The 40,851-nt window shown below is 74.8% G+C and carries 17 protein-coding genes; 5 read left to right on the forward strand and 12 right to left on the reverse strand.

Annotation, left to right across the window (positions count from 1 at the left end; genetic code table 11):
- Positions 1 to 56 precede the first annotated feature (56 nt).
- The 5 genes from ABZX85_RS14095 to ABZX85_RS14115 all read left to right on the forward strand — a co-directional run bounded on the left by ABZX85_RS14095 (position 57) and on the right by ABZX85_RS14115 (position 12,959).
- A complete protein-coding gene (locus tag ABZX85_RS14095; protein WP_355866640.1) occupies positions 57 to 914 on the forward strand; it encodes a DUF4132 domain-containing protein in 858 nt (285 codons plus the stop codon).
- Positions 911 to 5,917: a hypothetical protein gene (locus tag ABZX85_RS14100; RefSeq protein ID WP_355866643.1), complete on the forward strand. Its 5,007-nt coding sequence runs from the start codon at positions 911 to 913 to the stop codon at positions 5,915 to 5,917. Before ABZX85_RS14095 ends, ABZX85_RS14100 begins: the two co-directional genes overlap by 4 nt.
- Before the next feature lie 88 nt (positions 5,918 to 6,005).
- The gene (locus ABZX85_RS14105) at positions 6,006 to 7,172 is read left to right on the forward strand and encodes an AAA family ATPase (RefSeq protein ID WP_355866646.1); all 1,167 of its coding nucleotides are present in this window, start codon (positions 6,006 to 6,008) and stop codon (positions 7,170 to 7,172) included.
- A complete protein-coding gene (locus ABZX85_RS14110) occupies positions 7,169 to 11,155 on the forward strand; it encodes a DUF5682 family protein (protein WP_355866649.1) in 3,987 nt (1,328 codons plus the stop codon). Before ABZX85_RS14105 ends, ABZX85_RS14110 begins: the two co-directional genes overlap by 4 nt.
- Before the next feature lie 28 nt (positions 11,156 to 11,183).
- Positions 11,184 to 12,959, forward strand: coding sequence for a hypothetical protein (locus tag ABZX85_RS14115; protein WP_355866652.1), 1,776 nt, complete (start codon positions 11,184 to 11,186; stop codon positions 12,957 to 12,959).
- 6 nt (positions 12,960 to 12,965) lie between these two features.
- Here the strand turns inward: ABZX85_RS14115 and ABZX85_RS14120 are convergent, their stop codons facing one another.
- The 12 genes from ABZX85_RS14120 to ABZX85_RS14175 all read right to left on the reverse strand — a co-directional run.
- Positions 12,966 to 15,098 (reverse strand): hypothetical protein, encoded by a 2,133-nt coding sequence (locus ABZX85_RS14120; protein WP_355866655.1) that lies wholly within the window; start codon positions 15,096 to 15,098, stop codon positions 12,966 to 12,968.
- Positions 15,099 to 15,316: 218 nt separating this feature from the next.
- Entirely contained in the window at positions 15,317 to 15,916 is a 600-nt protein-coding gene (locus ABZX85_RS14125) for a hypothetical protein (protein ID WP_355866660.1), read from the reverse strand.
- Between the two features lie 335 nt (positions 15,917 to 16,251).
- Entirely contained in the window at positions 16,252 to 18,738 is a 2,487-nt protein-coding gene (locus ABZX85_RS14130; RefSeq protein ID WP_355866663.1) for a penicillin acylase family protein, read from the reverse strand.
- Complete coding sequence (locus tag ABZX85_RS14135) at positions 18,725 to 19,987, reverse strand: MFS transporter (RefSeq protein ID WP_355866665.1); 1,263 nt, start codon at positions 19,985 to 19,987, stop codon at positions 18,725 to 18,727. The genes ABZX85_RS14130 and ABZX85_RS14135 overlap by 14 nt, the downstream gene beginning before the upstream one ends.
- Entirely contained in the window at positions 19,984 to 23,985 is a 4,002-nt protein-coding gene (locus ABZX85_RS14140) for an amino acid adenylation domain-containing protein (protein ID WP_355866668.1), read from the reverse strand. Before ABZX85_RS14140 ends, ABZX85_RS14135 begins: the two co-directional genes overlap by 4 nt.
- A 37-nt stretch (positions 23,986 to 24,022) precedes the next feature.
- Positions 24,023 to 30,700, reverse strand: coding sequence for an amino acid adenylation domain-containing protein (locus ABZX85_RS14145; RefSeq protein WP_355866671.1), 6,678 nt, complete (start codon positions 30,698 to 30,700; stop codon positions 24,023 to 24,025).
- On the reverse strand, positions 30,697 to 34,119 hold the full coding sequence (locus tag ABZX85_RS14150) for an AMP-binding protein (protein WP_355866673.1): 3,423 nt from the start codon (positions 34,117 to 34,119) through the stop codon (positions 30,697 to 30,699). The genes ABZX85_RS14145 and ABZX85_RS14150 overlap by 4 nt, the downstream gene beginning before the upstream one ends.
- Positions 34,116 to 36,398, reverse strand: coding sequence for a pyridoxal-phosphate dependent enzyme (locus tag ABZX85_RS14155; protein ID WP_355866676.1), 2,283 nt, complete (start codon positions 36,396 to 36,398; stop codon positions 34,116 to 34,118). Before ABZX85_RS14155 ends, ABZX85_RS14150 begins: the two co-directional genes overlap by 4 nt.
- 2 nt (positions 36,399 to 36,400) lie before the next feature.
- Positions 36,401 to 37,480: a kinase gene (locus ABZX85_RS14160; RefSeq protein ID WP_355866679.1), complete on the reverse strand. Its 1,080-nt coding sequence runs from the start codon at positions 37,478 to 37,480 to the stop codon at positions 36,401 to 36,403.
- A 23-nt stretch (positions 37,481 to 37,503) separates the two neighbouring features.
- Positions 37,504 to 39,066 (reverse strand): lyase family protein, encoded by a 1,563-nt coding sequence (locus ABZX85_RS14165; RefSeq protein WP_355866681.1) that lies wholly within the window; start codon positions 39,064 to 39,066, stop codon positions 37,504 to 37,506.
- A complete protein-coding gene (locus tag ABZX85_RS14170) occupies positions 39,021 to 39,950 on the reverse strand; it encodes a 2-oxoglutarate and iron-dependent oxygenase domain-containing protein (RefSeq protein ID WP_355866684.1) in 930 nt (309 codons plus the stop codon). Before ABZX85_RS14170 ends, ABZX85_RS14165 begins: the two co-directional genes overlap by 46 nt.
- 85 nt (positions 39,951 to 40,035) lie before the next feature.
- Positions 40,036 to 40,851: biotin/lipoyl-containing protein (locus tag ABZX85_RS14175; protein ID WP_355866687.1), on the reverse strand; the 816-nt coding region annotated here is incomplete at its 5' end.

Here is a 40,851-nt window from a genome sequence, read left to right on the forward strand (position 1 = left end):
TGGCTCCCTCTACAGTTCGAGGCAGTGGATCACTGCGTGGTGCTGGGGAGGCACATATGGGGTGGGTGTCGGCTGCGGGCGGCTACGAAGTCGCTCTCGACGGCGGCAGGGTGGTGTGCCGGAACGCTGCCGGGAAGGCGCTGAAATCGGTTCCGTCCAAGCTCAGGGACGATCCGGCGGTGGCCGGCCTGGAGCAGCTCGCGGAGTGGCTGGAGCGGCACGAACGGCAGTGCCTGGCGGACGTGGAGCGGTGGATGACCCGCTCCCTGGAGGTGCCGGTGGAGGTCCTCCTGAGGGTGTGGCCGGACCCGGCGTGGCGGTCGGCGCTGCGTGATCTGGTGGTCCTGTGGGACAGCGGCGAGGTGGCCGGATTCCTTCGGGACGCGGACCAGGCGCGCGGGCTCGGGGTCGTCGATCTGGACGGTGACACGGTCCGGATCGCCCCCGATCTGGTGCGGCTGCCGCATCCGGTGCTCCTCGAAGACCTGGAGGAGCTGCGGGAGTTCGCGGTGGAGCTGGGCGTGGAGCAGCGTGCCCCGCAGCTCTTCCGCGAGGTGTGGCGCCGCCCGGCGGCGCTGGACGCGGAGGCGACGGAGGTCGAGGAGTACGCGGGCGGTGCCTTCAAGGAGCTGCGGTTCCTGCACGGCAGGGTGGCCCAGCTCGGCTACCGCGTGCGCGGCGGGCACGCGGTGTGCGCGATCGTCGAGGGCGGCCGGAGCGTCGAGGCCCGCGTGTGGGTGGGCGACTACGACGGCTGGTCCGCGACGGAGACCGGGCCGCTGGTCTTCACCGACCCGGCGGGCCGGGTCCTGAAGCTCGGTCAGGTCGGGCCGGTGGCCTGGTCGGAGGGGATGCGGATGGCGGCGGCGCTCTACGCGGGGCGCGACATCGAGGACGAGGAGCGGGCGGCATGAGCGGGGCTACGGGGCGACACGAAGTGCCCGAAGAGAACACGGTGGACGCGGCGGGCGCCCTGCTGGACGCGGGAGCGGTCCTCCCGGTCGGCAGCACGGCCCGCGAGGACGCCGACACGCTCACCGCGCGGACGTACACGCACCCCGCGCTGGACGACCGCCCGGTGGTCCGGCTGGTGCCGGGGACGCTCGGGGAGGCCGAGGACCTCGCCCTGGACTTCCTGGGCCTGGTGCGCGCGCCGGAGGCGCCCAAGGTGGGGCAGGTGCGCCGGGAGACGCTCGGGTTCCCGGCCTGGGCGCTGGTCAACGACCCGGCGAACGGGCATCACGCGCTGGCGCTGGTCCGGGACGTCGAGCGGCTCGCCCGGCAGGCCAAGTCCCGTCCGGGGACGGCCAAGGAGGGGTTCGAGGAGCTGGGCGCCCGGCTGGGCCGCGCGGTGCCGCACTTCCTGCCGACGTTCTACGAACAGGCCGCGCGGGTCTTCCTCCAGTACGAGAACACCACGTACGCCGCCGCGTTCTTCGGCAAGGCCCGTGAGGCGGAGCGGGTGCACGCGCTGACGGTCGACGAGGACCGGCAGCGGGCCGTGTTCCTGGAGTTCGCCTTCGCCGGCGCGCTCACGGTCAAGGCCCTCAAGGAGCATGTGAAGGCGCTGTCCGAGCGGCTCGCGCCGGCCGAGGCATGGGCGCAGTTCCGGCAGTTGACGGTGGAGCGCTGCGCGGCCGGCATGCCGCCGTACGCCTCGCTGCCGCAGGACGCGCGCGGGCTGGTCAAGGCGGCCGGGCTGGACCGGGTGGCGCAGGAGTGCGCGCTGGTCGCCGACCTGATCGCGTCCCCGGCGGCGGTGCGGGCCCCGGCGTCGTTCTGGAACGCCTACCGGGCCACGCTGGTGGTGCTCTGCGGGGAGCGGCCGGAGGTGCGGGCGCGGCTGCTGGAGATCATGCCGGCGGGGCTGGGCGGGTCGGTCGAGGACGACGAGTTCTGGCTGGCGCTGCTCGCGGAGTGCGGGGCGGACGAACTGCTGACCGGCGAGGGCGGTGCGGACGCCGGTGACTGGCTCGCCCGGTGGGAGCTGCACCGCAAGCACGGCCGGACGGCGCCCCGGCGCTCCCCCGCGACACTCGCGCTGGTCGCCCGGCTGGCGCCCCGGCTGCGGGAGGCGGGGCGTCCGGTGGACGTCTTCAGCGGACGCTGGTACCCGGGCGCGGACCCGGATCTGCTGGACCTGTGCGCGGCCGAGGGGGTGCCTCTGGCGGTGCCCGAGCCCGGCGAGAGCGTGTATCTGGGGCTCGACGACTGGTTCGCGGACGACCGGGAGGGCCGCCGTGACCTGGCGGCGTTCGCGGCCGACCCGCGGCTGAGGCGGCTGCTGTACGAGTCGGTGGAGGCCCTGGGGCGCGGCCGGTCGAGGGACAACGCGCAGGCGCTGGCCGGGCATCCGGTGCTGCGCGAGGTGCTCCGGGAGTGGCTGGACGACGCGGCCGGGGAGCTGACGGGCGCGGCGGGGCTGAACACCGCGCGGGCCGCGGTGCACCGGCTGCGGACGTACCGCTCGGTGGCGGGCCAGGTCGCGCCGGACGCGGTCGCGCGGGCCGCCGCCCACGAGGTGGCGCCGCTCCTGGGGCGCACGCTGCGCGCCGGGCTCCTCGACGAGCTGGGCTGGCCCGCGCTCGACGAGGCGCTGGGCCTGCTGGACACCGGCCGCCCGCCGAGCGACGACGACACGCTGCGCGTGCACGAGGCGTGGCCGGCGCTGATCCTGTCCCGGCGGCACAAGGCGGTCGTCGTCGGCCCCGAGGGCGTCCTCCTGGACCACGACCTGCGCATCCCGGTAACGCTCAACCGGTGGGAGCAGCCGACGTTCCGGTACGCGGACGGCGAGCTGCTGGTGGCGTGGCGCACGGACGGCAAGCAGTCCGGCTACTGGTCGGCCCGCCCCGCCGAGATCCTGACGATCGGCGGCGAGCAGCTCTCCGGCTGGTACGGCAACGACGCCGACACCCCGTCGCTCCCGCTGCCGGACGGCGGCCGGGCGACCGGCGGGCGCGCGCTCCACGCGGGCGACACCGTCGTACCGCCCGGCAGGCCCGTCATCGGGGACGGCACCACGCTGTGGCGGCTCGGGCGGGACGGGCGGCGGCAGGTGTGGCTGGAGTACGACCCGGCGACCGGCGCGCACGGCCGCGCCTCGCTGCCGGCGTTCCTGCGGACCGGCGTCCTGGAGGGGGCGACGCTGCGTCAGGAGGACTGCGCGGTGCTGCCGTTGCGGCCGGGCCTGGAGGAGAGCCCGTTCGGCACCGACGGGACGGTCCTCGGGCGCTGGGTCCGCGAGGACGCCGACGGCCGGCTCACCGCCGGTACGCCCGACGGCCGGACCGTCACCGTGGGCGGCGGGCGGCGCCGGGGCGTGCCGCTGGGCGTACTGCGGCTGCCGGGCGGGGCCGCTCCGGTGGCCGTCGCCTCGGACCGGCAGGTCGTGCTGTACGCCGGGGACGACCTCTCGCCCGCCGGGGAGCTGGGCCGGGTGACGCAGCTGGACCCGGGCCGGGAGTTCGCCGCCGGGACCGCGCTCGTCCCGCCGGTCGCCTTCTGGCACGCGCTGCGGCCGAGGGACACGGCCGGTTCGGCGGTGCTGCGGGGGCTGGACGACACGCGCGCCGCCCGGCTGCTGACGGCCGGGGGCCTCGCTCTCACGGAGCGGGAGGCCCGGCTCGCCGCCGCCGAGGGCGACGCGAAGGCCGCGGTGCCGGGCGCCGACACCGTCGTCCGGGAAGCCGTCGGGCGTGAGCTGCCCGAGGTGACGGAGGCACGTCTGCTGACCGGGGTGGCCGCTGTCGTCCACGCGGTTCTCGAACTGCGTGCGTCGATCGGCAAGGCCGTCACGCCGCCCGCGCCGGCCGAGCGCGGCAGCCGGACGCTGGGCATGTTCGCGGACTTCGCGCCCGAGCACGGCGACGACCGGTCGCTGCGGGACGCGGTCGCCGGGATCGTGCACCTGCGGCAGTACGGCTGGTACGGCGACGAGCGGCGCTGGGCGACGCTGCGGCAGCTGAAGGCCGTCCACCACGTCCTGGCCGGACACCCCGCCGACGGTCCGCCGCTGGCGCGCCGCTCCCGGGAGACCTCGGACGTGGACGGCTGGACCAGCGACGAGTACACCGTCCCCGGCATGGAGACCGGGTGGACCGCCCTGCTGGAGGTGCTGCGCCCGCTCGCCTACCGGGCGGCGTCGCCGCTGCTCGCCGAGGAGCACCGCGCGTCGCTGCTCCTGCTGTTCGGCACCCTCCTGGAGGGGCCCCTCGCGCGCCGGGAGACGCCCTGGCGCGAGGTGCAGCTCAGCGAGCCGTACGAGAAGAAGCACGGCACGGCCGCGCGGGTCGGGCAGGTGCTGCGCCGGGAGGGGCGGACCGTCGTCCTGCTGTGCTGCCAGTCCGTCGACAGCCCCGGCGACCGGCAGCGGGTGCGCTGGCTCGCCCTCGACCACGACCCGAGCGGGCGGTTCGACGCCGTCGCGCACTTCGCGCGGGAGACCGAGGGGACGCGTCCGTCGGCGGTGTCGGCCGAGGCGCTCGCCGACGTCGTCCGGCTGATCCGGGAGAAGGGGCCCGCGCCCTGGCAGCCGGAGGCGGGCGCCGGGCTCGTCGACGCCACCGGGGGCGGGCTCGGGCCCGCGCAGGCGGCCCTCCTGCTCGCCGCCCGGCCCGACGACCCGGACGCGGAGCAGCTCGCGGGGATGGGGCTCAAGAAGCGGCAGAGCGAGCTGGCCGAAGAGCTGCTCGACACGCTCGGGGCGGGCAACTGGCGGTCGATGATCGGCGACTTGCTGCCCGAGGACCCCGCCGACCTGTGGACCTCCGGTCCGCGCGTCGACGCCGTCGGGGCGACCTGGCGGCGGTTCCTGCGCGGCGTCGTCCGCCTCCCGGAGAACCTCGCGGCCGAACTGTCCCAGGCGGGCGTGTCCGTCGACACCGCCGAGGAGGTCCTCAACCCCGGGCGCACGCCCTGGATCTCCCGGACCACCGTCCAGCGTTTCGACGAGAACAACAACCTCGTCGCCGACGACGAGACGGCGATGCCCACCGGACACCACCTCCGCCGCGCCGTCCCCGCCCTCGCACACCTGGCCTACGCGCTCCCCCACGGGCATCCGCTGCGGGCCGCCCTCCCGGGCGCGCTGGCCGCGCTGCGCCGCCGGCTCGCCGACCCGGGGCTGCTGATGGACCTGGACGTCGGCTGGTCCGAGAAGGGCGGACCGGCCGCCGCGCAGGTGCGCAAGGCGTACGGGATGCCGGCCACCGGGGGTGCCGGGGCCGACGGGACGACCCGCGCGGGCGAGGTGTTCGCGCTGCGTCCCTGGTACGGCGACCAGGAGACGGTCCTCGTGGCGCCGGGGGCGCTCGCGGGGGCCGACGATCCGGCGTTCGGGCTGATCGAGGGCATCGTGGGCGAGGGACGCGGGTCCGCGCTGCGGGCCGTACGGACGCTGCTCGGGGCGGAGTTGGAGCGGGCCGTGGCGGCGGGCCCGCCGGACGCCTCGGGTGCGGTCGGGTTCGCGCAGGACCCCGCCGTCAGCGTGCCCGGACTGGCCGGGGAGGTCGCCGCGGAGTACGGGGTGAGCGAGGACGCGGCCGTGCTGTACCTCCAGCTCCTCGCGCTGCCCGATCCGACGGACCGCAACTGCGCGCGGTGGACCGGGTGGCGGCCCGCACGGCTCAAGAAGGCGCGTACGGAGCTGGCGGCGAGCGACCTCGTCGTCACGGCGAAGCGGGCGCGGGCCGGGCGGACGCTGTTCCTGCCGTGCGGCTGGTCCGACCTGCGGGCTCCCGCGCTGCCGGTGGAGACCTGGAAGGAGGCGCTCCACCCGCTGGGCGGCCAGGCCCGGACGGCGCCGACGGTGCCGGTGGCGGAGCTGTTCACGCGCGCGTGGCAGCGGGTGCGCGACGGCGACGGGCCCGCGTTCGAGACGCTGCGGACCACGCGGGGCCGGAGGCGGCGCAAGTGACCGCACACCGGTCCCCTTCCGGCCGACACCCTTTCGACCAACGCCCTTTCGACCGACTTCCTGTCGACGCTACGGAAAGAACCCGACGATGACCGACACGCTCACCTCCGCCCCTCGTCAGGTGGTGCCGCCCGAGGAGCGGTACGCCGAGGAGCTGGCGTTCCTCGCCACGTACGACGGCGGGGCGCGGCCTCCCGGCTGGCTGCTGACGCCCCGCGCGGTCGTCACGTTCGTGATGGGCAGCGGCGGACAGGCGCTGAAGGTGCCCGAGGGGGCCGACGTGCCCCCGGGGGTGCCCCGGCGGCTCGTCGTGGAGGGGAAGTTCGTCGGGGAGCGGGCGCTCGTCGAGCGGTGTGTCGTGACGCTCGCCGGGGAGCGCGGGCTGCTGCTCGTCGGGGAGCCCGGTACCGCGAAGTCGCTGCTGTCCGAGCTGCTGGCCGCCGCCGTGTGCGGGACCAGCGGGCTGGTGGTGCAGGGGACCGCCGGGACGACGGAGGACCAGCTGAAGTACGGCTGGAACTACGCCCTGTTGCTGGCGCAGGGGCCGAGCGCGGGCGCGCTCGTGCCGTCGCCGGTGCTGACCGCGATGCGGCGGGGCGGGATCGCCCGGGTCGAGGAGGTCACCCGCTGTCTGCCCGAGGTCCAGGACTCCCTGGTCTCGCTGCTCTCAGAGCGCCGGATCGCCGTTCCCGAACTCGCGGGCACGGACGCCGCGTTGGCGCACGCCGCGCCCGGGTTCAGCCTGATCGCCACCGCGAACCTCCGGGACAAGGGGGTCTCCGAGATGTCCGCCGCCCTCAAGCGGCGCTTCAACTTCGAGACGGTCGGCCCGATTCCCGACCTCGACGCGGAGGTCGCGCTCGTGCGCCGGCAGGCCCGCGCGTCGGTGGAGCGGGCGGGGGCGCCGTTCCGGGTGGACGACGCGGTCGTGGAGGCGCTGGTGACGGCGTTCCGGGATCTGCGGGAGGGACGGTCCGCCGAGGGGTGGGAGGTCGAGCGGCCGTCCACGGTGATGAGTACGGCCGAAGCGGTCGCCGTGGCGGGGGCGTTGGGGCTCGCCGCCGCGTACTTCCCCGGTGACCGGGACGTGCTGGGGCTGCTGCCGGGGCATCTGCTGGGCGTCGTCCGCAAGGACGACCCGTCCGACGCGGCACGGCTGCGGGGGTACTGGGACGGGCCGGTGCGGCGGCGGGCGGAGCAGGGCGCGGCCACCTGGCGGACGTTGTGGGAGCTGCGGGGGGTGCTGGAGGGGTGAGTGCTGTCGACGTGCGGCCCGAGGACGCGCTCGCCGCGCTGACCGATCCCGACGGTCCCTATCTCATCGGGGTCCGGCATCACGCGCCGTCGCTGGCCGCCGCCGTGCCGGCGCTGCTGGCGGCGGCCCGGCCGGATGTGCTGCTGGTGGAGCTGCCGGGCGAGTTGCAGGAGTGGGTGCCGTGGCTGGCCCACGAGGACACCGTCGCGCCGGTCGCGCTGGCGGCCGTGCCGGAGGGCGGGGCGTCGGGGCCCGCGTTCTATCCGTTCGCCGACTTCTCGCCGGAGCTGGCTGCCGTGCGGTGGGCGGCCCGGCACGGGGTGCCGGTCGTGGCGTGCGATCTGCCGTTGCGGGAGCGGGGGTTCGACGGGGCCGAGGGGTCGGGGGGCTCCGGTCTCGTGGGGGCGCTGCGGTCCCGGCTGACCGGACGAAACGGGGACGACCTGTGGGACCGGCTCGTCGAGGCCACCGCCCCCGGCTCTCCCCCGGAGGCGGTGCGGCGGGCCGCGCTGCTGACGGGGTGGGCACTGCGGGCGGACACGGAGGGTGCGGACGGGGGTGTCTCCGAAGGGGATCTCGCGCGCGAGCGGTGGATGCGGAAGTGTCTCGCCGAGGCGACCTCGCGGGGGGAGCGGGCGGCTGTGGTGGTGGGGGCGTTCCACGCGCCCGCGCTGGTGGGGGGCGGTGCGGTCGAGACGGGGAGCGGTGCGGTCGAGGCGCGGGACGGTTCGGTCGAGGCGCGGGACGGTTCGGTCGAGGCGCGGGACGGTTCGGTCGAGGCGGGAAGTGGTGCGGTCGAGGCGGGGAGCGGGCTGCCGGGGTCTGCCCCGGTGGCCTCCCCCGGCGGGTGGATCACCTCCCTCATCCCCTACACCTACGCCCTGCTCGACGAGCGGTCCGGGTATCCCGCCGGGATCAGGGACCCCGAGTGGCAGCACCGGGTGCTGGCGGCCGGTGGGGAGCCGGCGGTGCTGGAGGAGGCGTTGGTGCGGGCCTCGGTGGAGGTGTGTGCGGCACTGCGGGAGTCCGGGCATCCGTCGGGGCCCGCCGACGCGCGGGAGATCGTGCGGGTCGCCGTGGATCTGGGGCGGCTGCGGGGGCTGCCGGCCGCCGGGCGGGGGGAGTTGGTGGAGGCCGTGCAGTCCGTGCTGGCCCAGGGGGAGCCGTACGGGAGGGGGCGGGCCGTCGCGCGGGCCATGGAGCGGGTGCTCGTCGGGGAGCGCGTGGGGCGGGCCGCTCCGGGGGCGCCGCGCAGCGGGCTGGGGCCGTCCGTCGAGACCGAGGTGGCGGCGCTGGGCCTGCCGGGACCCGAGCGGACGGTCGCGGCGGCGCGGGATCTGCGGCTCGATCCGCTGCGGTCCCGGCTCGACCGGCGCCGGGAGGTGCTGCTCGTCCGGCTGGAAGTGTGCCGGGTGCCGTACGGCGAGCGCAAGGAGGTCGTCGGCACGGGCGGGGGTGCGGCGTTGACGTCCCGGTGGGAGGTGCGGTGGACGCCGGCGACCGCCGCGATGCTGACGGCGGCCGGGATGCGTGGGGTGACCGCCGCGCAGGCCGCCGAGGGGGTGCTGCGGGAGCGGTGGCGGGCCGAGACCGAGGCGGGCGGGGCGACGGCCGCGCAGGTGCTGCGAGGATTGGAGGAGGCTGCGGAGTGCGGGCTCGTGGAGTTGGCGGAGGAGCGGCTCGACGAGGTCGGGGAGGTGCTGCCGGGGGCCGGTACGTTGAGTGAACTCCTCGCGGGGCTCGGGTTGTTGGACCGGTTGCGGGCGGGGCATGTGCCGGGGCTGGAGGGGGACGCGGGGGACGGACCGGGGGCGCGGGAGGGACTCGCGCGGGAAGCGGCGGAGGGCCGTACGCGGGACGCGCGGGCGCGTCGTGTCGCCAAGTCTGTCGCCGTGGCGGAGGCGTTGACGGCTGCCGCCGTGCGGCAGGTGGACGGGTTGGTCGGGTCGGAGGAGGTGGAGGACGCGCGGGGGCTGCTGGAACTGGCGCATCGGGCCGACGAGTTGGGTGGGATTCGGCTGGGTGAGGCGCTGGCGCGGCTCGCCGGGGAGGGGTCGCCGTTGATGCGGGGGGCCGCCGGGGGTGTGCGGGTGCTGTTGGGGCACGAGGAGGCGGCGGGGTTCGGGGAGCGGGTCGGGTCGTGGGTGGACTCCGCCGTCGACGGGCCGGGGCGGGCCGCGTTGACCGGGCGGCTGACGGGGCTGTTCACCGTCGCCGGGCCGTTGCTGGAGGCCGCGGGCGCCTCGCTCGAACCGTTGCTGGAGCGGGTGTCGACGCTGCCGGACCGGGATTTCCTCGATCGGCTGCCCGCGTTGCGGGGTGGGTTCGAGACGTTGAGCCCTGCGGCGCGGGAGCGGTTGCTCTCGGTGGTGGAGGAGCGGGTGGGGGGCTCGCGGGTCGGGGAGGCGGGGGCGTCGGCGGCGTGGGTGGCGGCGGATCTCGCGGCTCGGGAGGGGTTGCGGGGGTGGGGGCTGCTGCCGGGGGTGGTGGAGACGGCGCCGGTCGCGGCACAGGCGTCGGCCCTCGCGGAGATCCCGGCCACGGAGCAGGTGCCGGCCCTCGCCGAGTTCCCGGCCACGGAGCAGGGGGCGGCCTCCGCAGTGGTCACGACACCGGCCCCCGTGGATTCCTCGGCCCCGCAGCCGGACACGGCTCCGACAGCCGCACCGACCCCGGCCCCGGTCACGGTCACGGTCGGGTCAACGGAGCCGGTGCGGCACACGGACGCGGGTGCGGATGCACATGCGGACGCCGATGCCGACACCGGTGCGGACGCCAATGCCGGCACCGATACCGATGCGGATGCGGACTCCGGTGCCAATGCCGGTGCCGACGCCGATACTGATGCCGACCACGGCGTACATCCCCCCTCCCCCCGCCCCCACCTCGACCTCTCCCCCGCCACCCGCTGGCGCCTCCTCCTAGGCCGCACCGGCGATCAACTCCCCGCTCACGCGGCCCGGTTGGCGACGGCGCTCGACGAGTTGTACGGGAGCGGCCGTGGGGAAGGGAGCCGGGGCCGGATCGGTGGAGGCGGGCGGGAGGTCGCGTACCCCGGGGCCCGGGAGTGGGCCGAGGAGCTGGCCGTGCTGTTCGGGGCCGGGGTCCGGGAGGAGGTGCTGGCCGCCGCCGTCGCGGCCGGTCGGAGTGACGTCGTCGAGGAGCTGGACGCCGGTCAGGTACGCCCGTCCGTCGAGCTGTTGCGGACGGTGCTGCGGCACGCGGGCGGCCTCCCGGAGGCACGGATCGCGGCGCTGCGGCCCCTGGTGCGCCGGCTCGTGGAGGAGCTGGCGCGAGAGCTGGCGACCCGGCTGCGCCCGGCGTTGCACGGCACGGTCGTCGCCCGCCCCAGCCGGCGGCCGGGCGGCGGACTGGACCTCGCCCGGACCCTGCGGGCGAACCTCGCGAGCGCCCGCGTCGGGGCGGACGGCGTCGTCCAGGTGATCCCGGAGCGCCCGGTGTTCAGGACGCGGGCGCGGCGGTCGGCGGACTGGCGGCTGATCCTGGTCACCGACGTCTCGGGGTCCATGGAGGCGTCCACGATCTGGGCGGCGCTCACCGCGTCCGTCCTGGCCGGGGTGCCGACGCTGGAGACGCACTTCCTCGCGTTCTCCACGGAGGTCATCGACCTCACCGGCCATGTCGGCGACCCCCTCTCGCTGCTCCTCGAAGTGAGCGTCGGCGGCGGTACGCACATCGCCGCCGGTCTGCGGCACGCGCGGGAGCTGGTGACCGTGCCGTCACGGACACTCGTGGTCGTCGTCAGCGACTTCGAGGAGGGGTATCCGCTGGGCGGACTCCTCGCGGAGGTACGGGCGTTGGTCGGGGCGGGCTGTCATGTGCTGGGGTGCGCGAGCCTCGACGACGCCGGGCGGCCCCGCTACTCGACAGGTGTGGCGGGGCAGTTGGTGGCGGCCGGGATGCCGGTCGCCGCGTTGAGTCCGATGGAGCTGGCCCGTTGGGTGGGCGAGAAGATTGCGTAGCGGGGAGATCGCGTTGGACCAGGGCCGGATGGCGTCTCAACTGCCGCCCGTCGTACCGTCGGTGACCGCCGAGCTGGTGGAACGGCTGTCGCCCCGGCTGCGGAAGCGGCTGGACGCGGGGGTCGCGAAGCTGGCGGGGCGGCCGGTGAGTGCGGACGGGGACGGGGGGAGCGTACGGGTCGCCGTCGACGACGAGACGGATCTTCGACTCACCCTCTCCGGTGGGGTGGTGGGGAGTGCGGACGCGATCCACTGCGGGTGTCTGCTCGCGCCGGACTGTCTGCACCGGGCCGCCGTGGCGTCGTTGGCGCCGGTCGCGCAGGAGCAGGCCGTCACCGAGCAACGGCCGGGCGCCGTCGCGGAGCCGGAGAGCCCGGCGGCCGTGGAGCCGCCGGAGTCCCCCGACGACGCCTCCGTCCACGCCGCCCGTGCCCTCTTCGACGCTGCCGCCGCCGTCCTCGACGCCGGGACGGACGGCGCCGGGGCCGTGCTCCAGGCGGAGTTGCTGCGGGCGGCGCACGGCGCGCGGCTGGCGGGGCTGCACCGGGCCGCCGCCGCGGCGGTGTCCGTCGTGAACGGGGTGCGGGCCGCGCGCGCCGGGGACGCCGGGTACCGACTCGGGGATCTCCAGGGGGCGTTGCGCGAGGTGCTGGGGGTGGCGTACCGGCTTCCGGCGGCCACGGGCGGGGAGTTGACCGAACTGCGGGGGCGGGCCCGGCAGTCGTACACGCCCGAGGGGTCCTTGCGGCTGTACGGGGTGTTCTGCGAGCCGGTGTCGACGGCCACCGGGTACGCCGGGGTCGTCACCTGGGTCGCCGACGCGGACGGGCGGCTGTACACCGTGTCCGACGTGGCGCCGGGCGGGGTGTCGCGGGCGGCGGGGGCGGTCGAGCGGACCGTCCGGCTCGGTGACACCGCCCTGACGCACCGGGAGTTGGCGTCCGCCGGGCTCGCGGTGTCGGGGGCGACCGTCTCGCCGTCCGGGCGGTTGGGGGCGGGTGCGGGGGTGCGGGCCGTACGAGTGTCCGGGGCCGGGTGGGACGCGGCTCCGCTGGACGCGTTGTGGCGGGTGCCGGTCGGGGAGCAGGTCGCCCGGGCGCTCGACGGTTCGGCGCACGACCTGCTGTTCCTCGACGCGGTGATCGTGGGGGCGGTGCGGGAGGCGGGCGGGGACTGGCTGCTGGCCGACTGCGGCGGGGTGACGGTGCGGCTCGGGGTCGCCCATGACGATCCCGGGCTGCCCTGCCGGGACAACCTGCGGGTGCTCGCGGGGGCGGTGGGGGCCGCGGTGCGGGTCGTGGGGCGGCTGGTGGCGGGGGTGGATGCCCGGGTGGAGCTGCTGGCGGTGTCGGTCGAGGGGGGAGTGCGGGTGGGTGTGGGGGTGGAGCGGCTCCAGCGGGTGGACGTGCTGGGGCGGGACGGTGCGGCCGAGGAGGTGGACCGGGACGCGCGGGCCCCCCAGAGCGTGCCGGAGGTCGGCGAGGCTCCGTCGTACCTGCTGCGGCGTCGGCTCGCCCAGGCCGTCACCGGTGGCCGGCGGGTCCTCTCCGTCCCCGGCGGGGTCGCCCGGGACGTCCGGGCCCTGCGGGACGCCGGGCTCGGTACGGCGGCGGACCTGCTGCACGCGCTGGACGCCGGCGCCGGGGAGCGGGAGCGGGACGCGTTCGGGCGGCTGCTCCCTGCCGACCCGGGCGGCTTCGCGCGGGTGTGGCTGGCTGGCGCGCTGTACGGGGTCGGGGTGGACCGGGCGTTGTGCGCGGCGGCCTGGGGGGTGGCGGCACGGGAGGGGGCGAGCGTGCTGTGAGGGAGGTCAGGCGTCCCGCCCGGGAAGCGGCGGGGCGGCGTTCGGCACGAACGCCCCCCACCCCCCGTCCGCCGCCCGCCCGCACTCCACGTCCGCGATGAGCCGCAGCAGCGCCGCCGTGCCCTGCGGTGCGTCGATCCGGGTGTCGATCGTGGCGAGCGCCCGCCGCGCCCGGTGCCGGCTGCGGGACGGATGGGTGGGGTGGTCGGTGACGGCGAGGGCGTAGCGGGCGAGGAGGGTCGCCCAGGAGTCGGCCGCCACGCCGGGGATGCAGAGCGCGCGGTGCGCGGTGCGCCGGGCCGTACGCGGCGACCGGTACGACTGGACGATCGCCAGCGCCGCAAGGCTGACCGTCGGCGAGGGGCCGCCGGGTGCGCCGGGCGGGATCAGGTCGGCGGCCTGCGCGAAGCAGGACTCGGCCACGCCGAGGGAGCCGTCCCGCCAGGCCAGCACCCCTTCGACATGGGCGATACGGCCGACCGTGGCGTCGTCGCCCGCGAGGACCGCGCCGGTCCAGGCCCGCCCGAGGAGTTCCCGGGCCGGCTCGGGATCACCGGTGCCGAGCCAGGCCGTCAGCCAGCGGGCGCGCGGCAGTACGGGACTGTCGGCCTCGACCAGCGGCAGCAGCCGGCGGAGCTGGGCGTACCCCTGCGCCGCGTGCCCGTGGACGGCCCACCAGAACCAGAGGCTGACGACCGTCTCCAGCGCCCCCTCGGCCTGCCCGGGACGCGAGCGGGCCCGGCGGACGAGCGCCGCCAGGTCGTCGTACTCCTCCCGGACGAGCCGGACCGCCTGCCGCTGCTGGCCGTTGGCCCACAGGTTCTCCGCGACGGCCGCGACCCTGCGGTAGTGCAGGGCGTGCCGGTCGAGCGCGACCGTCGACTCGCCCGCCTCCCGCAGGCGTTCGGCGCCGAAGTCGCGGGCGGCGCGGGTCATCCGGTAGCGGGAGGGCCGTACGCCGCCGGGCTCGCCCAGTGTCTCCAGTACGCCCGATGCCGCCAACTGGGCGAGCAGTCCCGGGACTTGGTGGGGTTCGACGCCGGAGCCGGCGCAGAGGAAGACGGCCGTCGGCTCGGTGAAGGAGCCCGCGAAGACGCTGGCGCGCGCCCACACGACCCTCGACTCCCGTTCGCACAGCCGGTATCCGGCGCCGACCGCGTCCCGCAGGGAGCGATGTCTGCGGGGGCCGGGGTGGGGGCCGGTGAGCCAGCACTGGTCGCGTTCGAGGCGGGCGGCGAGGTCGGTGACGGAGTGCCGGGTGAGCTGGCCGGCGGCGAGTTCGATGGCGAGGGGGACGCCTTCGAGGAGCCGGCAGATCCGTTCGGCCGCCGCCAAGCCGTCGTCGCCGTACCGCAGTTCGCGGCCCGTGGCGCTGCTGCCCCGTTCGAGGAACAGCTCCACCGCCGGGCCGGTCAGCCCCAACGCGCCCAGCCTCAGCACGTGTTCCTCGCCGAGACCGAGGGCGCGGCGCGCGGTGACGAGGACCTTCAGCGCCGGGAGCGCCATGAGGAGTCCCTGGACGAGGCCGACGCACTCGGCGTGGACGGGGTCGACGCCGTCGAGGACGAGGAGGGGGTGCGGGAGGGCGCGGAGGGCGGCGACGGGGTCGGGGGTGCCGGGCGCGGGGGCGTCAGGGGTGGGGACACCAGGGACGGGGGCGTGAGGTGCGGGGTCAGGGGTGTGCCGGAGGTCCGGGTTCCGGGAGTGCTCCGGCGTACGCGGGGAGCGGGGGGCCACGAGGCCGCCCGTCGGGCTGTCGGGTTGTACGACCGCCTCCGCCTGCCGCACACCACCGACACCACCGCCGACATCACCGCCGGCACCATCACCGACACCCCCCGCACCGCTCACCCTCCACGCCACCCGAGCCACCCGTTCCGCCAGCCCGCCGTCGCCGCCTTCCCCGCCCTCCCCCACCCACACCACGGCCCCCGCCTCCACCACCGCCGCGACCAGCCTGCTCTTGCCCATCCCCGCCGCGCCCGTCACCGTCACCAGCCGGTGTCCCGCGAGCGCCGCGCGCAGGTGTGTCAGTTCCGTCTCCCGGCCGAGCAGACCTCCGTCGACCGGTCGACCGCGCCGGGGCGCGGGCAGGGTCCCGGGGGTCTCGGCACATGTCCACACGTCGTAACTCTCCATACCGTGACCTGCGTGTTCGCGAGCGTGACAGCAGAGAACCGGGGTCGGGAGCCGATCGGCGGCCCGGTTGCAGAACCGTCACTGCACTGCTGTCACGGAACCCCAACGCGCCACCCTCGCGCCGGGTGGCGCCGCTGCGGAGGGGATCACACGGGCCGATGAACGGGCGAACGCGCGAGCGAATGGACGGCGCCCGGCGTGGGCGCCCCCGGTCCCGCTCAGCAGCCGTTGACCTCGCTCCGCCGTACCGTGATGCTGTCGCCGTGCCGCGTGTCGGCGTCAGGGGGCAGGGCCGTGTTGCGCAGCCCGAGCATCGAGGTGCCGTCGCCGTGCGGGGCGAGGTGGCGGCCCTGGTAGTCCGTGGCGTCGAGGAGGTAGTCGGACACCCGGACCGGTACGGGTACCGCGAAGATCTCGAAGACCGCCCCGGTCTGTTCCTCCGCGCCCACCTGCGTCTTGAGGTTCCACGTGCCGGTCGTGGCGGACACCTTCGCCTCACCGAAGAGGGTGTAGGCGTCCTCGGTGGCGACGCGTCCGACGAGCCACAGCCGGTAGCCGTCGGCGAGCCGGGAGCGTCCCCGGAACTCGGGGCAGAGGCCGATCTCGACCTGCGCGTCGCCACGGGCGGCGGGCTGTTCGAACGTGACGAAGAGGTCCTCGCGCCTGGCGGACGAGACCCCGGACGAGACCTCGGACGAGGCTCTCGTCGCGGAGCCGGAGGGGGTGGCGTCCGGCTGCCCGCCGCCGAGCATGCCCGTCAACACCGGTACCAGTACGGCGAGTCCGCCGAATCCCCCGAGCGCGGCGACCGCACCCACGGCCTTCCCCCATCGGCCGCCACCTCCGGGCTGCCGTTCGGGGTCCGTGCCAGCCGCTACGACGTCTCCTCCGTCGGGAGAGACCTCTCCGGGGGAAGAGACCCCGTCCGCCCCCTCCGACGCCCTGCCGGACTGCTCGGCCACTGACCCCACCCCCACGCTGGTCCCGGACGGCAACTCACGCTGTGCAGAGGCAAGATGACGTCCCTCGCTGTTGCCCGCCCAGTCTCCGTCTCCGGTCTCCACCGCCCCGCCCGTGCCCCCGTGTTTCATCCGAACGGGTCATTTCCGCACCGGCCTCTCCTCAGCCCGACCGCCACTCGCCACCCGCTCGGTCACCGTCGCCGCAGCCGCAGCACGTCCGGTGCCGTCGGGACCAGGGGGACCCGGTGGGCGCGGCCCTCCGTGTGGGACGGGGTCTGGTCGTCGTAGTGGGGGGAGCCGGGGTTGCCGGAGGCGCCGTGGCGGAGGGTGTCCCAGAGGTGGGGGCCGGTCGGGGTGACTTCGGCGACGAAGCGCCAGGGGGCGCCGTCGATGACGGTGCCGGAGGGGGCGGCGGAGGTGAGGGCGACGGTGTGGGAGCTGCCGGCGGCGGGGGTGGAGGGGGTGCCGAAGAGGGCGGGGACGGCGCGGGCGAGGGGGTGCTGGTCGGTGATGCGGTGGACCCGGTCCCAGCGCCAGAGCGCCGGGTCCTCGCCGTGTTCCTGTTCCCGGGCGATCCGGTGGGCCGCTTCCGTGAGGGCTCGGGCGACGATGTCCGGGAGCCGGTCCGGTTCGCCGAGTGCCGTTCTCGCGGCGGGGGTGAGGATCAGGTGGTCGACCTGGAGGGCGGTGTCGGGCATGGCGGCGGCGAGGTCCGCGCCCAGCCTGGTGCCGATCCAGTGGTCGGCGAGGGCTTGGGTGAGCCGGAAGAACACCAGGGGGGCGGCGAGGTGGCCGTACGCGTGGCCGTCCCATGCGGCGAGGAGCCGGTGGCAGGCGGCGGTGAGCCGGTCGTCCGTCGGGGGTGCCTGGTCGAGGGCGTCGAGGAGGGTGGGGAGGATACGGCGGGCCCGGCCGTCGAGGACGTCGGACTGCCAGCGGACACAGTCGGCGGCGGTGACCCCGGCCGACCCCTCGACCCCGGCGGGCCCCTCGACCCCGGCGCGTCCCTCGACCCCGGCCAGCCCCTCAACCCCGGTCGGCCCCTCAGCCCCGTCCCCCTCCCCGATCAACTCCCCGTCCGGCTCCCCACTCGCCTCCCCGATCAACTCCTCGATCCGCTCAGCCCGATAAGGCGCCAGCCAGTCCACCCCCACATCGGGCCCCACCCCCTCAGGCAGCAGCCGATGGTTGGCCGAGACCACGTACCCGTCGTCCGGATCGACCGTCTCGGGAAGCTCGTCGAAGGACAGGAACCCCTCCCAGGACCGGCTCACCTGCTCGAACGTCCCCGGCACGGTCCCACTGCTGCCAGGCACCCGGCGGGGGACGTTCCCCGCGGTCTTGAGGGCGATCGTGCCGTGCCGGTCCGCGACGACGACGTTGAGGACGGGCACGCCGAACGCCCGCAGGGACTCCCGGAACCCGGCGTGGCCGGGGGCCCGCCACATGTCCTGGCACGCGGCGAGCTCCGCCGACGGCTCGAAGCCGCTCCAGAACAGGCCGTACCGGCGCTCGTCCGTGCCCGGCGGACCGACTTCGACCCACCGGTCACCACCGCCCGCCCGGACCCGGACGGACGCCGTGCCCCGTACGACGATCTCGCTCTCCTCGGACCAGGCCACGGACGCGTCGGGCGGCAGGACGCACAAGTCCTGTGTGTCCACGGTGGCGTTGGTGATGCCCCAGGCGAGATGGCGGCCCGCGCCGGCGATGAGGCCGGGGATTCCGGGGACGGTGACCCCGTAACCGTTCTCCCCCGGCAGGCCGAGGCCCGTCTGATACCAGAGGCTGGGCCGGGTGAGGACGATGTGCGGGTCGTTGGCGAGCAGCGGATGCCCGGACGCCGTACGCGCCCCCGACACGGCCCAGGCGTTGGAGCCGAGCGGCCGGTCCCCGTCGAGCAGCACGTCCAGCCAGGCACGGGAGCCGGGCGGAAGCGGCACACCGGACGAAGCCTGTCCGTCCGGTGACGCCTGTCCGCCGGGCGTCACCTGTCCACCGAAGCGCGCCTCCCCGCCCCGCGACACGGACCCCTCGCCCGCCGACAGCCCGTCCCGGACCGTGACCGCCCCGCCCTCCGGGTACTTCGGGGCCGTGAAGGCCCCCGCATGCTCAGGGTGTTCACGTGCGAGCCTGGCCCGGAACACCTCGTGCCCGAGGTTGCGCCCGAGGTCGAACCCGAGGTGTTTGACGACGGCGAGGGAGTCGACGGGCGTCCACGGCTCGGGGCGGTACCGCAGCAGCAGGAACTCCACGGGCAGTGCACCACGCCGCCGCATGCGCCGCACGGCCGCGTTCACGCCGGCGGCGAACGCGGTGAGGTTGGCGTGGTGGCGGGTGGAGAGCAGCGCCTCGGAGCGGCGGGCGGCTCGTACGAGGGCGAGCTCGCGGGCGCGGACGTCCTGGGCGAGCACGGGCGGGCCGAGGATCTCCGCGAGCCGTCCGGCGGCCCTGCGCCGCAGGACGTCCATCTGCCAGAGCCGGTCGCCGGCCTGGGCGTACCCGGCGGCGAAGTACAGGTCGTGTTCGTCGGCGGCCGAGACGAAGGGGACCCCGCGCCGGTCGCGCCGGATCTCGGCGCCCTCCCGCAGCCCGGCCGCCCGCAGGGTGCCCCGGCGGCGCTGGGCGCGCAGGCCGGGCAGCGCGAGGAGGCGGACGCCGCGTTCACGCCACGTCATCGGCGTGCTCCTCGCTCTTCGGGGCGGGCGGCTGGGCGAGGCCGGGTATCCGGCGGCCGACGATGAGGTAGATGAGGACGCTGAGCACGGCGAACGAGCCGACGCCGAGGAACATGACGGTGCCGTCGTAGGCGGCGAGGAGGAGTCCGCCGGTATAGGGGCCGACGAAGACGCCGAGCTGGGCGAAGGTCTGCGCGCCGAAGTAGGCGCCGCGCCGCTCCTCGGGGGCGATCCGGTCGATGAGCGCGAACTCGGCGGGGTAGATGAGGATCTCGCCGAGCGAGAAGACGACCATCGAGGTGACGAAGTGCCAGGTCGTCTCCGAGAAGGCGAAGCCGGCCATGCCGGCGACGGTCAGCAGGCCGCCCGCGGTGAGGGAGGTGAGGGGGCTGCGTCCCTCCATGAGCCGGGTGGCGCCGAGCTGGAGGGCGACCACGGTCACGGCGTTCGCGGTGAGCACGTACCCGAGGATCGTGGTGCCGTCGGTGAAGCCGGTCGAGAGGTGCTGGGCGAGCAGCGAGGAGATCCTGCCGTGCACGGCCTCCAGGAGGAGTCCGGCGACGATGAGGCAGAGCAGCCGTTTGTCGGTGGCGGCCACCTTCGCGCTGTCCGCGAGCCCTTTCAGGACGCTCCCGAAGAGCTGGTCCTCCTCGCGCCGGGCGGTCGCGGCGGCGGGGGCCCCGCCGAGCAGGAGGAGCGTGCCGAGCCCGGCGAGGTAGACGCCGTATCCGGCCGCGCCGACGAGGAACGCCGAGCGGTCGCCCGCGAGCCCGACGGCCGCGCCGACGACCGGCCCGACCGCGAAGCCCATGTTGACGGCCATGTACTGGTAGGAGAACCACTTCACGCGCCGCTCCGGCGGCAGCAGGTCGCCGAGCAGCGCCTTGCCGACGGGTCCGAAGGCGCTGCTGCTGAGGGCCATCGTCGCGTTGAAGGTGAACACGGCGAGCACGCCGTGGCTGTGGTAGAGGCCGATGAAGGAGCCGATCACGCCCAGCAGGGAGACCAGCAGCAGCCGGGTCCGGCCGAGGAGGTCGGAGAGCGAGCCGCCGACGAACCCGGCGAAGACGGAGAAGAACACCGACGAACCGATGATGAAGCCGATCATGCCCGGCTGGAGCCCGAGTTCCCGGTGCAGGAACACCGCCAGGAACGGGACGGTGACCGAGTTGGCGAGGCTCATGACGCCGGAGCCGGCCACCAGCGCCTTGGCGAGCGGGGGCGGGGCCGGTGTCGGGGTGGGGGTCATCTGGCGGGCGCGCCCTTCGCTGGTGCGGATGCGGTGTCGTGGCGGGTGAGGAAGTCACGGACGAGTACGGCGAGCCGGGCCGCGTGCGGACCGCGCAGCATGCCCTCGTGGTCGGCGTCGAGGCGGACGGTGCGCAGGGTGCCGGGCAGGTGGCGGGTCCAGTCGCCCTCGGCGCGCGGGCCGCCGGGGCGGTCAGCGCGGACGAGGAGCGCGGGGTGGTGCGCGGGGCGCGGGGCGGGCCAGGGGACGCGGCTCATCCGCAGGTAGGTGTCGAGGGCCGGTTCGAGTCCGCCGTCGAGGAGTTCCAGAGCCTCGGGTCCGACGGCGTCGGCGGCCTGTTTCAGGACGTCGGCTCTGGACGTCGTCCGCAGGAGGTGGCCGAGGTCGGTGTCGCGGTGGCGCAGGAGCGCGGGGAAGAGGCCGCCGAGCGTGGCGAGGAAGCCGAGGAACCGTTCGTCGGGGGTGCCGGTGAGTTCGTGTCCCAGGGTGACCGGGTCGAGCGCGTCGAGCAGGACCAGCGCGGCGACCGGGGTGCCGTGGGCGCGCAGGGCCTCGGCGGTGTGGAAGGCGAGGGCGCCGCCGTAGGAGTGGCCGATCAGGTGGACGGGGCGGCCGGGCGCGGTGGCGGCGACGATCCGGGCGCAGTCCGCGGCGAGGGCGTCGGCGGACGGGGTGCCGTCGTGGGCGCGGATCAGGCGGGCGGTGGCGAGGGCGTGGAAGGAGCGGTCCGTGAAGTGGGCGGCGAGCGGGGCGAAGGACTCGGGGAGGCCGAGGATTCCCGGGAGCGCGAACACCGGGGGCGGGCCGTCCGGCCGGTGGCGCAGGCGTAGCAGGGCGGGTCCGGTGTGCGGCGGGAGGGGGAGGGCGCGGGCGGCCGGGTCGGCGGTCAGGCGGGTGAGGAGGTGTCCGAACTCCTGCGCTAGGGAGGCGACGGTGGCGCGGTGGAAGAGCGCGGTGTCGTAGCGCCAGCGCAGCAGGAGTCCGTCGGCGGTCTCGGCGGCGTCGAGCATCAGCTCGGCCTGGGCCGCCGGGGCCGGGGTGTCGAGCGGGGTCACGTCGAGGCCGTCCAGGTCGAGGGGGACGGCCTCGTTGTTCTGGAGGACCAGCATGAGCTGGAACAGGGGGGCGTGGTGCGGGTCGTGCGGCGGGGCGAGGCGTTTGGTGAGGACGGACAGCGGGACGTGCTGGCGCTCCAGGTCGGCGGTGGTCCGCTCGTGGACGCGGGCGAGGAGGTCGCGGAAGGTGGGGGCGCCGTCGAGGCGGACCCGCAGCACGAGCGTGTTGACGAACATGCCGATGACGCCTTCGAGTCCGGCGGCCGGCCGGTTCGCAACGGGGCTGCCGAGCACGATGTCGTCGCTGCCGGAGCGGCGCGACAGCAGGAGCGCGAAGACCGTCTGGAGGAGGCTGAAGAGGGTGACGTTCTCCTCCCGGCACGCCTGCCGGAGTACGGCGGTCCGCGGCCCGTCGACCCGGGTGGTGAGGACGTCGCCCTCGTACGTACGGCGCGGCGCGCGGGGTGCGTCGAGAGGGAGCCGGTGGACGGTGGGGAGTCCGCCGAGCCGGTCCTGCCAGTAGGCGAGGTCGGCCTCGGCGTCCGGTCCGTCGAGCCAGCGCCGCATGCTGTGGGCGTGGTCGGCGTAGGTGTGGGGCAGCGGGGCGAGGGGGCTCGGGGCGTGCGGGTCGCGGCGGAACCGGGCGTACAGGGCGGTGAGTTCGCGGCCGAGGATCGCGTTGGACCAGCCGTCGGTGGCGGCGTGGTGGACGGTCAGGAGCAGGGCGTGCCGGTCGGGTGCCGTGCGGATGAGGCGGACCCTCAGGAGGGGGTCGCGGCTCAGGTCGTAGGGCCGTACGGCTTCCTCGCGCGACAGCCGGGCGAGGTCGGCCCCGGGCCGTTCCTCGGCGGTCAGGCGGACCGGCTGGGCGGGGCGGATCTCCTGGACGACCTCGCCGCCCTCCAGGCGCAGGACGGTCCGCAGCGCGGCGTGCCGGGCCACGGTCTCGGTGAAGGCGCGCTCCAGGGCGCGGACGTCGAGGGCGCCGGTCAGCAGGAGGGTGGTGTGCAGGTGGTAGGCGGGGTCGTCGGGGGCGAGCTGGGCGAGGAAGTACAGGCGCCGCTGGGCGTCGGTGGCGGGGTGGTGGGGGGCGTCGGGGGCTTTGACGACGGTGACGGCCGGCGTCCGGGAGGCGGGGGCGGCGCGGACGAGGGCGGCCAGGGCGTGGACGGTGGGCTCGCGCAGGAAGGCGCGCAGGGGGATCGCGACGTCGAAGCCGGCGCGGACGGCGGCGAGCAGCCGGGTGGCGAGCAGGGAGTGGCCGCCCAGCGCGAAGAAGTCCGCGCCGGGGTCGACGCCGTCGGCGTGCAGCAGTCCGGCGACGAGCGCCGCGATCCGCTCCTCCACCGGGTCGGCCGGCCGGTGCGGTACGGCGGCCCGGGTGAGCGCGGGGGCGGGGAGGGCCTTACGGTCGGCCTTGCCGTTGCGGGTGAGCGGCATCCGCTCCAGGGGCACGATCACGTCGGGGACCATGTACGCGGGCAGGGTCCGGGCCAGGTCCCGCTGCAACTCCCCCGCCTCCACGGGCTGTCGGCCCGCCGGGACGACGTACGCCACCAGGCTGGCGCCCCGGCCGGGCAGCTCGCGGGCGGTGACGGCGGCCTCGGCGACGGCGGGCAGGGCGCTCAACGCCTGTTCGATCTCGCCGAGTTCGATGCGGAAGCCGCGGATCTTGACCTGGTCGTCCTTGCGCCCGTGGTACTCGTACTCGCCGTCCGGCGTCAGCCTGGCCAGGTCTCCGGACCGGTATCCCCTTCCGTGGCCCGGCAGTTGCACGAACCGCTCCCGGTTCAGCTCGGGCCGCTTCAGATAGCCGAGCGCCACACCGGCCCCCGTCACCACGATCTCCCCGATCTCCCCGGCCGCCACCTCCGCGAGATCCTCCCCGACCAGCACGAACCCGTAACCCGGCAGCGGCTTCCCGATCAGCGAGGCGCTCTCCCCCACCTCTCCCGCCCGCACCCGGCGGAAGGTCGCGTGCACGGTCGTCTCGGTGATCCCGTACATGTTGACCAGACCGGGCGCCTCGTCCCCGTACTTCCGCACCCACCCCTCCAGTGCGGAGAACCGCAGCGCCTCCCCGCCGAACACCACCCACCGCAGCGCGATCCGGTCGGTGCAGCGGGCGTCCTCGGCGGCGAACTGCCGGAACCCGGTCGGCGTCTGGCTCAGCACCGTGACCCGCTCGTCCCGCACCAGCCGGCGCAGCGCCTCGGGGTCGGTCACCGTCTCCTTCGGTACGACGACGACACTGCCGCCGCTCAGGAGCGGGGCCCACATCTCCCACACGGAGTAGTCGAAGGCGAAGGAGTGGGCGAGCGTCCACACGTCCTCGGGACGGAACCCGTACAGCCCCTCGCAGGCGGCGAGGAGCGTGAGGAGGTTGCCGTGGGAGACCTGAACTCCCTTGGGACGACCGGTCGTTCCGGAGGTGAAGATGATGTAGGCGCAGGTGTCACGAGTGCTGACGGCCACCGATTTCGCCACCGGCAGCGGATCGTCCACGTAGACGACCGGAACTCCTTCCGGGACCCGGTCCGCCAGCGCCCGGGACGTGATCACGACCGCCGGTTCCGCGTCCTCCACGATCAACTCCAGCCGCGCGGCCGGAGTTTCGGGATCGAGAGGCACGTACGCGCAACCCGCCCGCACCACGGCGAGCGCCGAGGCGACCAACCACGCCGAGCGCTCCAGCAGAATCCCCACCGGACGGCCACCCGCGTCCACGGCAGCCGCCAGACGAGCGGCGGCCTCGTCCAACTGCCGGTAGGTCCAGGTCACTTCACCGTCCCGTACCGCCACCCGGTCCGGGAACGCCGCGAGCGACGCCGCGAACGCGCTCGTCAGGTTCTCCGCCCGGGGCAGGGCGGACGGCCGGGGGGCGCGCGACCGGGGGCGTGGGGCAATGCGGCGGCGGAGCTGTTCCGCGCGGTCGTTCGTCATCGGGTCGTCCCTTCGCTCGTGTCACGCGCCCGGTCGGTCAGAAGGTGAGCAGCAGGGCCGTGAGGAGGCCCTCGGACTCCAGGCGTTCGAAGAACGCGGGCCAGTGCGGGGAGTCGGCGACCGCGGCCACCCGGTCCGGGTGGGCGAAGTCCAGCGTCTCGCCGGTGAGTTGGGTCCAGACGCGGGCGAGTTCCGCGTGTTCCCGCTCGGTGGCCAGGGTGATGTCGGCGAGGGGGCGGTCCGGGTCGTCGAGGAAGACGTCGAGGACGCGGGCGACGGCGTCGGTGAGGCGGTGTGCGGTGGCCTCGGTGAAGAGGGTGGCGTCGTACTGGACGTCGAGGCGCAGCCGGTCTCCTTCGAGGAAGCGGAAGAGCAGGTCGAAGAGGCTGGTCCGCGGCGGTACTTGTTCCAGGGAGGCCGTCACTCCGGGGAGCCGGTCGAGTTCGACGGGGAAGTTGTCCACGGTCACGATCACCTGGACGAGCGGCGGGAGTCCGGGCCGGCGGGGGACGCCGGTCGTGCGGACGATCTCCTGGAGCGGGGAGAGCTGGTGCTCCAGGGCCGCGAGGGCGCTCGTGGTGACGGTGTCGAGGAGGTGGGTGGAGCCCCGGTCGAGGTCGAGGCGGTAGCGGCAGGGCAGGGTGTTGGCGAAGAAGCCGAGGAGGTGCTCGGTGCCGGGGACGGAGCGGCCGGCGACCGCGCTGCCGAGGACCACGTCGGTCTGCCGGCTGAGGCGGGCCAGGACGACGGCGGTGGCGGCCTGGACGAGCATGAAGAGGGTGCTGCGGCGGGCGCGGGCGAGGCCGGTGAGGCGGCGGGTGGTGGTCTCGTCCCAGGTCCGGGTCGTCCCTCCGGGGGTGCGGGCCCGGTCCTCGGTGCGTTCGTGGTCGGTGAGGAGGGGGAGTTCGCCGGAGTAGCCGTCCAGGTAGTCGCGCCAGAACGCGGTCTCCTCGGCGGCGCCTGCCGTCAGGCGGGCGTGCTGCCAGGCGGCGTAGTCGCCGTACTGGACGGGGAGTTCGGGCAGCCGGGGCGGGCGTCCCTCCTGGTGGGCCTGGTACGCCTCGGCGATCTCGCGGACGGCGACGTCGATGGACCAGCCGTCGGAGACGACGTGGTGGCTGCTCCACAGCAGGATGTGCTCGGTCGGCGAGAAGGAGTACAGGCGGATCACGGCGAGCGGGCCGCGCTCCAGGTCGTAGCGGTGCGCGGCGGCCCGCTCGCGGACGTGCCGGGCCGGGTCGGCGGGCCGTTCGGTGACCTCCTCGGTCTCCAGGCGGACCCGGGCCGCCGGGTCGGGCACCTGGTGGGGTACGCCGTCGCGGGCGGCGAGGCGCATGGTGAGGATCTCGTGGCGGTCGACGAGGGTGTCGACCGCGTGCCGCAGTGCCTCGACGTCGACGGGGCCGTCGAGGTGGAGCAGCGCGACGCCTTCGTAGGAGCGGTCGTCGGGGTCGAGCTGGTGGAGGAACCACAGGCTGGCCTGGTTGCCGGCGAGCGGGAACTCGGTGCGGTCTGCCTGCCGGGGGATCTCGGCGGCGGGCCGGCCGGGTCCGGTGGCGCACAGGGCGGCGAGCCGGCGCGGGGTCGGGTTGTCGAAGAGGGCCCGCAGCGGGAGGTCCACGCCGAGCCGTTCGCGCAGCCGGGCGATCACCTGGGTGGCGTGCAGGGAGTGGCCGCCGAGGGCGAAGAAGTCGGTGGTGGCGCCGGGGCGGTCGGTGAGGCGCAGGACGGAGGTCCAGATGTCGGCGATCTCGGCCTCGGCGGGTGTCGCGGGCGCGTCGTCCGCGTGTGCGGGGGCGGCGGTGACGAGGCTGTCGACGTCACGGGCGGCGAGGGCCTTGGTGTCGGTCTTGCCGTTGGTGTTGCGGGGCAGTTCGTCGAGGCGGATCAGGAAGTCGGGGACGGCGTAGCGGGGCAGGACCTTCGCGAGGCGGTCGCGGACGTCGGCCGGGGTGACGTCCAGCCGGACGAGGGCGCCGGCCCCGCCGGGGGCTCCCGAGGTTCCGGGGGCATCTTCGGCGATCTTCGGGACGTAGAAGGCGACGAGCTGTCTGCCGCGTCCCTCGTCGAAGACTCGGGCGATGACGGCGCTCTCCTGGAGGTCGTCGAGGGCGGCGAGGGCGGCCTCGATCTCGCCGAGTTCGACGCGCTGGCCCCGGATCTTCAGCTGGCTGTCGATACGGCCCAGGAACTCGTAGCCTCCGTCGGCCAGTTGGCGGGCCCGGTCGCCGGTGCGGTAGGCGAGGACGGCGGGGTCGCCGGCGAACGGGTCGGGCACGAACGCCTTGGCGGTGCGCTCGGGGTCGTTGAGGTATCCGGCGCCGACGACCAGGCCGCCGACGTACAGCTCGCCGGGGGTGCCGACGGGTACCGGCTCGCGGTGGCCGTCGAGGACGTACACGGCGGAGTTGCGGATCGGGCGGCCGAGCTGGACGCAGGAGACTCCTTCGTCGACGTCCTCGGTGACGGGGTGGTGGGTGACGTCGTCGGAGATCTCCGTGGCACCCCACATGTTGAGGAAGCGGGTCTCGGGCAGCAGCCGCCGGAAGGTGTTGACGGTCTTCGGGGCGAGGGCCTCGCCCGCGCAGACCACCCAGCGCAGCGCGAGCCCGGCGAAGGCGGCCGGCCCGTGGTGGGCGAGTTCGGCGTTGAGGACGTTCAGGACGGACGGGGAGACCTCCAGGATCGTCACCCGGTCGTCGGCGAGCGCCCGCAGCAGGCGGGGCGGGTCCTGGCTGATCTCGTCCGGGTAGACGACGGTCGCGCCGCCGACGGTGAGGGGGGCGAGCATCTGCCAGACCGAGATGTCGAAGGTGGCGGCGGCGTCCTGGGAGACGAGGTCGTCCGCGCCGATGTCCAGCGCGTCGATCTTCGCCTCGATGTGGTTGAGCATGCCGTCGTGCCGGATCAGCGCGCCCTTGGGCTCACCGGTGGAGCCGGAGGTGAAGGTGACGTACGCGCTGTCCTTCCCCGACGGCACCGGGCCCGTGTACGGGGCGTGCCCCGCCGAGTCCGCGAGCACCCGGCGCAGGCCGAGCACGGGGACCGGGCCGGCGGCCTCGGTGAGGGCCTCGGTGAACGTGTCGTCGGCGATGATCAGCGCGGCCTCGCTGGTCCGCAGCATGCTGGCGACGCGCGGGACGGGGCCCGCGGGCAGCGGGAGGTGGACGGCGCCGGTGCGCATGATCGCCATGGCGGCGGTGAGGAAGCCGAGTCCGCGGCCCGCGCCGAGGCCGACCACCGTGCCGGGTCCGGCGCCGAGTCCGGCCAGGTGACCGGCGAGTTCACCGACCCTGGCGGCGAGGGTGCGGTAGTCGAGGGTGTCCGGTCCGCAGACGGCGGCGGTGCGGTCGGCGTACCGGACGGCTGCCTCCTCGAACCGCTCGAACCAGCCGCCCGCCGACAGCGGCCGGGGCGCCGGGTCACCGAACCCGGCGAGCAGGTCCCGCCACTGCTCCTCCCCTAGCAGCTCCCGCCGGGAGGGCACCCGGTGCAGCGAGGTGACGGCGCTCTCCAGGACCGTGCGGTACAGGGCGGCGACGTCCCGCAGCTGCCGCTCGGTGAGCCGCTCCATGTTGGCTTCGAGGTCGAGGGCGAGGAGTCCGCTGAAGGGGTCCTTGTTGAACTCGGCGCGCAGCGTGAAGTTGGTGTGGATGTACGCCTCGGCGTCCAGGACCTCCAGGTCGGTGGCGGCGGCGAGGCGCTGGTAGCTGTGGAAGTGGGTGTAGTTGAAGCTGATGTCGGTCAGTTCCCGGATGCCGGTGAGCCGCTGGATCTCGGCGAGCGGGTAGCGGCGCATCGGCAGCAGCGCCGTCTCCTTCTCCAGCGCGGCGCGGATCAGGTCGCTCCAGCGGACGCCGTGGCTGCGCAGCCGGTAGGGGACCATGTTGAGGTGCAGGCCGTAGACGTCGGTCCCGCCCTCGCCCTCGAACCGGCCGTTGGAGGCGACCCCGAGGACGACGTCGTCCCGGCCGGTCAGCAGGGAGACGACGCGGGCCTGGGCGGCGATCAGGACGTGCCGGACGGTCACGCCGCAGGAGCGGGCGACCTGGTCGAGGCCGTCGGACAGCTCGGGGGTGATGTCGACGCTGAGGAAGCCCATCGTGCCCTCGTGGACGTCGGCGGCGCCGGTGGCGAGCCTCGGCAGCAACGCCGGTTCGGCGCCGTCGAGTTCGGCGGCCCAGAAGGCGCGGACGTCGGGGTCGCGCAGGGCGCGCTGCTCCAGGGCGATGAAGTCGGCGTAGCGGCGGGCGGGGCGCGGGGCGGGCTGCGTGCGGTCCCCGTTCTTCGACGCCCAGTAGTCGGTCATGAGCTCCGTCATGAGGGACGCCTCGCTCCAGCCGTCGAGGAGGGCGTCGTGGAAGCTCATGGAGAACACGAACACCTCGTCGCTGAGGACGTGGGTGTGGAACCGGGTCAGCGGTGGCCGCGCCCAGTCGTAGGGCACCTGTTCCTCGCGGGCGTGCCACGCCGTCAGCTCCGCCTCCTGTTCGGCGGGCGGGAGGCGGGTGAGGTCGGTGACGGTGAGGGCGGTGGCTGCCGTGCGGTGCACGAGTTGCAGGGGTTCGGAGTGGCCGGTCAGGTCGAAGGAGGTGCGCAGGATGTCGTGGCGGTCGACGAGGCGGGTGATCGCCTGTTCCAGGGCCGCGTGGTCGTAGGTGTCCCGGAAACGGAACGTGAAGACGTCGCAGTACATGTTGACGCCGGGGCGGTAGGCGCTGTGGAAGAGCAGGCCGGCCTGGAGGACGCCGACGGGGTAGGCGTCCTCGATGCCGTCGGCCGTGGCGAGGCGGGCCCGGTCCTCGGCGCCGAGGAGGCTGAACGGGGCGACGGGCTCCTCCCCCGCCGGGGCCTGGTCGGCGACGGCCGCGAGGGCTTTGGGGGTCTGGAGGGAGTAGATGTCGGCGAGGTCGAGGGCGAGGCCGCGCTGTTCGGCGGTGGCCCGGAGTTTCAGGGCCAGGATGGAGTCGCCGCCGACGCCGAAGAACGAGTCGTTGTCGGTGACGCCCCGGACGCCGAGGACGTCCTCGTACAGGGCGACGAGGGTGCCGACGACGCCGTCCGCGGCGGGGGTCCCGGTGGGTGGGGTGGTCTCCCGCAGGCTGCCCTCGACGGTCGGGGCGGGCAGCCGGGCCTTGTCGACCTTGCCGTTGATGTTGAGGGGCAGGGCGTCCAGGGGGACGACGAAGGCGGGGATCATGTAGTGCGGCAGCCGCTCCCTGAGGCGCGCGAAGAGCCGGCCGGCGTCGAGCCCCTCCTCGGGGACGACGTAGGCGACGATCCGGGGGCCGCCCGCATCGGTGGTCGCGCGGGCCGGGACGGTGCCCCGGACGAGGCTGCGGATACGGGTGATCTCGGCCGAGACGGTCCGCTCCTTCAGCACCGGGTTCGCGGGGGCGGCCGGGACGGTGGCGACGACGGCCGCGTGCCGGACACCGGGGACGTCGGTCAACGCCGAGCGGATCTCGCCGAGTTCGACCCGGAAGCCGCGGATCTTGACCTGGTCGTCCTTGCGCCCGTGGTACTCGTACTCCCCGTCCGGCGTCAGCCTGGCCAGGTCTCCGGACCGGTATCCCCTTCCGTGGCCCGGCAGTTCGACGAACCGCTCCCGGTTCAGCTCGGGCCGCTTCAGATAGCCGAGGCTGACGCCCGCGCCGATCACCACGATCTCGCCGGTCGTCCCGGCGGGCACCTCCGCGAGATCCTCGTCCAGCAGCAGGAAGCCGTACCCGTCCAGCGGCGCCCCGATCAGCGAGGCGCTCTCCTCGACGTCCCGCGCGCGCACCCGGCGGAAGGTCGCGTGCACGGTCGTCTCGGTGATCCCGTACATGTTGACCAGACCGGGCGCCTCGTCGCCGTACTTGCGCACCCAGGCCCGCAGGTCGGAGAAGTACAGGGCCTCCCCCGCGAACACGACCCAGCGCAGCGGCAGCCGCTCCTCGTGCCGGCTGTCCTCGGCCCACAACTGCTGGAAGGCGGTGGGTGTCTGCGTCAGCACGGTCGCCCCGGACCCCCGCAGCAACTCCCGGAAGGCGACCGGGTCCTTGGCGGTCTCCTTCGGTACGACGACGACCGTGCCGCCGTACAGGAGCGCGCCCCAGGTCTCCCAGACCGAGAGGTCGAAGGAGAAGGAGTGGAACAGCGGCCACACGTCGTCGGGCCCGAAGCCGAAGGGTTCCTCGCAGGCGGCGAGGAGCGTGAGGAGGTTGCCGTGGGAGACCTGAACTCCCTTGGGACGACCGGTCGTTCCCGAGGTGAAGATGATGTAGGCGCAGGTGTCACGGGTGCTGACGGCCACCGGCTTCGCCACCGGCAGCGGATCGTCCACGTAAACGGCCGGAACACCTTCCGGGACCCGGTCCGCCAGCGCCCGGGACGTGATCACGACCGCCGGTTCCGCGTCCTCCACGATCAACTCCAGGCGCGCGGCCGGAGTTTCGGGATCGAGAGGCACGTACGCGCACCCCGCCCGCACCACCGCCAGAGCGGCGGCCACCAGCCACGCCGAGCGCTCCAGCAGAATCCCCACCGGACGGCCGCCGGCGTCCAAGGACGCGGCGAGACCTCCCGCGATCTCGTCCAACTCCTGGTAGGTCCACGCCATTTCACCGTCCCGTACCGCCACCCGGTCCGGGAACGCCGCGAGCGACGCCGCGAAGGCTCCCGCCAGATCGTCGGCGGACGCCACGCTGCCGGCCTTGTCGTTGCGCTTCATCGCGAACCTCCGGACGTCTCGTTGGGGGATGGGGCGGTTAGTTCGTCGAGGGCGGTGCGGAACTCGTCGCGGACGTGGGCCGCGACGTTCTCGGGGACCGCGTCGCGCTGGTACTGGAGGCGGAACACGAGCCGGTCGCCATGCCGGGCGCCGTAGAGGCTGAGGGCGAAGGCGACGTCGCGCGGCGGCAGGTCGACGGCTCGCAGCTCGACCCCGCCGAAGGTCTGGCGGCAGCCGCTCCAGGGGATCGCGAACCCGTCGTCGAGTCGGTCGTCGGCGGACTGCTGGAAGGTGAACGTCGCCTGGAACAGAGGGTGTTGGCCCTGCCGTTCGGGGGCGAGGGCCTTCAGCAGGCGGGCGAGCGGGATGTCCGCGGCGTCGAGGGCGGTGCGCAGTTCGCGCCGGGTGCGTTCGGTGAGGGCGTCGAGTCCGTCGCCGTCGGTGAAGTCGCCCTTCAGGGGCAGCATGTTGACGAGGTAGCCGACCGTCTCGGCGTACCGCCAGTCGCCCCGGCCGTGGTGCGGTGTGCCGATGACGATCTCGCGGTGTCCGGTCGCCCGGTGCAGGGCGCGCAGATAGGCGGCGGCGAGGAGGACGAACGGGGTGTGCCCGTGGGCACGGGCCCGGTCGTGGAGGGCGCGGGTGGTCGTGGCCTCCACCGCGAAGTCGAGCACCTGCGCGGGGTTGCGGCGGCGTCTGCCCGGGGGTGTCGGGAAGAGGAGGCGATCGCGCGAGGGGTGCCAGCGCGCGGCGAGTTCGGCGAGCCGACCGGCCTGCGCGTCTCGCGAACGGGCCTGCTCGGCGGCCCACCCGGCGGGACCGGGGACGGGGGCGGAGGCCGGACCGGTGCCGGGACCGGCCTCCGCACGAGCCTTCCCCCCGGCCTCCCGACCCGCTCCCTCCCGGCCCTCGCCGTCTCCGGGATCGCCCCCGAGAAGGTCCCCGAGGATTCCCGCCAGGACGATCCGCAGCGACCAGTAGTCGGCCACGGCGTGATGGCAGGCCAGCAGCAGGAAGGTGGCGTCGGGGGTGAGGACGGCGGCGGCCCGGACGAGGGGGCCGGCCGTCAGGTCGAACCTCCGGAACGCGGCCCGGCCCAGCAGGCGGTGGATCTCCTCCGGGTCCTCGCAGCCGTGTTCCCAGAGGGTGAGGTCCGGTGGAAGGCTCTCGTGGACGATCTGGGTGCCGCTGCCCATCGGCCCGAGGACGGTCCGCAGCGCGGGGTGCCGGTGCTGGGCGGCGGTGAGGGCGGCCCGCAGCCGCTCCGGCTCCAGCCGGCGGGCGATACGGACGGCCGTGGGGAGGATGTTGGCCGTGTCCTCGGGGAGGAGTTCGTCGCCGAAGGCGAGCTGGATCTGCCCCTCGGACGCGGGGTGGCTGCCGGGGACGTCGTCCGGGGCGGCCGTCACACCGAACGCCGCCACCGCGCGGCCCCCCTCGGAGAGTTCCCCGGCGATCTCGTCCAGGGACCGGTCCCCGTGGAAGAGACCGGGTGCCAGGGGCCGGCCCAGGACCCGTTCGGCGCCCGACTTGAGCGCGACCAGCCGCAGCGAGTCCAGCCCGAGCGCGGCCAGCGGCCGGCGGCGGTCGTCCGCGCCGACGTCGTACCCCAACTGCGCGGCGGCGAGCCGGCCGAGGAGTTCGCCGGGGGACCCGCCGCCGTCCTCCGCCGGCTCCGCGGCGGAGGGACGGGGCCGTACGACGGGCCGCAGCCGCCCGTCCAGGTGGCGCCGCCGGCACTCGGCGCGGCGGATCTTCCCGCTGGACGTCTTCGGCAGGGAGCCGGGGAAGACGAGGACGACGTCGGCGAGGTGGACGTCGCACTCGGTGCCCACCTCCCGCCGGACCCGCTCCACCAGCGCCCGGCCCGCCGTCCCGTCGTCGGCGCGCAGCGCGCCGACGCCCTCGCGGGTCGTCTCCAGGACGAGGACGACGTCCCGCTCCCCGGGGTCCGGCTGGAACGCGGCGGCGGCGCCGGGCCGCAGCAGCGGGGAGGCGAGGGAGCCGACGCTCTCCAGGTCGTGCGGGTGGAAGTTGCGTCCGGCGACGATGATCAGGTCCTTGCTGCGGCCCACCGGGTAGAGCTGTCCGTCGAGGAGGGCGCCGAGGTCCCCGGTACGCAGGAACGTCCCCTCGTGCCCGGTGATCCGGGCCCGGAAGGTCTCCTCGCCGGCGGCGTCACCCCAGTAGCCGTGGGCGACACCCGGCCCCTGTACGCAGATCTCGCCGACGTGTCCGTCGGGCAGCGGGCCGCCGTCCTCGCCTCGGACGACGACCGCGGTGTCGAGGGCGGCGCCGCCCGCGGAGACGATCTCGACGGTGTCCGCGCCGGTGCCGGGGGCGGGGAGGAGGCGTCCCTGTTCGACGCCCCGGCGGTCGAACCGGCCGGTGCGGTGGCCGGCGCCCGGGGCGGCGCCGGTGACGAAGAGGGTGGCCTCGGCGAGGCCGTAGCAGGGGTGCGGGGCGCGCGGGTCGAGGCCGTGTCCGGCGTAGCGGTCGGCGAAGTCGCGCAGGGTCCGGCCGCTGACGGGTTCGGCGCCGTTGAACGCGATCCGCCAGGAGCCGAGGTCGGTGCCCGCGAGCCGCTCGGGGTCGTGGCGGTCGATCAGGAGCTGGTAGGCGAAGTTCGGTCCGCCGGAACAGGTGGCGCCGAAGCGGTCGATCGCCAGCGGCCAGATCAGCGGGTCGTGGACGAAGGAGAACGTGTCGAGGAGGACCGCCGGGACGCCTTGGTGGAGGGGGAGCAGGGCCGTGCCGATGAGGCCCATGTCGTGGTAGAGCGGCAGCCAGCTGAGGATGACGTCGTCGGGGCGGATGCCGAACCCGGCGGCGATGGCCGTCTCGTTCGCCACCAGGTTGCGGTGGCCGACCATCACGCCCTTGGGGTTGCCGGTGGAGCCGGAGGTGTACTGGAGGAACGCGAGGTCGTCGGCGCCGGGTTCGACGGGCCGGGGCAGTGCGGGCCCGCCGGAGAGGGCCGTCTCGGCGGTGTGCACGGGCAGCCCGCCGGGCAGGGTGTCGCCGAGTTTCCCGGCGAGGATCTCGGTGGTGAGGGCGAGCGCGGGACGGCAGTCGCGGACGACGGCCTCGACGCGGTCGAGCCGGGCGCCGGGGCGGGGCGCGTAGAGCGGGACGGCGGTGACGCCGGCGCACAGGCAGCCGAGGAACGCGGCGAGGTAGTCGATACCGGGCGGGAACAGCAGCAGGACCCGGTCGCCGGGGCGGGCGGCGGCCCGGAGGTGGGCGGCGATCCTGAGCGCCGACGTCTCCAGCTCGCGGTAGGTGACGGTGTGTTCGACGGCGAGTCCGGCGCCGATGAACGTGTACGCGGTGGTGTCGGGGCGTTCGCGGGCCCAGTGGGTGAGGGCGGCGGGCAGGGAGGCGAACGCGACGGGCGGGCGGGCGGTGACGTCGGTCATCGTGCCGTCGCCTCCCGGGCCGTGCGGATCTCGGGGGTCAGCAGGCCGACGGCTTCGGCGCACGCCTTGACGACCTGGGTGGGCGAGTCGCCGCTCACGATGACGTGGCCGAGCCGGTCGTAGGCGTCGCGGGGCGGGCGTACGGCGGTGCCGGGGCGGGCGGTGACGGTGACCTGGTGGACGCCGTCGGTGTCGCGGGCGGCCTCGACGCCGGTGAAGCCGGTGAGTTCGCCCGCACGGTCGGCCAGCAGGAACTGGATGCCGGCGTGCCGGACGGGTTCCGTGAACGGCTCCGGGGGCAGGCCGAGGGCGGCGCGCAGGTGCTGGTCGAGGAGGCGGGTGCCGGTGGCGAGACGGACCAGTTCGGGGATCATGCCGCCGGCCATCCGGGCGTTGACCTCGACGATCGCCGGTCCGTCGGCGGTGAGCCGCACCTCGGTGTGGGTGGCGCCGAGTCCGATCCCGGCGCAGTGCACGGCCCGCCGTGCGACGTCCTCCACCTGCCGGGCGAGGGCCGGGGAGAGCGGGGCGGGGAAGAGGTGGCGGTGCTCGACGAAGTACGGGGCGCCGGTGACGCTCTTCTCGGTGATGCCGACGCACCGGGTCTCGCCCCGCAGGCCGAACAGCTCGACGCTGTACTCGGGCCCTTCCAGGTACTCCTCGACCAGGGCGACACCGGCCGTCGGCAGCCCCCTGGCGTTGACCTCGGCGGCGAGGACGAGGGCGGTCTGCCGCTCGGCCTCCGCCACCGTGGCGCACAGCCGTACGTTCGTGGAGCCGGACTCGTCGGCCGGTTTCACCACGCACGGCAGGCCCACCGCGTCGACGGCCCCGGCGACCTCGGCGACAGCGGTGACGGCCGCGAACCTCGGCTGCGGAACCCCGGCCTCGGCGAGCAGCCGCCGCAGCGCCGACTTGTCGCGGCAGGCGGCGACCGCCGCGACGGGGTTGCCGGGCAGCCCCAGCCAGCCGGCCAGGTCGGCGACGACGGGGACGTAGAAGTCGCTGGTGGTGGTGATACCCGCGATCTCCTCGCGGCGGAACCGGTCCTGGATGTGCCGGCGCAGCTCGGGAAGGGAGTTGGTGTCGCAGCGCAGGACCTCGCACTCCGTGTCGGCGAGCCCCGCGTACCGTTCGGGCGCGCTCGTCAGCAGGACGGGTTCGGCCCCGAGGCGGCGGGCGGTCTCCAGGGCGAGCATGCCGGTGCCGGTGGTGTTGGACTCGACGAACAGCAGACGCCGGGTCAGTCCGCCGGTGCCGTCCCCGTCGCGGGTGCGGCGCGACCAGCCGTGGACGACCTGCCCGGGCGCCGCGAGCCGCGGGGCGGGCGCGGTGTCCTGCTCGCGCAGCCCTTCGCGGGCCCAGTAGGCGTCGCTGTGGACGGTGTCCGTGTAGCGGTCGCCGCGGTCGGGGAGGATGCCGACGATACGGGTGCCGGGTTCGGCGCGGGCGGCGAGGTCGCCCAGCACCCGGTAGACGGAGCCGGAGGTGTTCCCGGCGAAGATCTGCTGCTCGCGGGCGAGGGCGCGGGTCGACGCGAACGCCTCGGCGTCGCTCAGCCAGTGCACCTCGTCGATCAGCCGCCGGTCGAGGTTCTTCGGCAGCAGGCTGTTGCCGAGTCCGCTCTGCCGCCGGCCGGGCAGGTCGGGCTGGCCGAACAGGACGCTGCCGACGGCGTCCACGCCGACGACCTTCAGGGCGGGCAGGCTCTCCTTGAGGGCGCGGGCGGTGCCGCACAGGGAGCCGCCGCTGCCGACCGAGCCGACGAGCACGTCGACCGGGCCGAGGTCGGCGAGGATCTCGGCGGCGAGCTGCCGGTAGGCGCCGGGGTTGTCCGGGTTGCTGTACTGCTGCGGCCAGAACGCGCCCGGCAGTTCCGCGAGGAGCCGGTCGAGTGCCTCCAGCCGGGCGCTCTGCCAGCCCTGTGCGCTCATCGCCTCGACGACGTGGACCCGGCAGCCGAGGGCGTGGAGTTTGGCGAGGGTGACCTCGTCGATCCGGGGGTCGGTGACGATGTGCACGTCGTGGCCGAGGGAGGTGCCGACGAGGGCGATGCCGAGCGCCATCGTGCCGGAGGAGCTCTCGATGATGGGGGCGCCCTCGCGGAGGGCGCCGGTGCGCCGCGCCTCCAGGATCATCGTGCGGGCGACACGGTCCTTCATGCCGAACAGGTTCTGGAGTTCGAGTTTCGCGTAGACGTCGACACCCGGTGCGCCGGTGTCGCGCAGACGCACCAGCGGAGTGTGCCCGATGGTGTCCACGACGCTGTCGAAGAGCATGGTCAGGTCCCTGGGTGGTGGCCGGCGGAGGTGGTGGTGACGGGTGCTTCGGGTCTTCGGGGGCCGTCGTCGCCGTCCGGCTCGGGCTCCGGGCCCAGCGAGCGGTAGACGGAGACGCTGCCGGTGAGCGCGGCGCACGCCTTGCGGACGTGGGCGACGCGGTCGATGTGCTCGGCGCCGTCGCCCGCGAGGAGGACGCCGAGGTTGGTGCCGCTGTGGGCGAGGACCAGACCGAGGCCGCCGGCGTCCCGGCAGATGTCCAGGAGGTCGTCGAAGTGCTCCCGGGGGGCGTGCGGGGCGTGCATCTGCGCGCTGCGGGTGGCGATCGCGCCGACCGTCCGCAGGTCGCCGTCGCGCACGGCCGCCGTCAGCTCCCGCAGCAGCCGGGCGTACTCCCGCTTGTCGGTCGTGCTGCGGGCCCGCTTCGTCCGGTTGAACAGGACGGTGTCGACGGTGCCGCCGGTGTCGTGGGCGACGATCGTGAGCGGCGGGAGGAAGCCCAGCCGCTCCCTCAGGCGTACCTCACGGTGGTAGAAGGTGACGATCCCCGGGTACATGACGCCGTCCGACGGCTCGATGTCCCGCAGGAACGCCTCTATCTCCCGGCCGGTGAAGCGGATGCCGTACGTCTCGCCGACCGCGCGGGCGGTGGCGACGAGGTCGGCGGAGGAGCTGGCGAGGCCCTTGCCCTCGGGGAGGGTCGTGGTGATCCGCAGGAGTCCGCCGCCGGGGCGGCCTAGGGCGCCGAGGACATGTTCGGCGAGCCGGCGGGACTTCGTCTTGTGCGGCGGCTGGACGATGACGTCCCGCAGGGCGGGCAGCGGCCGGAACTCTGCGCGGGAGGAGCGGGTGATCGGGAAGGTGACGAGGAAGTCCCGGTCGTCGTCCGGCAGTACGCCCTGGAGCAGCTCACCGAAGGTCCCGTTCGCGACACCGACCCCGGCACCGCCGCGGGCACCGGCACGGGCTTCGGCACGGGCTTCGGCACCGGCGCGGGCACTGCCATCCGCACGTGCACCCGCACCGACACCGGCATCGGCGCCTGCACCGCCCCCGGTCCCGGCCCCGGCCCGTCCGTCCACCCCCCACCGTCCCCCTCCCCCGCTCATCCCGCGCCCCCGCTCCCCGGCCCCGCCAGGCCCAGCCGGTGGTCCGTCTCCGCGAGGCCCGCGCGCACCCGCGCACCGCGCCGCTCCCACTCGGCGCACCGCTCGTCGAGGAGGGCCCGCTGCCCGGCCAGCACCTCCCGCACCGCGTCCGGATGCGCCGACCCCGCCGACCGCTTGCGGCGCAGGCTCTCCTCAACGTCGAAGGCGAGCGCCAACGCACCCCCGGGATCGGCGAGTTCGACCCCGTGCCCGGCCGCGACCCCCCGCAGCAGCCCGGCGTCCCCCGGACTCGGCGCGACTCCCCGCTCGACAGCGGCCACGATGTACCGCCCGGCGATGACCTGCGCCCGCCGCCAGGGCACCCCCTCGTCCAGCGTCAGCAGATTGGCGAGCGTGAACCCGCCGAGATACTCCCGCTCGCACACCGCCCGCATCCGCCCCGCGTCGAACCGCAGGTTCTCCAGCACGGCCCGGAACATCCGCAGCACACTGCGTACGGCGGTGAACGCGGCCAAGAGATGCGCGCCGGCCTCCTTGGAGACCTCGACCGAGTTGGAGTACGGCGTGTTGCGCTGGCCCAGGACGACGTCGAGGTGGAAGGCGCCGAGGTGGGCGGTCCGGCCCCGGACCCGCTCCAGGACCGGGAAGTTCTTCTTCTGCGGCATCGCGGAGGAGATCCCGGACATGTCGTCGGGCAGGTCGACGAACCCGGACGCGCCGCTGCCCCAGTTCATGAGGTCGGTGGCGAACCGGCTCAGCGGGACCCCGAGGACGGAGAACTCGGCGGTGACCTCGACCGCCCAGTCCCGGGAGGCCACCGACGGCAGGGCGTGCGGCCGGGCGGCCCGGAACCCGAGCAGCTCCGCCATGTCGTCGCGGTCCCAGGGGAGTTCCTGTCCCGCCATCGCACCGGCGCCGAGCGGGCACAGGTCGATCCCGTCGTAGGTCGCGAGCAGCCGGCCCAGGGTGTGGACGATCTGCTCGCCGACGGCGGCCAGGTAGAACCCGGGGGTGATGACCTGCGCGGTCTGGAGGTGGGTGTGGCCGGGCATGGGGAGGGTGAGGTGCTCACCGGCGACCCGGTGCACGGTCCGCGCGAACTCGGTCAACTCCGCTGCCGTGCGCTGGAGTTGGTCGCGGGCGAAGAGGAGCTGCGCGCACGCCTGGAGGTCGTTGCGGCTGCGGTCCACGTGCCAGGCGGGGACAGGGACGGTCAGCCGGCGCTCCACGTGGCGTTCCAGGGCGAACGCGATGTCCGACATGTTGTCGTCCGGGTCCGCCCGCAGACTCTCGGCGGTGACCTCCGACAGGAGCCGCCCCAGTTCGGTGAGCCGTTCCTCGGGGACGACGCCCAGGCGCCCGTACTCGACGACGAGGACCTTCTCGACGGCGACGTACCAGGGCAGCAGGTGTTCGGCCTCGTAGGCGAACTGCGGGGCGAGGGTCTCCTCGTGGAGCAGCGCGCTCGGCGGCAGGGAGACGCGTCCGCTGATCGGGGCGGTCCGCGCGGGGTTCACGAGGCGGCCTGGTAGGTCGTCCGCATCTTCCGCGAGAACCACTCGCCGACGGTCACCCGGCCGATGTCCGCCTCCTCGGTGCCGGCCGCCCAGGGGCGCAGCGGCTCGATGGTGGTGTCGTGGTTGGGCAGGTAGAAGAACGGGATCGAGAGGCGCGAGGGGACAGCGCCCGGGCCCGGGTCGACGACCCGGTGGACGGTCGACTTCCATCGGCCGCCGGTCCAGAAGGCCATCAGGTCACCGATGTTGACGACGAATCCGCCGGGCACGGCCGGTACGTCCAGCCACTCCCCCTCGGCCCGCCGCACCTGGAGTCCGCCGAGCGCGTCCGCGACGTACAGGACGGTCAGGCTGCCCCAGTCGGTGTGGGCCTCCCGACGCGGTCCGTCGGCCTCGGCCCTCGGGTGGTAGTGGTTCGCCAGGAGCAGTGAGACGTGCGCGTCGAACCGCCGGTCGAAGAAGTCCTCGTCGATCTCCAGAGCTCGTGCGAACAGCCGCATGATGTCCGCAGAGAGGGCCGTCATCGATGCCGTGTACTCGCCCCAGACGGCCTTGAACCCGTCGTCCGGCCAGATGTTGGCCACCTTCCAGGTCGCCGGGTAGTCCCCGAGCCGTGCGCGTTCCTCCTCGCCGAGGTCACCGGTGACGTGCGCCGCGAACGCCTCGTACGGTCCGCCAGGGCGGCGCAGTCCCGCCACTCCCGCGCCCCGGTTCGCGCTGCGTTCCTTCTCCTCCTCCGGGAGGTTGAAGAACCCCTTGGTCACGGCGTGCATCCGGGCCACCAGCTCCTCGGGCACACCGTGTCCGACGACCGTGAAGAACCCCGAGGTCTCACACGCCCGCCGCACGGCTCGCGCCACCTCGGCACGGCCGGCTTCGGACACACGGTCGGACAGATCGACGACCGGTACGAAATCGTCGGCCATGGCAGCTCCTTCGGTCGAGGGGGAGGGAGACACAGGGGGAGGCAGGGGTTTGGGGAGGGGGTCTGGGGGAGGGAGTCCGGGGGCCTCAGTCCTTGATCTCGCAGATCACCGCCCCGGAGGCCAGTGCGGCGCCGACCGCCACCGACAGCCCTTTGACCACGCCCGCCTTGTGCGCGTTCAGCGGCTGTTCCATCTTCATCGCTTCGAGGACGACGACGAGGTCCCCAGCTTCGACCCGCCGGCCGTCCTCGACGGCGACCTTGACGACGGTCCCCTGCATCGGGGAGTTGAGGGTGTCGCCGGACACCGCAGCCGCCGACTTCTTGGCGGCGCGGCGTTTCGGCTTGGCGCCCGCCGCGAGGCCCGTGCGGGCGAGGGACATGCCCAGGGAGACCGGCAGGGAGACTTCGAGACGCTTGCCGCCGACCTCGACGACGATGGTCTCGCGGTCGGCGTCGTCCTCGGTCTCCGCATCCGCGCCGGCCGAGAACGCGGGGATCTCGTTGACGAACTCGGTCTCGATCCACCGGGTGTGGACGGTGAACGGCTCGGCGGACCCGGTGAGTTCGGGAGCGAACGCCGGATCACGGACCACCGCGCGGTGGAAGGGGATGGCGGTGGCCATGCCCTCGACCTGGAACTCCTCCAGCGCGCGGGCGGCCCGCTGCAACGCCTGTTCACGGGTCGCGCCGGTCACGACCAGCTTGGCCAGCAGGGAGTCCCAGGCGGGGCCGATGACCGATCCGGACTCGACACCCGCATCCAGCCGGACACCCGGGCCCGAGGGGGGCGCGAACACGGTCACGGTGCCCGGTGCGGGCAGGAAGCCCCGGCCGGGGTCCTCGCCGTTGATGCGGAACTCGAAGGAATGGCCCCGGAGTTCGGGGTCGCCGTAGCCGAG

This window comes from Streptomyces sp. NPDC004539, assembly GCF_040610055.1.
In the GTDB taxonomy this organism is placed as follows: Bacteria; Actinomycetota; Actinomycetes; order Streptomycetales; family Streptomycetaceae; genus Streptomyces.

Excerpts from the sequence above, each read along its gene's own strand:
- ABZX85_RS14140 (WP_355866668.1), bottom strand. The coding sequence starts at position 23,985 with ATGACGAACGACCGCGCGGAACAGCTCCGCCGCCGCATTGCCCCACGC.
- ABZX85_RS14170 (WP_355866684.1), bottom strand. The coding sequence starts at position 39,950 with ATGGCCGACGATTTCGTACCGGTCGTCGATCTGTCCGACCGTGTGTCC.
- ABZX85_RS14145 (WP_355866671.1), bottom strand. The coding sequence starts at position 30,700 with ATGAAGCGCAACGACAAGGCCGGCAGCGTGGCGTCCGCCGACGATCTG.
- ABZX85_RS14135 (WP_355866665.1), bottom strand. The coding sequence starts at position 19,987 with ATGACCCCCACCCCGACACCGGCCCCGCCCCCGCTCGCCAAGGCGCTG.
- ABZX85_RS14120 (WP_355866655.1), bottom strand. The coding sequence starts at position 15,098 with ATGGAGAGTTACGACGTGTGGACATGTGCCGAGACCCCCGGGACCCTG.
- ABZX85_RS14105 (WP_355866646.1), top strand. The coding sequence starts at position 6,006 with ATGACCGACACGCTCACCTCCGCCCCTCGTCAGGTGGTGCCGCCCGAG.
- ABZX85_RS14155 (WP_355866676.1), bottom strand. The coding sequence starts at position 36,398 with ATGCTCTTCGACAGCGTCGTGGACACCATCGGGCACACTCCGCTGGTG.
- ABZX85_RS14095 (WP_355866640.1), top strand. The coding sequence starts at position 57 with ATGGGGTGGGTGTCGGCTGCGGGCGGCTACGAAGTCGCTCTCGACGGC.
- ABZX85_RS14150 (WP_355866673.1), bottom strand. The coding sequence starts at position 34,119 with ATGACCGACGTCACCGCCCGCCCGCCCGTCGCGTTCGCCTCCCTGCCC.
- ABZX85_RS14130 (WP_355866663.1), bottom strand. The coding sequence starts at position 18,738 with ATGACGTGGCGTGAACGCGGCGTCCGCCTCCTCGCGCTGCCCGGCCTG.
- ABZX85_RS14100 (WP_355866643.1), top strand. The coding sequence starts at position 911 with ATGAGCGGGGCTACGGGGCGACACGAAGTGCCCGAAGAGAACACGGTG.
- ABZX85_RS14115 (WP_355866652.1), top strand. The coding sequence starts at position 11,184 with ATGGCGTCTCAACTGCCGCCCGTCGTACCGTCGGTGACCGCCGAGCTG.